Source organism: Streptomyces kanamyceticus (genome assembly GCF_008704495.1).
Lineage (GTDB): Bacteria > Actinomycetota > Actinomycetes > Streptomycetales > Streptomycetaceae > Streptomyces > Streptomyces kanamyceticus.
The window spans coordinates 2,350,913-2,408,583 of record NZ_CP023699.1 but is presented as its reverse complement, the minus strand read 5'-3'; the positions used below and the strand labels follow the sequence as shown (position 1 = coordinate 2,408,583).

Below are 57,671 nucleotides of genomic sequence, written 5' to 3'. Positions count from 1 at the left end.
CCCCTTCGCGGAGGGGGCGTCTGCGGCAGAAGTCCTCTCGGTCCCCGCCTCTGGCGTGGGTCCCGTGTCTGAGGCTGTCGCTGGTCCCTCCGCGGAGGGGGCGTCTGCGGCAGAAGTCCTCTCAGCTCCCGCCTCTGGCGTGGGTCCCGTGTCTGAGGCTGTCGCTGGCCCCTTCGCGGAGGGGGCGTCTGCGGCAGAAGTCCTCTCGGTCCCCGCCTCTGGCGTGGGCCCCGTGTCTGAGGCTGTCGCTGGCCCCTTCGCGGAGGGGGCGTCTGCGGCAGAAGTCCTCTCGGTCCCCGCCTCTGGCGTGGGCCCCGTGCCAGACGTCCTCGCTGGCCCCTCCGCGGACGCGGCGCCCGCGCCAGAAATCCTCGCCGCCCCCGCCGCAGACGCCGCCCCCACCCCACAAGCCCTCGCCGCCCAGCTGCTCCGCGAGGAGCGCGAGTGCGGGTTCGATCTGGCGCGGCCTCCCCTCCTCAGGTTCACACTCGTTCAACTCGCCGACGACGAGCACCTGTTCGCGCTCACCCACCACCACATCCTCCTCGACGGCTGGTCCGTCCCCGTCCTCGTACGCGAACTGCTCGCGCTCTACGCCCACCACGGCGACCCCGCCCCCCTGCCCCGCGTCCGCCCCTTCCGCGACTACCTCGCCTGGCTGGCCGGGCGGGACCGCGAGGCCGCGCTCGGCGCGTGGTCCGCGGCGCTCGCCGGGATCGAGGGGCCCACTCGGCTCGCCCCCGAGACGGTTCCCGACGCCGCCGCGCGGGCCCAGGCTTCCGCCCACCTCACCACCGACCTCGACGAACGTCTCACCGCGGACCTGCGCGCCCGCGCCGCCGCGGGCGGGCTGACCCTCAACACCCTGATCCAGGGCGCCTGGGGAGTGCTCCTGCACAAGCTGACGGGACGCGACGACGTGGTGTTCGGGAGCGTCGTGTCGGTGCGGCCGCCGGAGCTGCCCGGTGTGGCCGACATGGTGGGGCTGCTCATCAACACGCTGCCCGTGCGCGTGCGCGTCGCACCGGGCGACAGCCTCGGCGCCGTCTGCGCCCGCCTCCAGGACGAGCAGTCCCGGCTGATCGACCACCAGCACGTCGGGCTCGCCGAACTCCAACGCATCGCGGGGAGGGGGGAGTTGTTCGACACGGTCGTCGTTCACGAGAATTATCCCGTCGACGTCGACGTCGATAGCGGTGCCGCCAGCGGGGGTCCCGTCGCGCCGGGCCCGCGCATCACCGGCACCGAGGACCACGGCGGCACGCACTACCCGCTGGCCCTGATCACCCACCCCGGCGACCGGCTGCGGCTGCGCCTCGACCACAGGGCCGACCTCTTCGACGCGGCCACCGCGCGCGACATCCTGGACCGCCTCGTACGCATCCTGCGGGCGGCGGCGACGGACCCGGGGCGCCCGGTGGCCCGCACGGACGTGCTGTCCGCGACGGAGCGCGGGCGCGCCCTCACCGACTGGGGGCGCGGTGCCCCGCAGAGCGGCGGCCACGGCCCGCTCCCCGTCCCGGGTCGGCCGGACCTGTCGCAGCTCTTCGCGGCGCAGGCCGCGCGCACCCCCGACCGGATCGCGGTCGTGGACGGCGGCACCCGGCTGACCTACCGCGAACTGGACGTGCGTGCCGAGGCGTTGGCCCGCGAGCTCGTGCTGTGCGGGGCCGGTCCCGGGCGGCGCGTCGCCGTCGCGATGGACCGGTCGGCGGACCTCGTGGTGGCGCTGCTCGCCGTCGTGCGGTCGGGCGCCGCCTACGTGCCGATCGACACCCGCTGGCCCGCGGAGCGGCGCCGGTTCATCCTGCGCGACACCGGCGCGAACGTGCTGCTCCCCGACGCGTGGGCGCCGCGCACCCTCACCCAGGACGCGAGCGTCCTCGCCCCGCGCTCCGGCAGCGCCACGGCCCACCCGGACGCCCTCGCGTACGTGATGTACACCTCCGGCTCCACGGGCCTGCCCAAGGGCGTCGCCGTCACGCACCGCGACGTGATCGCCCTCGCGGCGGACGTGCGGTTCACCGGCGGCGCGCACGACCGGGTCCTGCTGCACTCGTCGCACGCCTTCGACGCCGCCACCTACGAGATCTGGGTGCCGCTCCTGAACGGCGGCCGGATCGTCGTGGCCCCGCCCGGCGAGCTGACCCCGCCCGCCGTCAAGGAACTCGTCGCCGAACACGGCCTGACCGCGATGTTCCTGACGATCGGTCTGTTCCGGGTGCTCGCCGAGGAGGCGGCGGACTGCTTCGGCGGGCTCCGTGAGGTGTGGACGGGTGGCGAACGCGTGCCGCCCGAGCCGCTGCGCGCCGTGCTCGGCGCCTGCCCCGGCACCACCGTCGTCGCCGTGTACGGGCCGACCGAGACGACGACGTTCGCCACCTGCCGGGCGTTCGCGCCGGGCGACCCGGTCCCGGACACCGTGCCGATCGGCGGCCCGATGGACGGCACCCGCACCTATGTGCTCGACCGTTCCCTCGGGCTCGTCCCGCCGGGCACCGTGGGGGAGTTGTACGTGGCGGGCGCGGGTCTGGCACGCGGCTACGCCAACCGGCCCGGCCTGACGGGGGAGCGCTTCGTCGCGGATCCGTACGCCGATTCGTACGGGGTGTCCGGCGAGCGCATGTACCGCACGGGCGATCTGGCGCGCTGGACGCCCGACGGGCAGCTGGAGTTCGCCGGGCGCGCCGACACGCAGGTGAAGGTGCGCGGATTCCGCGTCGAGCCCGGCGAGATCGAGACGGTGCTCCTGGCCCAGCCGGGCGTCGGGCACGCCGCGGTCGTCGTCCGCGAGGACAGGCCGGGCGACCGGCGGCTCGTCGCCTATGTGGTGCCGGGCAGCGGCCGCGCGACCGGCGACGTCGACACCGCGCGGCTCACCGACGCGCTGGCCGAACGGCTGCCCGGGCACCTGGTGCCCTCGGCCGTCGTCGTGCTCGGCGCGCTGCCGCTGACCGTCAACGGCAAGCTGGACCGCACCGCGCTCCCGGCCCCCGGGCGCGCCACCGCGGCGGGCGGCCGCGAGCCGCGCACGGAGCGGGAGCGCGCCCTGTGCGGGCTCTTCGCCGAGGTGCTCGGCGTGCCCGGGGTCACCGTCGACGACAGCTTCTTCGCGCTCGGCGGCGACAGCCTCCTGAGCATGCGGCTCGCGGGCCGGGTCCGCGCATCGCTCGGCGTGGAACTCCCCCTGCCGCTGCTGTTCGAGCACCCCACAGTGGCCTCCCTCGCACCGCAACTGCCGGGGTCCGACGCCACGCCGCAGCGTCCCAAGCTGAGACGCATGCGCTGACCGCCCCCGCTCCTGTCATCCCGGCCCCCCCCGCACCGCATCCTGCACCGAGGAGAACCCGAGTGATCCCCCTATCGTTCGCGCAGCGCAGGCTGTGGCTCACCGGGCAGCTGGAGGGCCGCTCGGCGACGTACAACATCCCGCTCGGCCTGCGCCTGTCAGGGGCCGTGGACCGCGCGGCCCTCGCGGCGGCGCTGCGGGACGTCGTGGGGCGGCACGAGAGCCTGCGCACGGTGATCGGGCGGACCGGCGGCGAGCCCTGCCAGGTGATCCTCGACGTCGAGGAGGCGCACGAACTCCTCACCGATCTGACCGGTGCAGGAACCCTCGACGCGGCCGAACTGACCACCTCACTCACCGAGTTCGTCAGGTACGAGTTCGACCTGGCGGCGGAGGTGCCGCTGCGTGCGTGGCTGTGTCGTACGGGTCCCGATGAGCATGTGCTGGCCCTGGTGGTGCATCACATCGCGGCGGACGGCTGGTCGATGGGTGTCCTGTTGCGGGATCTCGGTACGGCGTACGGGGCGCGGCTCGACGGACGCGCCCCGGAGTGGGAGCCGCTGCCGGTGCAGTACGCGGACTACACCCTGTGGCAGCGGGAGCTGCTCGGCGACGAGCACGACCCGGACAGTCTGGCCGCACGCCAACTCGCCTTCTGGCGCGAGCGCCTGGCCGGAGCGCCGGAGGAACTGGCCCTGCCCACGGACAGGCCCCGGCCGCCCGTGGCCAGCCGACGCGGCGCCACCGTGCCCCTCACGATCGACCCCGAGCTCCACGGCCGCGTCGCCGCGCTCGCCCAGGAGCTCGGCGCCAGCGTCTTCATGGTGCTGCGCGCCGGACTCGCGGCCCTCCTCTCCCGCCTCGGCGCGGGCGACGACATCCCGGTCGGCACCCCGGTCGCTGGCCGCATCGACGAGGCGCTGCACGACCTGGTGGGCTGCTTCGTCAACACCCTGGTGCTGCGCGCCGACACGAGCGGCGACCCCTCGTTCGCGGAGCTCGTGGGGCGCGTGCGGGACGCGGACCTGGCGGCGCTCGCGCACCAGGACGTGCCGTTCGAGCGGCTCGTGGAGACGCTGAACCCGACGCGGTCGCTCGCCCGCCATCCGCTCTTCCAAGTGATGTTCGCCTTCGAGAAGTTCACCGGGACGCTGCCGCCGCTGGGGGGCCTCACCGCCGAGCCCGTACCGCTCGACCTCCCCGCCGTCCACTTCGACCTCTCCTTCGACCTCACCGAACGCCACGACGGAACCGGCGCGGCGGCGGGGCTCACCGGCACCCTCGGCTACGCCACCGACCTGTTCACCGCCGACACCGCCCGGAGCATCGCCGAGCGCTTCGCGCGCCTGGTCGCGGCCGCCGTACGCACCCCGGAACGGCCGTTCTCCGCCCTCGACCTGCTCGGCCCGGCGGAGCGTGACAGGATCCTGACCGAGGCGCGCGGCGACCACGACCCCGCCGCACGGCCGACGACGGTGACGCGCCTGTTCGCCGAGCGCGCGGCCCGTCACCCCGAGGCGACCGCCGTCATCGGCGGCGACACCGAACTCACCTACCGCGACCTGGACACCCTCTCCGACCGGCTCGCGCACCTGCTGCGCGCCCGCGGCGCGGGACCCGAGCGTCTGGTCGCCGTCCGCATGGACCGCTCCGCCGACCTCGTCGTGACCCTCCTCGCGGTTCTCAAGACCGGCGCGGGCTACGTCCCCCTCGAACGCGCCACGCCCGACGCGCGCACCCGCTTCATCCTCACCGACACGCGTGCCGCGCTGCTGCTCACGGACGACATCGCCGGTCTCCCGCCCGACCTGGACGTCCCCGTGCTCGACGTGACCGCGCCACACGCCGAGCCTGCCGCGGGACAGGTGCCGCCGCCCGCCGACATCCACCCCGGCAACACCCTCTACGTGATGTATACGTCCGGCTCGACCGGCCGCCCCAAGGGCGTTCTCACCTCGCACGCGGCCGTGGCGGCGTTCGCCTCGCACCGGCGCTGGCTGGCGGAAGGCGGCCTGGACGGCGTCCTGTTCCACGCCAACCACGCCTTCGACGCCTCGACGTACGAGCTGTGGGTGACGCTCGCGCACGGCGGCCGCGTCGTCGTCGCGCCGCCGGGCCCGCTGGACGGCACCGCGGTCGCCGAGCACGCCGCCCGGCACGGCCTCACCCACGTCCATGTGACCGCGGGCCTCTTCCGCGTCTGGGCGGAGGACGACCCGGAGATCTTCCAGGGCCTGCGGGAGGTGACGACGGGCGGCGACGTCGTCTCCGCCGCCGGGGTCCGCGAGGTGCTGCGCGCCTGCCCCGGCACCGTGGTCACGGCCGCGTACGGCCCCACGGAGACCACCGCCTTCACGACCCTGAGCACCTTCGCCGCGGGCACGGACCCGGACCGCGTCCCGAACACGGTGCCGATCGGCCGCCCGATGGACGGCATGCGCGCCTACGTCCTGGACCACCGCCTGGCGCTCGTCCCGCCCGGCGTCGTCGGCGAACTCCACCTGGCGGGCCCCGGGCTCGCACGCGGCTACGCCAACCGGCCCGGCCTGACGGCGGAGCGCTTCGTCGCGGATCCGTACGCCGCCGCGTACGGAGTCTCCGGCGAGCGCATGTACGGCACGGGCGACCTGGCGCGCCAACTGCCGGACGGAGAGCTGGAGTTCGCCGGACGCGTCGACGACCAGGTGAAAGTGCGCGGTTTCCGCGTCGAACTGGGCGAGGTCGAGTCCGCACTGCTCGGCCACCCCGCCGTCGCCCGCGCGGTCGCCGCCACCAAGGCGGACGCCTCCGGGGACAAGCGCCTGATCGGGTACGTCGTTCCGGCGCGGGAGGGCGAGGGCGACGGCCCCGACGTATCGCCGCTCGACACCGACGCCGTCCATCGCTACGTCCGTGCCGTGCTGCCCGACCACGCGGTGCCGTCCGCCGTCGTACGGCTCGACGCACTGCCGCTCACCGCGAACGGCAAGCTCGACCGGGCCGCGCTGCCCGACCCCGACCCCGCGGCGGGCGGCCGCGGACGCGCCCCGAGCACCCCGCGCGAACACGCCCTGTGCGCCCTCTTCGCCGAGATCCTCGGCCTGCCCGAGGTGACGGTCGACGACAACTTCTTCGCGCTGGGCGGCCATTCGCTGCTCGCGACCCGTCTGGTCGGCCGGGTGCGGTCGGCGCTCGGCGTGGAGCTGGGCATCGCCCAGCTGTTCGCGGCGCAGACGGTGGCGGAGCTGGCCGCGGAGCTGGCCCGTGAACTCCCGGAAGGCGACGGCGGCGGCACGGCACGCCCGGCCGTTCGTGCGGCGCGCCCCCGGCCCGACCTGCTCCCGCTCTCCTCGGCCCAGCACCGCCTCTGGTTCATCGGCGAGCTGGCGGGCCGCTCCGCGACGTACAACATCCCGGTGACCGCCCGGCTCACGGGCCGGGTCGACAGGGACGCCGTCGCGGCGGCGCTGCGTGACGTCGTCGCCCGGCACGAGAGCCTGCGGACGGTGATCGGACGCGCCGGGGACGAGCCCTTCCAGCGGGTGCTGGACATGACCGAGGTGGGCGAACTGCTCGCGCCGGGAACGCCCGGCGACGACGGCCCCGACGCCTTGCGGGACCGGGCGGCCGGGTACGAGTTCGACCTGGCGGCGGAGGCGCCGCTGCGTGCGTGGCTGTGCCGTACGGGTCCCGATGAGCATGTCCTGTCCCTGGTGGTGCATCACATCGCCGCGGACGGCTGGTCGATGGGCGTTCTGTTACGCGATCTCGGCACGGCGTACGAGGCACGGCTCGACGGGCGCGCCCCGGAGTGGGAGTCGGTGCCCGTGCAGTACGCGGACTATGCGCTGTGGCAGCGCGAGCTGCTCGGCGACGAGCACGACCCGGACAGTCTGTCCGCAAGCCAACTCGCTTTTTGGCGGAGTGAGTTGGAAGGGCTTCCCGAAGAGGTGACGCTACCGGCCGACAGGCCGCGGCCCGCCGAGGCGAGCGGGCGGGGTGGTGCGGTCCCGCTGAGGCTGTCCGCCGCGACGCACGCCCGGCTCGCGGAGATCGCGCGGGACGCGGGCGCGAGCGTCTTCATGACCGTACAGGCGGCCGTCGCGGCGCTCCTCGCGCGGCTCGGCGCCGGGACCGACGTGCCGCTGGGCACGGCGGTGGCGGGCCGCACGGACGACGGCCTGGAGGGAATCGTCGGGCTCTTCGTGAACACGCTGGTACTGCGCACCGACGTGTCGGGTGAGCCGAGCTTCCGGGAGCTTGTGGGACGGGTGCGCGACGCCGATCTGGCCGCGTTCGCGCATCAGGACGTGCCCTTCGAGCAGTTGGTCGAGGCCCTCAACCCGGCGCGGACCGCCGCGCGCCACCCGCTCTTCCAGGTCATGCTCGGCTACCAGCACGGCGCGGGCCAGCCGGAGTTGAGCCTGCCGGGGGCGGCTGTGGAGCATCTCGCGCCCCGGCAGGACGCGGCCAAGTTCGACCTCTCCTTCGACCTCACCGAACAGTTCACCGCCGACGGCGCCCCCGCCGGGCTCGACGGCAGCCTCGGCTACGCCGCCGACCTCTTCGACCACGCCACCGCCGAACGCCTCGCCGACCGCCTGCACCGCCTCGTCGAAGCCGCCGCGCACGCTCCAGAGCTGCGGCTCGGCGCCCTCGACGTACTGGGTCCCGACGAGCGCGCCCGACTCCTCGCCGATGCCGAAGGTGCCGGTCAGGACCTCCCGGCCACCGACGTCGCCCACCTCTTCGGGCAGCGGGTCCGCAGCGCCCCCGACGCGACGGCGGTCGTCGACGCCGACGGAACCGAGCTGTCGTACGCCGAACTCGACGCCCGCGCCGACCGGTTCGCGCGGCGCCTGGCCGCCGCTGGCGTGGGCGCCGAGCGGCCGGTGGCCGTGCTGATGGAACGCTCGGCGGACCTGATCGTCGCGCTGCTCGGGGTCGTGAAGGCCGGTGGTGCCTATGTGCCGCTGGACGGCAGATGGCCGCGCTCACGGCTCGACTTCATCCTCCGCGACACGGGGGCGACGGTTCTCGTCACGGACGGAAGCGCTGGCGAACTGCAGCTGGGTGACGGTGAGTTGACGCACATCCGCATCGACGAGGAGGCGGGTCCCGGCGTCCTGTCGAGCGCGCCGCGCTGCGGTGACGGCGTCGGGCCCGACGGGCTGATGTACGTGATGTACACCTCCGGTTCGACCGGGCGGCCCAAGGGGGTCGCCGTCAGCCACCGGGGCGTCCTCGGCCTGGCCGCCGACCGGCGGTTCGCCTCGGCCGCGCACCGGCGTGTGCTGTTCCACTCGGCACACGTCTTCGACGCGTCGACGTACGAGATCTGGGCGCCGCTGCTCGCCGGCGGCACCGTCGTGGTGGCCCCGCCCGGCGAGCTGGACCCCGCAGGGCTCGAACGGGCCACCGGGGCGCGGGGCGTCACCGCGCTGTTCCTCACCATCGGGCTCTTCCGGGTCCTCGCCGAGGAGGCGCCGGGCTGCTTCGCCGGGCTGCGCGAGGTGTGGACGGGCGGCGAGCTGGTGCCCTCGGTGGTCGTCGAACGCGTCCTGCGGGCCTGCCGGGACACCCGCGTGATCGACGTCTACGGCCCTACGGAGACGACGACCTTCGCCACCTGTGACGCCGTCGCGGAGGCAGACCTCGCCGCCGTATCGCCGCCGATCGGGCGGCCGATGGACGGCACCCGCACCTATGTGCTCGATGCGGGCCTCGGCCTGGTCCCGCCGGGCACGGTGGGGGAGTTGTACATCGCGGGCGCGGGCCTGGCACGCGGCTACGCCAACCGGCCCGGCCTGACGGGGGAGCGCTTCGTCGCGGATCCGTACGCCGCCTCGTACGACGCCCCGGGTGAACGCATGTACCGCACGGGCGACTTGGCGCGCTGGACGGCCGACGGGCGCATCGACTTCGTCGGGCGCGTGGACACCCAGGTGAAGGTGCGCGGCTTCCGCATCGAGCTCGGCGAGGTCGAGACGGCGCTCCTCGCCCACCCCGGCATCGCGCAGGCGGCGGCCGTCGTCCGCGAGGACAGGCCCGGTGACCGGCGGCTCGTCGGCTACGCCGTGCCCGCCGCGGGCGTGCCCAAGGAGACCGTCGACGGCGCGGACCCCGCCGCCCTGACCGGCGGACGGCTGCCCGACTACATGCTGCCCTCGGCCGTCGTCGCCGTCGACGCCCTGCCGCTCACCGTCACCGGCAAGCTCGACAGAAATGCCCTGCCCGCACCGGAGTTGGCCCACGCGGCGACCGGCCGGGCGCCGCGCACGGACCGCGAGAAGGCGCTCTGCGCGATCTTCGCCGACGTCCTCGGCGTGCCCTCGGTCACCGTCGACGACGACTTCTTCCAGCTCGGCGGCCACTCGCTGCTCGCCACCCGCCTGGTCAGCCGGGTGCGCGCCGCGCTCGACGTCGAGCTGCGCGTCCACGCGCTCTTCGACCACCCCACCGTCGAGGCGCTGGCCCGCCAGCTCCAGGGCGGCGGCGCGGTGCGCCCGGCGCTCGGCACGCGGACCAGGCCGGACCGCCTTCCCCTGTCGTACGCACAGCAACGGCTCTGGTTCATCGGCGAGTTGGCAGGTCCTTCGGCGACGTACAACATCCCGATGGCCCTGCGGCTGACCGGCGAGGTGGACGCCCCGGCCCTCGCGGCGGCGCTGCGGGACGTGGTCGCCCGGCACGAGAGCCTGCGGACGGTCTTCCCCGCGTCGGCCGACGGCGTGCCCCACCAGCGGGTGCGCGCGGCCGACGAGGTGGGCGACCTGCTCACGGTGGTACCGGTGGCCCCCGGCGACCTGCGCCGCGAACTGTCCGCCCGCGCCGACCTCCCCTTCGATCTGAGCAGCCAACTGCCTCTGCGTGCGTGGCTGTTCCAGGTCGCGCCGCGAGAGAGTGTGCTGCTGCTCGTGGTGCACCACATCGCCGGGGACGGCTGGTCGGTGGGGCCCCTGGCCCGCGACCTCGGTACGGCGTACGCGGCACGGCACGAGGGGCGCGCCCCGGCGTGGGAGCCGCTGCCGGTGCAGTACGCGGACTACGCGCTGTGGCAGCGGGAACTGCTCGGCGACGAGAGCGACCCGGCGAGCCTTCTCTCTCAACAACTCGCCTTCTGGAAGAAGGAGCTGCGGGACCTCCCCGAGGAGCTGGCGCTGCCGCTCGACCGGGCGCGGCCCGCCGAGGCCAGCGGCCGCGGCGGCACGGTCCCGCTGCGCCTCACCGCCGCCACGCACACCAGGATCGCGCAGCTCGCGCGGGACACGGGCGCGAGCGTGTTCATGGTGGTGCGCGCCGGTCTCGCGGCGCTGCTCGCACGGCTCGGCGCCGGTGACGACGTGCCCATCGGCACGGCGGTGGCGGGGCGCGTGGACGACGGCATGGACGAGCTGGTCGGGTTCTTCGTGAACACGCTGGTGCTGCGCGCGGACGTGTCGGGGGATCCGGACTTCCGGGACCTGGTGGGACGGGTGCGGGCGACCGATCTGGCCGCGTTCGCGCACCAGGACGTGCCCTTCGAGCAGCTGGTGGAGGCGCTCAACCCCGCGCGGACGCTCGCCAGGCACCCGCTGTTCCAGGTCATGCTCACCCTGCAGAACACCGCCCGCGAACCGTTGGAGCTGCCGGGCCTGCGGGTCGACCCGGTCGAGCCGGGGGCGAGTGCGGCCAAGTTCGACCTGTCCTTCGACCTCACCGAGCGGTTCGGCGAAGACGGCACCCCGGCGGGCGTCGAGGGCGGCCTCACCTACGCCACCGACCTGTTCGACCGGGCCACGGCGCAGGCGACGGCGGACCGGTTCGCCCTGCTGCTCGACGCGGTCACCCGCGACCCCGCACTGCGCGTGGCGGACGTGGACCTGCTCACGGCGGACGAACGCGCCCGCCTCACGGCCCAGGGCGACGGCGGGTCCGTACGGGACCACCGGGACGTCGCGGCACTCTTCGAGGAGCAGGCCGCGCGCACTCCGGGCGCGACCGCCGTCATCGGGGAGGACACAAGCCTGACGTACGCGCGGCTCAACGCCGACGCCAACCGGATCGCGCACCGCCTCATCGCCCGCGGTGTCGGGCCCGAGGACGTCGTCGCCGTCGCCATGGAGCGTTCGGCGGGGCTCGTCGCGGCCGTGCTCGGCGTGCTGAAGTCGGGCGCCGCGTTCCTGGCCGTGGAGCCCCAGCTGCCCGCCGACCGCGTGCGGTTCATGTTCGACGACGCCCGGCCGTCCTGTGTGCTGACCCGGTCGTCGGTGGCGGATCCGGTGCCGGACGCCGGGTTGCCGCGCGTCGACGTGGACCTGTGGCGGCAGGACGCGCCGAGGGGCGTGGGAGGAGATCCCGGCGAAGGCCCCGGCGATCCCACCGACGCGCACCGCGTCCGCCCGCTGCGGCAGGACCACCCGGCGTACGTCGTCTTCACCTCAGGTTCCACCGGCCGCCCCAAGGGCGTCGTGGTCCCGAGGCGCGGCATCGCCAACCGGCTGCGCTGGATGCGCGAACGCTCCCCGCTGACCGGCGAGGACCGCGCCCTCCTGAAGACACCGGCGAGCTTCGACGCCTTCGTGCCCGAGCTCCTCGGGCCGCTGACCGAAGGCGCCGCGCTGGTGGTGGCGCGGCCGGAGGGGCACCGCGACCCGGCGTACCTGGCACGCCTCGTCCGCGACCGGCGGGTGACCACGGCGACCTTCGTGCCGTCGATGCTCCAGGCGTTCCTCGACACCCCCGAGGCCGCCGAGTGCGACGCGCTGCGCCGCGTCCTGAGCGGCGGCGAGGCCCTCCGGCCCCGGACGGTCACCGCGTTCGCCGCCACGCTCGACGCGTCCCTGGCCAACTGCTACGGGCCCGCCGAGGCGTCGGTGGACGTGGCGATGGACGTGGTGAGGGACGACCGCCGCGCCGACGGGCGGGTGGTGGACGGCGGCCCCGTGCCGATCGGGGCCCCGGCGGCGGGCACGCGCGCGTACGTCCTCGACCGGCGGCTCGGCCTCGTACCGCCCGGTGTGGTGGGAGAGCTGTACGTGGCGGGCGTGCAGTTGGCGCGCGGCTATGCGCGCCGCCCCGGCCTCACGGCCGAGCGGTTCGTGCCGGATCCGTACGCCGGTTCGTACGGCGCGCCGGGGGAGCGCATGTACCGCACGGGGGATCTGGCGCGGCGGCTCCCTGACGGGCGCCTCGCGTTCGTGGGGCGCGTGGACGACCAGGTCAAGGTGCGCGGCTTCCGGATCGAGCCCGGCGAGGTCGAGGCGGCGCTGCTCGGGCATCCCGACGTGGCGCAGGCCAGTGTGATCGTGCGCGCGGCAGGACCGGAGGGCGACGCCCTGCTCGTCGGGTACGTCGTGCCCGTGCCCGGCGGGGCGTGCGAGCCCGCCGCGCTCAGGGACCACGCACGGGCCGCGCTGCCCGAGCACATGGTGCCGGGCGCGGTCGTCGTCCTCGCCGAACTGCCCCGCACGGACGGGGGAAAGATCGACCGGCGGAGGCTGCCCGCGCCCGACCTCACCGCGTCCCCGCGGGGCCGCGAGCCGCGCACCGCGCGCGAACAAGCCCTGTGCGGACTCTTCGCCGAGACCCTCGGCCTGCCCGCCGTCACGATCGACGACAGCTTCTTCGACCTCGGCGGGCACTCCCTGCTCGCGGCGCGCCTGGTCAGCAGGGTCCGGGCCGTGCTGGGCGCCGAAGCGGGCGTACGGACGCTGTTCGAGGCACCCACGGTCGAGGCGCTCGCCCGGCGGCTCGCGGGCACGCCGCCCTCGCGCGACGCGCTCGACGTGCTGCTGCCGCTGCGGGTGGTGGACCCGGAGCCGGGGCAGGAGGGCGAGGCACCGCTGTTCTGCGTGCACCCGGGCGCCGGGCTCAGCTGGTGCTACGCGGGCCTGCTGCGGCACATCGCGCCCGACGTGCCCGTCTACGGACTGCAGGCGCGCCTCCTGTCCGAGGGCGGCGAGGCACCCGCCTCGCTCGCGGACATGGCGCGCGACTACGCCGAACGCATCCGCGAGGTGCAGAAGACCGGGCCGTACCGGCTGCTCGGCTGGTCCATGGGCGGCACGCTCGCCCACGCGGTCGCGACCCTGCTCCAGGCGGCGGGCGAAGAGGTAGAACTGCTCGCCCTCCTGGACGCCAGGCTCGCCTCCGGGGGCAGGATCTCCGGGACCGACCGGGCAGTCGGGCCCGACAGCTCGGGCAGAGTTCAGGAGGGGACGGAGGGCACCGTCCATGCCCTCCGCGAAGGTTTGCGCGAGCTCGGCCACGACGTCGACACCGGCGAGGGCGCGGCAGCCGCCCGCAGTGTCGCCGAAGCGGCCCGTTTCCTGCTCCGCAACGATCCCGAGTTCGCCGGGATGGAGGAGAGCACCGCGCGGGCGATGGTCGAACTGACGCTGGCGGGCGAGCGGCTCGCGCGAAGTCACCGCCCGAACGTCTTCCACGGAGACGTACTGTTCTTCGAACCCCGTGACGACCGTGCCGAGGGTGTCACACCTTCACCGGCGCGGGCCTTCGCCCCCCATGTGGACGGGCGGACGGTCACGTATCGAATCGACTGTACGCACAAGGAGATGATGCGGCCCGAGCCGTTGCGCGACATCGCGGCGAGGGTCTCGCACCACCTCCGGACGAAGGGACGGAACAACAAGGTGCTGCCCGACGCGGTGGGTGCGCGATGAACGCCACGACCCTCACAGGCCCGAACTCGACGGCTGCCACGGCGCCGAGCGCCCCGAACGCCATGGCGCCCACGGGCCTGCTGGCCGGAGCGAAGGCCCGCATCCTCGACGTGGCGACCGCCACGCCACCCCACTCCTACTCCCAGACCGACGTCCTCGACCTCTACGGCATCACGGACCCCCGCATCCGGTCGCTCTTCACCAACAGCGCGATAGAACGCCGCAACCTGACGATTCCGCCGGCCGATCCCGCGACCGGCGGCCCGCGCACGGAGACGCAGGGCGAACTCCTCGCCAAGCACCGCGAATCCGGCATCTCCATGGGCGTCGAGGCACTGGAGGCCTGCCTGAAGCGGCTCGGCGCCTCCGTCGACGACGTCGGCTATCTGATGTGCGTGACCAGCACCGGATTCCTCACCCCCGGCTTCTCGGCGCGGATCATCCGAGAGATGGGCCTGCCGCGCACCTGCTCCCGCGCCGACATCGTCGGCATGGGCTGCAACGCGGGCCTCAACGCCCTGACCGGCGTGACGGGATGGGCCAGCGCGCACCCGGGCCGGCTCGCCATCATGCTGTGCGTCGAGGCGTGCTCGGCCGCGTACGTCTTCGACGACACGATGCGCAGCGCCGTCGTCAACAGCCTGTTCGGCGACGGCGCGGCGGCGGTGGCGGTGCGCGCGGACGAACAGGGCGGCGGCGCGGAAGGCGCGGTCGGCAGCGCGGGCGGCGAGGGGCCGCAGATCCTGAAGTTCAGCTCGCTGCTGATCCCCGAGGCCCTCGACGCGATGCGGTACGACTGGGACGACGCGCAGGGCAAGTTCAGCTTCTTCCTCGACCGCGACGTCCCCTACGTCGTCGGAGCCAACGCGGAGCAGGTGGTGGACACCCTGCTCGCCGGTACCGGAGTCCGCCGCACCGACGTCGCGCAGTGGATCGTGCACTCCGGCGGGAAGAAGGTCATCGACTCCGTCATGGTCAACCTCGGCCTGACGCGGCACGACCTGCGGCACACCGTGAGCGTGCTCCGCGATCACGGCAACCTCTCCAGCGGTTCCTTCCTCTTCTCCTATCGACGGCTCCTGGACGAAGGCGTGGTGCGCCCCGGCGACTACTGCGTCCTGATGACCATGGGCCCGGGTTCGACCATCGAGACCGCGCTCGTGCGGTGGGACATGGATGGATGTGAAAGGCAGTGACGATGTTGCGCATGCGGCTCGACGCCTCCCAGGGGATGGCACAGCTGACCAAGACGCTCACCGCGTTCCGTGAGCAGGCCGAGGACGAGCGGGCCACGGCGGCGGTGATCGAACTCGACGCGGGAGACGCGGCAGACGCGGGAGGCATCTCCGACGCGGTCCTGCCGGACTGGCCGGGCTCCGTCGACGTGCACACGGTCAACAAGTGGGAGCGTGCCCTGCGCCAGTGGGAGCGCCTGGACGCCGTCACGCTGGTCGCCGCGTCCGGCACCTGCGGCGGCCCCGCGTTCGACCTGCTGCTCGCCGCGGACGTGCGGATCGCCGCGCCCGGCCTGCGCGTCGCCCTGCCCACCGCGTCCGGCGGCTTCTGGCCCGGCATGGCCCTGCACCGGCTCGCGCACCGCGTCGGCGTTTCGGGGGCCCGCAGGCTGGCGCTGTGCATGGCGGGGTCCGGGACCCTCGACGCGGACCAGGCGCGGGAGCTGGGTGTCGTCGACGAGATGACGGAGGCGCTCGACGACCGGATATCCGAGATCCTCGCGGGCAGTCCCGCGCGCGGTGACGTCCGGCTGCTTCGCGGCCTGATCATGGACGCGCCCGGCACCTCCTTCGAGGAGGCGCTCGGCACGCATCTCGCGGCGTGCGACAGGGCGTTGCGCGCCGCTACGACCGCGGGGTCCACGGACACCGACACCGGGCGGGGCGAGCGATGACCTCCGAACTGACCGCGGCCTGGCAGGGCCCCCGCGCCGTCGCCGTGCGCGCCGAGGAGGTCCTGGCGCAGCTGCCCGCCAAGGCCGACCGCACGGACGCGCAGCAGGCGCGGGCCGACGCTGCCGTGGCCGATGCACGGCGGGCGCGGGTCGCGTTCATGGCCGAGCACGGCCAGGCCGTGTACGACGCGCTGACCGGCGACCGCACCCGCTACCGCTGGCTCGACGAACTCGTCTTCGCCGCCGCGGAGCTCCTCGACGGGCTCGTACCGACCCGCGAACAGATGGCGGCCGAGTCCGCCCTCGCGCAGGCCGACAAAGAGGGCCGGGAGATCGACCAGGCCGTCTTCTTCGCCGGGGTGCTGCGCCAGGAGCAGGCCGGTACCCATCTCATGGAATCGCTGCTGCGGCCCACGGACCGGGCGCTGGCCCTGCTCCCCGAGTACACCGCGCGGGGCAGCGTCGACCTCGGACCGCTGCGCGTCGACCGCGTCGGGCGCGCCACCCATCTCACGGTGACGAGCCCGGGCGCGCTCAACGCCGAGGACAACGAACTGATCGCCGCCATGGACGTGGGCGTCGATCTGGCGCTCCTCGACGACCTCAGCACCGTCGGGGTGCTGCGCGGCGGTGAGATGACGCATCCGCGCTACCGGGGCCGCCGCGTCTTCAGCGCGGGCATCAACCTCCGCCACCTCGACGCGGGCAGGATCTCCTACACGGACTTCCTGCTGCGCCGCGAACTCGGCTACATCAGCAAGCTGCAGCGCGGCCTGCTCCTGACGGACGGGAGCGGGCAGCCGGTCACCGACGGGTACGGCGCCCCGGTGCCCGTACCCCGGCCGCACTGGTCGACGCGCACCGTGCAGAAACCGTGGATCGCGGCCGTCGACACCTTCGCCATCGGCGGCGGCATGCAGCTCCTCTTCGCCTTCGACCGCGTGATCGCCGCGGACGACGCCTACCTCAGCCTGCCCGCCGCGCAGGAGGGCATCATCCCCGGCGTGGCCAACCTGCGGCTGCCGCGCATCGCGGGCAACCGCCTCGCGCGCCAGGTCGTCCTCTCCGGGCGGCGCATCCGCACCACCGAGCCGGAGGCCCGGCTGATCTGCGACGACGTCGTCGCGCCCGAGGACATCGACGCGGCGGTCGAGGCCGCCGTCGAGGAGCTGTCGGCGCCCGCGGTCGTCGCCAACCGCATGATGCTCAACCTCGCGGAGGAGCCACCGGCCGTACTGCGCGCGTACATGGCGGAGTTCGCCCTCCACCAGGGGCTGCGGCTCTACGCCCCGGACGTCCTGGAGAAGACGACGAAGTTCAGCGCCAAGACGGCGCCGAAGAGCGGCAGCGCGGCGCCACCGGGCGGGGCGCCCTGATGCCGCCGTGCCACAGACCGGGGCCGGGCTCGGGGCAGGGCCCCGGGCCCGGCGTGACGACCGTGACCACACGGACCACACAGGCCGCACCGACCCCGGCCGCCCCGGCCCGCCGCCGCGTCCTCTTCGCCCCCGTCCCCATCGCCCCGACCAAGCCGCTCACCCTCAGCCACGTCAAAGGGCTGCTGTGGAGCGACGTGCTGCACCGCGCCACCGGTCTGCTGCACGACGCGGACCAGTTGCACAGCTGGACGGTGGCCGTCGCCAACGCCCAGACGCTCGGCTTCTGGGCACACCTCGACCGCACCCGTCCCGGCGCGGACTACACCGCGCTCGACGAGGAGGCGATCGGCCACCTCTACGTCGCCTACCAGCGCGGCGCGGCATCGGGCCACGTCGACGCGGCCCCCGACGACCTCACCGCCACCGCCCGGCGGTACGCCGCGGGCGGCCTCCATCCGGCGAGCGCCCGCGTCTACGACCTGTGGGCGCTGCGCCACGCGGAGCTGGGCATCCCCGACCCGGGCCTGCGCACCCACCGGCGCCCGCCGCTCGCCCTCGACCCGCTGATCGAGACCCTCGAACGGCACGGCCTGTGCGTCGACCACCGCCCCCTGCGCGGCCCGGCGTACCTGGACGGCACGGCGGGCGGCGTGCCGCTGCGCCAGCTGGTCTCGGCCGAGGGGCACCCGAACTACCTCGCGGGCCTGCTGCGCGAACTCGTCCCGCTGATCGGCGCGTACGACTCCTTCGTCCTCGTCTGCGACGAGGACTCGGCCCCCGACTACCGCCTGGTGCGGTACGTCCTGCGGCGCCTCGGCATGGCGGACGTCGCGCTCGTCTCGGTGGGCCGGGTGCGCACGGACCCGACGGCGGCGCGGGCGCTGTCCAGCAGACACGGCGGCTGGGAGGGCCACACCGCGGCCGCGCTCGCCGAGCGGTTCCTCGACCGGGTGGGCGAGCGCGTGTACCGGCTCGGCCTGCGCCTGTACTTCCTCGCGCTGCTCGGCAAGGGCGACCGAGTGCCGCACCGCTACGACCTGGTGTGGCGCTGCATGGCCCGCGCCGCGCGGCTCCTGGACACGGCGGACGCGGGCATCCAGGCCCCGTGCGGGACGGGGCCGCCGCCGTACGACGAGCTGCTGCGGCGCACCGCGCGCCCGCACCCCTACGTCGATCCCTACCGGCTCACCACCGCACTGCTCGGGCGCGACGGCACCGCCGTGGACCCGGGCCTGCTCAAGGAGGTGTATCTCTGAATGGCCACGCGGACCACGCGGACCACGCGGACAGAGGGCGGGCAGCGGGTGGGGCAGGCGGAACTCCGCGCGGTCCTGGAGGCCAGGGTGCGCGCGGCGGGTGCGCCGCGGGCGCCGATGCCTGCCGTGGCGGTCCTCATGGGCTTCGACCCGGCGACGTTCGCGCGCTCGGTCCTGGACTTCGCCGCGGGGCTCGCGGCGGACGCGCGCCGTGACTGGCAGGCCGACTTCACCCGGACCGTCTATCTCGTCGGGAACCCGGCCAACCTCGCGCACCGGCTGCCGCCCGCGACCGTCTCGCCGGACGGCCAGGTGGCCTGGTACACCTGCGCGCCGTGGGCCCGCCAGCGCGATCTGCGGCTGCTGCTCAGAAAGGTCCAGGGGGAGCTGCCCGCCGACCTGGCGGAGCGCTGCGCCGTGGACGTACCGGAGTCGGCCGCGGCCCCGGCGCCGCGTGAACGGCCGCCCAGGCACTGGCACTTGACCGTCGCCACGGCGGGCCTGAGCCTGCCGCGCTATCTGGTGCACGTCGGCCACACGCTCGCCGAGGCCACCATCACCGGATTGCTCGCGGGCGGCGACCGGATCGCGGTGCGCCACACCACGGACATCGACGAACTGCCCGTACAGCACGGCTATGTGAGGGTTCATCAGGACATCGCGAACGCGGACCGGCTGCGTGCCTACGCCGTACTCGCCGAACAGGGGGATGTTCCACATGGGTGACTTCTGGGTGCTGCTCGGCGCCGACTACTGCGGCAAGTCCGCCGTCCTCGAAGAGCTCGCCGCCCGTGAAGGGCGTGTGCTGCCGGTGTCGGTCGACCCGGCCGCGCTTGACGAGGAGTACCAGGTCCTGACCGAACTGCGCCGCACGCTGGGGCGGATGGCGCCCGGACGGCACTCGCCCGACTACACCATGGCGATCCTCAACGTAGCCGTCGCCTACCACCTGGACCGGCTGCACCGGGCGCCCGACGGGCGCACGCCGCTGCTCGACTCCTACTACTACAAGATCCTGGCCAAATGCCGCCTCTTCGGCCTGGACGAGGAGCCCTGGCGCTCCTACTGGTCGTCGCTGCCGCAGCCCGCCGGGGTGGTCTTCCTGGACACCGATCCCGAGGTCGCGTGGCGGCGCAGCGGGTCGGGTGCGCGGCTCAACCGGCTCGAATACCACGGGAGTTCGCCCACCCGCGAAGGCTTCGTGCGTTTCCAGCGGGAGCTGCGCGGCGCGCTCGTCGACGGGGCCGGGCACCTGTTCGTCGAGCACGTGCCGGGCGACGAGGCGGGCGTCGCCGCCACCGCCGACCTCGTCCTGCGCGCCATGAAGGAGTGACCGATGGGACTGCCGCCCAGCACGCCGGACCCGCACCCCGAAGACGCCGCCTACCACCGCGAAGTCACCGCCGCGTCGCGGCAGTTCACCGACGCCCTCGGCGCCGCCGCCGCATGGCAGCGGCGGCTCCTGTCCGAAGTCGTCGCCCACGCCGAAGGCACCGCGTTCGGCACGGAGCACGGCCTGCGCGCCGTCCGCACCGTCGACGACTACCGGGCCGCCGTGCCCCTGCGCGACCACGACGCCTACGAGCCGTGGCTCACCCGCGCCGCCGACGGCGAGCCGCGGGTGCTCACCCACGACGAGCCGAAGCTGTTCTTCACCACCAGCGGAAGCACCGGTGCGCGCAAGCGCATCCCCGTCACCCGGACCTTCCTCGACCGGGTCTACGTCCCCTTCTTCCAAGCCGCGATGGGCGTGCCCGCCGCGCGCTTCCCGGCCGCGCTCTCCCTCGGCACCGGCACGCTCAACCTGCGCCACGACCGGCTCGCCCGGCCCGCCACCACCGCGTCGGGGCGGCCGAGCCTCGGCCCGAGCCAGGCGGACCTGCGCGGCGGCTTCGGCGTCGAGCTGCGCGAGCCCGGCAGCCTCACCCCGTGGGCCGAACTGCCCCCGACGGTCGACGAGAAGGACTACGAGGCGAAGCTCTACCTGCGCGTCCGCATCGCCGCCGAACACGACGTGCGCTGCGTGATGGGGCACAACCCGGCGCTGCTCGCCATCCTGCCGAGGCTGCTCCCCGAGTGGTGGCCCGAGCTCCTTCGCGACGTGCGCGACGGCACCCTTCGAGGTCACCCGGGCGGCGTGCCGAACCCGGCCCGCGCCGCCGAACTGGCCCGCCGGGCCCGGACGCACGGCCCGACGCCGGCCGCGCTCTGGCCGAACCTCCGGCTCCTGTACTGCTGGACCAGCGGCGTGGCCTCCCTCTACCTGCCGCGCCTGCGTGCCGCCTACGGCGACGACGTCACCGTGCTGCCCACCCCGGCCGCCGCGTCGGAGGGCCCGGTCGGCGTCCCGGTCGACGCGCACCCCACGGCGGGCCCGCTCGCGGTCTCCTGCGCCCTGTACGAGTTCGTCGACGCGGCCGACGACGTACGCCCCGACAGCCCCACCCTGCTCTACGACGAGCTGGAGACGGGCCGCGACTACCACGTGGTCTTCTCGCACCTCGGCGGCCTGCACCGCTACGTACTCGGTGACATCGTGCGCGTCGTGGACCGGGTCCTCGGCGTGCCGCGTGTCGAGTACGCGGGCCGGGCCGCACTCTCCGACCTGGTGGGCGAACGGCTGCGCGAGTTCCATGTCGTACGCGCCCTGGGAACAGCCGTTGAGCGTATGGGAGTCGGTGTCGTCAACATGACGTGCCGCCCGCAGCGGGACCGGGACGGTGTGCCGTACTACGCCGTGGCGGTCGCTCTGGACGGGACGCCGAGCGGGGCGGCGACGGCGGCCGCGCTCGGCGGACACTTCGACGGCGCGCTGCGTGCCACGAGCGAGGGCTACCGTGCCGCCCGCGCCCGTGGCGCGCTCGGCGCCGCCCGGATCCTGCCGGTGCCCGTGTCGGCGTTCACCGACCACTGGCACCGGCGGGTCGCGGGCGGCATGCGTCCGCCGGAGGTCAAGGACCAGGTGTTCCAGCCGGATCAGGACGCCTGGCGACGCCTCGCCGGGAGCGCTAGAAGGTGAGCTTCCAGCTGTTGATGTAGCCGGTGTCCTGCGCCGCCACGTCCTGGACGCGCAGCTTCCACGCGCCGTTCGCGGGCTTGCTGGAGGCGTCGACCGTGTACGTCGCGATGACGTTGTCCGCCGAGTCGTTGCCGCTGGAGTTCTTCAGGCGGTAGGCCGTGCCGTCGGGCGCGAGCAGGTCGACGACCACGTCGCCGCGCCAGGTGTGCCGGATGTCGACGTCGACCTTGAGGGTGGCGGGGGCGTTGCCGGTGCGGCCCGTCACGTTCACCGTCGAGGTCACCGCGGCGCCGTTGTCCGGGATGGCGACGTCGTCGGTGTTCTCGTAGGTGTCGCCGCCCGGCGGCACGGAGGTGTCCGTGCCGAGGGCCCAGACGGCGTGGGCGATGGCGTCGCTGTTGCGGTCCAGGGCCGTGTCGTTGATGTTCGACGAGCTGTCGCAGGACGAGTGGTAGCAGCGGTCGAACGCCTGGCCCGCCGAGCCGCCCCACTTCTGGGCCTGGGCGCTGGACTTGGCGCGCTCGGCGCCGCTGAACAGACCGCCGACCGGGATGCCGACGTTCTTGAACGGGGCGTGGTCGGAGCGGCCGTCGCCCTCGGTCTCGATCTCGGTGGGCACGTTCAGGCCCGCGTAGTAGTCCTTGAACGTCTTCTCGATGGTGGGATCGTCGTCGTAGACGAAGTAGCCGGGGTTGGGCGAGGCGATCATGTCGAAGTTCAGATAGCCGCTGACCTTCGAACGCTCCGTGCTGGGCAGGCTGTTGACGTAGTAGCGCGAGCCGACCATGCCCAGCTCCTCGGCGCCCCACCAGGCGAACCGCAGGTGCTTCGTCGGCTTGAGCTGCGCGCGCGAGACGGCGAGCGCGGTCTCCAGGACACCGGCCGAGCCCGAGCCGTTGTCGTTGACACCGGCACCCGCCGAGACGCTGTCGAGGTGCGCGCCGGACATCAGGACCTTGTTCGGGTCCCCGCCGGGCCAGTCGGCGACGAGGTTGTAGCCGGTGGCGCCGCTGGAGGTGAACTGCTGGACGCTGGTGGTGAATCCGGCCGCGTCCAGCTTGCCCTTCACGTAGTCGATGGACGCCTTGTAGCCGGGCCTGCCGTGCGCGCGGTTGCCGCCGTTGGCCTGGGCTATGGACTGGAACTGCGACAGGTGCGCCTTGACGTTGGCGAGCGGGATGTCCGGGGCCGCGAGCGTCGGCGACGGCGCGGCGACGGCACCGGGCGCGGCGGTGGCGAGCAGCCCGGCCGCGGCGAGCGTGGCGACGCCCGCGCCGGTGCGTCTGAGGAGGCGGGGAAGGGAGGGTCTGGAGAGTCTCATGTGGGGCTCCGTATTCCGAACAGCAACAGGGACGGAACGTACGAGGCGCCCTGCGACGCGGGTGCCGCAGGGCGCTGTGGAGCTGTGCGTTGCCTGATGGTGGGGGTGGGCCGACCCTCCGTCAAGAGCGGAATCCGGTCAGGGAACGGGCCACGACGTCCGCATTGCGGACGTCGCCGGATAGCGGACGGGGTGCGGGGCGCCGGGGGCGGGAACGGGAGTCGCGCACACCGGGGCGGGCGAGACGGAGACGCGGTACCGTCCGCCTTCCGCGCGGCTCGCGCCTTCCGCGTCTCCCGCGCGGCCCGCACGGGAACCGGTGGGCGGTGCGCCCCGCTGTGGCGCGGGCCGGACGGCGCGCTGATCTCCGGCGCCCTCCCCGACCCGCGCGGCCCGTACGCGAGGCGGAGAGGCGTGGCTCCGGCAGGCCCTGCCGCGCAGCCGCAGGGGTCAGAAGAACACCCCGCACCGCAGCAGCACGTTCGCGTACGGCCGCGCCTCCCCCGTGCGGACCACCAGGCGCGCGTCCGCCGAGCGGCGCTTGAGTTCCTCGTGCGCGATCAGGTCGAGGCCGGGGAGGCTCTCCGCGAGCAGCCGCGCCACCGCGGGGTTCGCCTCCCGCACCTCCCGCGCCGCCGTACCGCCCGCCACCACGAGCTCGTCGAGCAGCCCGTCGAGCACCTCCGCGAAGGCGGGGACCCCGGCGCGGAACGCCAGGTCCACCACGCGCGGGCCCGCCGGGATCGGCATGCCCGCGTCGCAGACCAGGACCGTGTCGCCGTGCCCCAACTCGGCGAGCGCGCCCGCGAGATGGCGGTTCAGGATGCCGGACTTCTTCACGGGGCCGGGACCTCCGCGGGAGCCGGGGGGAGTTCCGAGGCCGTCGGGTAGGAGCTCTGCGCGCCCCGGCGGGTGACCGCGGCCGCGCCCACCCGTACCGCGTAGGCCGCGGCAGCCGCCAGCTCCTCGCCGAGGCCGAGACGCCAGCCGAGCGCCGCCGTGAACGCGTCGCCCGCGCCCGTCGTGTCCACCGCGGCGACCTTCGGGCTCGGGACCCGAACGCAGGAGTCCGCGCGCCCGTCCGCGGTCAGCGCGCCCTCGGCACCGAGGGTGATCACCACCGAGCGGGGCCCGAGCGCGAGCAGACCGTGCGCCCACTCCTCGGGCGTCTCGCCCGCCGCGTCGCCGAGGACGACCCGCGCCTCGTGCTCGTTGACCACCAACGGGTCGCAGGCGGCGAGGACTTCGGCGGGCAGCGGGGCGGGCGGCGACGGGTTCAGGACGAAGCGGGTGTCCTGGCTCAGCGCCCTGACCACCTCGGCGACCGTGTCCAGGGGGATCTCCAGCTGCGCGGAGACCACCCGGGCGGCGGCGAGCAGGCCGCTCGCCGCGCGGACGTCCTCAGGGGTGAGCCGGGCGTTGGCGCCCGGCGAGACCACGATGCTGTTGTCGCCGGAAGGGTCGACCGTGATCAGCGCGACGCCGGTGGGCGCGCCGCCCACGAGCAGGCCCGCCGTGTCCACTCCCGCCGCGCGCTGCGCGTCGCGGAGCAGCGTCCCGTGGGCGTCGTCGCCGACCCGCGCAAGGAGCGCGGTGCGGGCGCCGAGCCGGGCCGCGGCGACCGCCTGGTTGCCGCCCTTGCCGCCGGGGTGGACGGCCAGGTCGGAGCCGAGGACCGTCTCGCCCGCCGCGGGGCGGCGCTCGACCTCCACCACCAGATCGGCGTTGGCCGAGCCCACGACGAGGAGGTCGTAGCGGTCGTAGTCGTCGTTCATGCGCGGTTTCCTGCTTTCGTACGGTGGTGTGGCGAGGTTCTGCCGGGTCGCGGGGCAGCCGGGGCGCGGCTCAGGAGAAGTCCTCGACGTTCTTGGAGGTGACGATCTTCACCGGGACCATCACCGTCTCCCGGACGTCCTTGCCCCGCGCGGCCCTGACCGCGTTCAGCACGGCGATCCTGCCGAGCTCCTTGGGCTGCTGGGCGACCGACGCGTACAGCGTGCCGGCCTCGACCGCCTTGATCCCGTCGGGGGTTCCGTCGAAGCCGACCACGGGGACGTCCTTGCCCGCCCGGTCGCCGAGCGCCTTGACCGCGCCGAGCGCCATCTCGTCGTTCTCCGCGAAGACGCCGGTCACGCCCTTGTGGGACTGGAGCAGGTTCGTCATGACGTCCAGGCCCTTGGTGCGGTCGAAGTCCGCTGGCTGCTTGGCGACGACGTCGATGCCGGGGTACGCCTTGATGCCCTCGGCGAAGCCCTGGCCGCGCTCCCGACTCGCGGAGGTGCCCGCGGTGCCCTGGAGGACCACGATCTTCCCCTTGCCGCCGAGCTTGTCGGCGAGGGTCTTCGCCGCCAGCTTCCCGCCCGCGACGTTGTCGGACGCGACGAGCGTGGCGGTCTCGGCCTTGTTCACGCCGCGGTCGGCGGCCACCACCGGGATGTCGGACTTGTTGGCGCCGCGCACGGCCGGGCCCGCCGCGTCCGAGTCCACCGGGTTGACGATGATCGACTTCACGCCCTCGCCGGTGAAGTTCTGCAGCTGGTTGGACTGCTGGGACGCGTCGTTCTGCGCGTCGGTGACCGTCAGGTCGACGCCCGCCTTGTCGGCCTCGGCCTGCGCGCCCTCCTTCATCTGGACGAAGAAGGGGTTGTTGAGCGTGGAGAGGGACATGCCGACCTTCGTCGTCGTGCCCGAAGAGCCCGAGTTGAAGAAGGAGACCGCGCCGATCACCGCCGCGGCGACCACGGCGGCGAGCGCGATCTTGAGAGCCCGCGGCCCCTTGCGCCCGGCCGCCCCCGAGGCGCCCGACGAGGCCCCGGGCGTCGCGCCCGCCTTGCGCCGCAGCGTGTCCAGGAGGACGGCGAGCGCGATGACGACGCCGATGACGACCTGCTGCCAGAACGCCGACACCGAGAGGAGGTTGAGGCCGTTGCGGAGCACGGCGAGGATCAGCGCGCCGATCAGCGTGCCCGACGCCTTGCCGACGCCGCCCGCGAGGCTGGCGCCGCCGATCACGACCGCGGCGATCGCGTCCAGCTCGTAGCCCTGCGCGGCCTGCGGCTGCGCGGAGACCAGACGCGAGGCGAGCACGATGCCCGCGACCGCGGCGAAGAGACCGGAGAGGCCGTAGATCACGAGCTTCTGCCGCTTCACGCGGAGCCCGGAGAGCCGCGCCGCCTCCTCGTTGCCGCCGATCGCGTACATGGAGCGGCCGATGAACGTACGCCCGAGGACGACGGCCGTGACCAGACCCATCGCGATCATCACGATCACCGGCACCGGCAGCCAGCCGCCGACGGTGTCACCGAGGTGCGAGACCGAGTCGGGGAAGGCGATCGGGCTGCCCTGCGAGATCACCAGGGAGAGGCCGCGGGCCACCGAGAGCATCGCCAACGTCGCGATGAACGGCGGGAGTTTGCCGTACGAGACGAGCAGACCGTTGACGAACCCGCAGGCGATGCCGGTCGCCACGGCGAGTATCACCGCGAGCCAGACAGGCACCCCCTGTGACGTCGCCGACCAGGCGAGGACGGTCGCGGAGAGCGCCGCCACCGAACCCACCGACAGGTCGATGCCCGCGGAGACGATCACGAACGTCACGCCGAACGCGAGGATCGCGGTGACGGCCGCCTGCACGCCGACGTTCAGCAGGTTCTGGGTGGTCAGGAAGTCGCCCGAGAGCAGCGACATCGCCACGACCAGGACGATCAGGGCGCTCAGCGCGCCGTTGTCGAGCAGGACGCGGCGGAGCGAGGTCGCACCACCCGTGTCGCGCTTCAGGGTTTCAGTGGCCACGGGAGCCCTCCGCTTCGTGCGCTTCGTGATGGGGTACGGCCGCGGTGGTGACGGCGAGGGCCATCACCGCGTCCTGGGTGGCCTCTTCGGCGGCGAGTTCACCGGCGATCCGGCCCTGCGCCATGACCAGGACCCGGTCGCTCATGCCGAGCACCTCGGGCAGATCGCTGGAGATCATCAGGACCGCGTGCCCGGAGGCCGTCAGCTCGTTGATGAGCTGGTAGATCTCGACCTTGGCGCCGACGTCGATGCCGCGCGTCGGCTCGTCCAGGATCAGCACCTTGATGTCGGCGAGCAGCCACTTGCCGATGACGACCTTCTGCTGGTTGCCGCCGGAGAGCGTGCGCACGTGCTGGCCGAGACCGGCCATGCGCACCCCGAGCTGCTCGGCGATCCGCGCGGCGGCGCGCTGCTGCCCCTTGAGGTCGACGAGCCCGGCGCGGGTCGCCGAACGCAGCGTCACCAGACCGAGGTTCTCCCGCACGGAGGCGTCGAGCACCAGACCCTGGCCCTTGCGGTCCTCCGGTACGAGACCGATGCCCGCGCCCATCGCGGCGTTCACGTCGTGCCGGGGCAGGCGCTCGCCCCCGACGCCCACGGTGCCCGCGTCGTAGGGATCGGCGCCGAAGACGGCGCGCGCCACCTCGGTGCGCCCGGCCCCGACGAGCCCCGCGAGGCCGACGACCTCGCCTGCCCGCACCTCGAAGCTGACGTCGTGGAAGACGCCGTCCCGGGTGAGGCCCTCCACGGACAGCAACGGCGGCCCGGTGTCCGGGCGTTGGCGCGGATACTGCTGCTCGATGCTGCGGCCCACCATCAGCCGGACGAGTTCGTCCTCGGGCGTCGACGCGGGCACCTGGTCGACGCTGCGGCCGTCCCGCAGGACGGTGACGCGGTCGCCGAGGGCCGCGATCTCCTCCAGGTGGTGGGTGATGAAGACGATGCCCACGCCGTCCTCGCGCAGCGCCCGGACGATCCCGAAGAGCTTGTCGACCTCCTCGGAGGTGAGGACCGCGGTCGGCTCGTCCATGATCAGGACGCGCGCCCGCAGGCTGAGCGCCTTGGCGATCTCGACCATCTGGAGCCTGGCGATGCCGAGTTCACGCACCTTGGCGCGCGGCGAGACGGTGAGCCCGACGCGCCGCAGCAGCTCCTCGGCGTCCGCCTCCATCCTCTTCCGGTCGATCATCCCGAAGCGGCGCGGCTGCCTGCCGAGGAAGATGTTCTCGGCCACGGTCAGGTCGGGGACCAGGTTGAACTCCTGGTAGATGGTGGCGATGCCGAGCCGCTCGGCGTCCTGCGCGCCGTGGATGCGGACGTCCTCGCCGTCCACGACGACCCGGCCCGCGTCCGGCCGGTAGGCGCCGGAGAGCATCTTGATCAGGGTGCTCTTGCCCGCGCCGTTCTCGCCGAGCAGGACGTGCACCTCGCCGCGCCGCAGGTCGAAGTCGACGGAGTCGAGGGCGACGACGCCGGGGAAGGTCTTGCGGATGCCTTCGATGCGCAGCAACTCGTCGGGGTGGCTCACCGGTTGCTCCTTTCCGAGCTGGGGCTTTCTGTTCCGGCTGTTCCGGGGTCGGGCTCGCCGCACGAGCGCCGGACCACGAGACGGGCGGGCAGGGTCACAGATCGCGGGCTCCTGCCCTCGATCCGGTCGACCAGCGCCCGCACGGCGGCCCGGCCGAGATCGCCGGTCGGCTGGGCGATGGCGGTGACCGGCGGGTCGGTGTGCACGAACCAGGGGATGTCGTCGAAGGCCGCGAGCCCGATGTCCTGCGGCACGCGCAGGCCCTGCGCGCGGATCGCGTCCAGGGCGCCCAGTGCCATCAAGTTGTCGGCGGCGAAGACGACGTCGGGCGGTTCGGGCAGGGCGAGGAAACGCTCGGTGGCGCGTCGCCCGCTGGCCGCCTGGAAGTCGCCCTGTCCGATGTAGGCGTCGGGCAGCGCGATGCCGTGCTCGTGCAGCGCGTCCCGGAAGGCGTCGACGCGCTCGCTGCCCGTGGTGGTGGCGGCCGGGCCCGCGATGATGGCGAGCCTGCGGTGCCCGAGCCCGTGCAGGTGCGCGACCAGGTCCCGTACGGCAGCCCGCCCGTCGGAGCGGACCACCGGAACGTCGAGCCCCGGGATCCACCGGTCGACGAAGACCATCGGCGTCGTCCCGGCGCGCGCGGCGTCCAGCATCAGCGGGGAGCCGCCGTCGGTGGGCGAGACGAGCAGCCCGTCGATCCGCCGGTCGAGCAGGGTCCGTACGTGGTGGTCCTGCAGCTCGGGACGTTCGTCGGCGTTGCCGATGATCACGCTGTAGCCGAGCGCGCGGGCGGCCTCCTCGACGGAGCGGGCCAGCTCGGTGAAGTACGGATTGAGCACGTCGCTGATCACGAGCCCGAGGGTGCGGGTCTGGTCGGTGCGCAGGGACCGCGCGACGGCGTTGGGCCGGTAACCGAGCGCCTCCACGGCGGCGAGCACGCGGGCGCGGGACGCCGGGCTGACCGAGGGATGACTGTTCAGCACGCGCGACACCGTGGCCACGGACACCCCGGCCTCGGCCGCGACGTCCTTGATCCCCACGGAACTCGGAGCCATCGCCGTCCACCTCCTTGTGGAATCGATTACACGAGGATTGGAAACGATTACACGGGTGTGTGACAAGGGGTGAAGGTGCCTTGAGGGGTGAGCGAGACCTGATTGTGATGAAGGGCTGACGGGGGCGCCCCGTAAGGGGCGCGGGGAACTGCGCGAGCAACCACGACAAAGCCGCAGACGCGTCTGCCGAGGACCCGGCAGTCGCGACTGCGGCTTTCCGCACGCCGAGCGCGCCCACGCGGCGGAGCCGCAAAAGTCACAGCCCCGCGCCCCTTACGGGGCCCTGCTCGGCGTCAGGCGTCGCGGAACGGCACCGTCAGCCACGGACTGTCCGGGTCCGTGGTCAGGACGCGGTGGGCGTGCAGGACGTCCGTGTACCAGGGGCCGAAGCCCTCCTCGTCGAAGTGGAGGCAACGGCCCAGGACGTAGCCCGCCGAGAACTCCGGCCAGGAGGCGTACGCGGAACGCGCGGCCGCGGAGGCGCGTTCGACGGCCGCGCGCAGTTCGGTGTGGGTCGCGTAGCGGGCACCCCTGCCCCAGCGCGCCATCTTGGACGCGCGCCCGATGTCCCAGGCCGCGACGGTGCCCACGAGGCCGTCCGGGGGCAGCAGTTCGTCGGCGCGGAAGCGGGCCTCGTAGCGCAGCACCTTGCCCGCGAGGGCGCGCAGGGCCATGACGAAGTCGTCGAGTTCGGGGTCCTCGCCGGGCAGGTGCGGCGTGCCGGGGCCGCCGGACTCCAGGGCGCGGGCGCGAAGGGCCGAATCGATGCCGTCGCGCCACTGCTCGGGGTCGACGCGCGGACCCTGCCGCGCGATCAGTTCCGTCCGCGCGCCGAGCACGAAGTCCCAGTACCAGGGGGAGACTTCACGGGCCAGGAGCCCCTCCTGCATGGCCAGCCAGCCCTCGCGGTTGTGCACGCCCCAGGACTCCGCGAGGCGCCCCACCTCGTTGTGGTGGCCCGCGCCGTGCCAGTCGAGGGTGTTCCACGCGTCGCCGTTGGCGAAGCACAGGTGCGCGCCGCACGCCAGGCCGTGCAGCAGTGGTCCAGGACCCGGCGCCCCGGTGCGGCGGGTCTCGATGCGGTCGGCCCGCGCGTCCGGCCTGTGGTGGCGCCGGTGCAGGTCGGCCCAGACCTCGCGCTCGTCGTCGGTGGTGAGGTAGTACTGCTCGCACGGTGTCGCCGCGTTGATCACCAGGAAGTCGACGTCGTCGGGGCATCCTTCGGTGAGCGCGCCGAGCGTGACGTACTCGTACACGACCGCCGGATGGGGGCGGGGCAGCAGCCCCGCGGTGTAGACCTGCGCGACCTTCCTGCCGTCGGGCAGTTCGAGGGTCAGCAGCGGTCCGGTGGCCGCCTCGGGGCCCTTGTCCGCGCGGGGCACCGGACGGTACAGACCCTCCACGGCGACGGCCCGCAGATAGGTGTACGCGTCGTCGGCCTCGCACAGCTCGTACAGGTGCTCTTCGAGGTCGGCGGGCGCCTGCCAGCGGCTGCCGTCCCTGGGCGCGGCGATGCTGGGGAACACGTCGTCGTGGTACTCGTCGTGGTACTCGTCCTCGTCCTTAGCCTCGACTGCCGCGCGCATGCTCGATCTCCGCTGTCGGATGGGTGATTGGATCTTGCACCCTACGCGGGGGAGCCGCACCGACGACCTATGCGGGAGCGCCGATCCGCAGCGACTTCAGGCCGTTGATGAAGTGCGAGACGAGCCGCCGGGGCGGTTCCACGAGCCGCAGTTCGGGCAGGGACCGGACGATCTCCTCGTAGAACACCCGGAGTTGGAGGCGGGCGAAGTGCGCGCCCAGACAGACGTGCGGGCCCTCGCCGAACGCCACATGGGGGTTGGGCGAGCGCGACAGGTCGAGGCGGTGCGGGTCGGTGAAGACACGTTCGTCGTGGTGGGCGGAGGCGTGGAAGACCACGACCTTTTCACCGGCGGCGATCCGCGTGCCCGCGAGCTCCGTGTCGCGCGCCGCCGTGCGGCGGAAGCTGAGCACCGGCGGGTGGTGGCGCAGGAGTTCCTCCACGGCCGTGCCGGTCGCGACCTCGCCGCGGCGCAGCCGCGCGTACTCGCGCGGGTGCCCGGCGAGCGCGAGGAGGCCGCCGGGCGCGGCGGAGCGCACGGTGTCGTTGCCCGCGACGGTGAGCAGGAAGAAGAACATCTCCAGTTCCGGCTCGGTGAGTTCGGGGTCGGCGGCGAGGGTCGTCATGATGTCGGGCTCGGCGTCGTCGCCGACGGGCGTGCGCCGCTTCTCGGCGGCCAGCGCCCGCGCGTAGTCGAACATGTCCCGCAGCTGCGCGGGCGAGCGCGGATTCACCGGTCTCCCGTCGGGGCCGATGACCGGCGGCGCGGCCTCGTCCGGGTCCTGGTAGCCGATGACGCGCCGCGTCCAGTGCAGCAGCAGACCGCGGTCGGCCGGGGGCACGCCGAGCAGATCGGCGAGGTTGAGCAGGGCGTACTCGTCGGTGACGGCGGTGACCACGTCGAAGGTCCCGTCGCTCTCCCGGGACCGCGCCACCGCCGCGGTGATGAGTGACGCGGCGCGCTCGCGGGCCCGCGCCTCGAACCGGTCGACGCGCCGAGGTGTGAACGCCCGGCTGACGATTCTCCGCAACCGGCCGTGGTCAGTGGGGCCTCCCCTGCTCGAACGGAGTTGAGAGCTTGGGGAAGGGTCCTGATTGAGCATCATGCGCCGGATGAACGGCAGGTCGGCCGGGTCGGGGTCGCGGATCTGGGTGGCGCCGAGGTGCGAGGAGAAGGTGGCGGAGTCCTTGAGGACGCGGACCACGTCGGCGTGCCGGGTGACCGCCCAGAAGCCGGGGCCCGCGGGCCAGCCGAGCACCGGGGTCTCCTCCTGCCGGGCCACCGGGTGGTGGTCGCGCAGCACGCGGTACCGGTCGTGGGGGATGCCCGCCGCGTAGAGGCGGGGGTCGAAGACGTCGGGGACCGGGGGCGGCCCGCCGCGCGGGCTCATGCCGGGGCGTCCCCACCGGCGCGCGCGGCTCCGCCGCCACCGCTGGCCGCGTCGCCTCCGTCGCCGTCCGCGCGCAGGAAGTCCTCCACCGTGCGGATCAGTTCGAGAGGCACCTCGTCCATCGCGTAGTGTCCGGCCGTCGCGAGTTCGGCGAGTTCTCCGTGGACGTACGAGCGCAGCCAGGTGCTCCGCATGAGGTCCGCGGAGAGCGCGGGGTCGAGCGCGCCGGTCACGGTGAGCGCGGGCACGGTGGCGCCCGTCACCTCGGTGTGGAAGTCCTCGCCCGCCCAGGAGTCGAGCCAGGCGCGGAACGCCTTCGGTTCGCTCACGGCGAGCGAGCGGTCCACCATGCGGTCGAGCCAGGCGCGCGGGCGTACGCCGCCGGTGGTGATGTCGATGATGGTGCGGCGGCTCTCGGGCAGCTGCGCGGCGGACGCGAACAACTCCCATTGTTCGGGCGGCAGTCGCAGGCCTTGCGCGGGTACGGGGGACACGCCGACGAGGCGTCGTACGCGGTGCGGCGCGGCGGCCAGGACGCGCTGTGCGACGCTGCCGCCCATCGAGTGGCCGATCAGCGAGAACCGCTGCCAGCCGAGCCGGTCGGCCAAGTCGAGGACGTCGGCCGCCCCTTCGGTCGTGGTGAAGGCGCCGACGGCGCCCTTGGCCTCGCCGTACCCGCGCAGGTCCACCACCGCGTACTGGAAGGCGCCGAGGTCGAGGTCGTCGAGCACCGGCGCGTACGCCGACCGGTCGGCGAACCAGCCGTGCACCGCGACGACCTTGTGCGGTCCCTCGCCGAGCAGGGTGTGGGGGAGCAGGAAGGAGGCCACGTCGGCTCCGATCGCAGGCGGCGTCGGACGGCACCGGCCGGCGGCCGCCCGCGACCACGGTGTCCTCAACCGGCCAGGTGCGCAAGAGCGCGGGGCCGCCGTGGCCGGGTGGTCCCGCGGATGCCGCGGGGACAAGGGTCAACTTGGCGGACGGCCTGCGATCCGGTGCCGTGGTTGGTCAGAATGTGGCATGGCCATCCGTCGCCTCAGCTACCGGCTCGGCCAGGAGCCGCACACCGGATCCTGCCGTCTGATCCCCGCACCAGGAGGCCAGGGACAACGTCCCACAGAACCAAGCGAAGCGGAGCTCGCCGCGGCGGTCGAGCGCGTCATCGGGACCGGCATCGGCGCGGAGATCGACGCAGGGACCGGCGCGGCCGTGGAAGCCGGTGCCGACGTAGCCTGCGAGTTGAGCTACAGCCTGCTCCCCGACGGCGCCCGCCTCCTCTGCGCCGCGCTTCCCGGACAGCGCGTCGAGGCGCTGCACCTCGGACCCGAAACCCCGGGCCCAGGGCCCCTGTGGCCCATCGACACCTGGTGTTCGGCCAGTTGGGAGCCCGGCGCCCCGGACACGCTCGGCGCGGGCTTCGTCGAGTCCGAGCTGCCCGCCGCCGAACCGGCCGCCACCGGCGCCCACTTCGACCGCGAGCTGCTCGTGGAGTTCGCCCGCGCGCGCTCGGGCCGCGTCGCGCCCTTCCTCGCCGATGTGCGCCGCCTCTTCGACGATCCCGCGGGACGGCAGATCGTCCTGGTCGAGGACGACCCCGCAGCCGTGGCCCGCTGGATCGCCCTGGCCTGTGCGTCGCTCCCCGAGGCGTACGTCCCCGCGCTGACGTTCACCACCTGGACCAGGGATCCGTGGCGGGCCCCGCAGCAGATCATCGGCGTCGGCCCCGACGCCGGGTTCGACCGCTCGGACGAGGCGACCCTCGCGTATCTGTACCGGGTGTACGACGCGACCGGCGGACCCGAGAGCCCGCCCGCGGAGAGCGACGCGTGGGCCGAGCTGACGGCGGAGCGCTGGCTCGCGGGCAGCCCGCCGACGCCTCCGGTCGGCCCGCCCGCGGGGACGGACGACGCCTTCGCGCTCATCCCGCTGATCTCGGGCGGGGGCGCGGACCCGCGGTCCCCGGACGGCGCCGATCTCGCCGGGCTGAGCGGGAAGTCCCTGCGCGCGACCGTCGACGCCTTCGCCGCCGCCGTAGGGAGGGGGGAGACGGACGAGCGCACCCTCGACGAACTCGACCGGCTCTGCCGTGGCCTCGACGGCGAGCACGCCGTCGCCGCGCGGCCGCTCGCCCTCGCCCTCGTCAAGCACCGCCTGGACGCCACGGACGGGGGCGCGCTGCCCGATCTGACGGCCTTCGAAGGGCTGCCGCTCGGCCAGGACGCCTGGCGGGAGCTGCGCGAGACCTACGGCGGCCGCGCCGACGACGCCCTGCGCCGCGCGCTGCGCGGCCCCATGGCCTCCTGGACCGAACCGCTGCGGCTCGCCCTCGCGCTGGGCGCCGACGGCGGGCCGGGACTCGCCGAGGCGATGGACCGGATCGCCGCCGCCCTGCTGCGTCCCGGGCGGCGCGACTGCGAGAACGCCGTACGGGTCCTGGAGGACATCGACCGCACGTCGTTCACCCGCCGGGTCCTTCGCCTGCTCATCGTGGACTTCACGGAACACAAGCTCGACCTGCTGCGCGAACTCGCCCGCTCGCCGCAGGGCGACTGGCTGCGCCGCAACATCGAGGACGCGCCGCTCACCGTCCGGCTCGCCGCGGCCGCCGCGTACTGGAGCGGTCCCCCCGACCACCTGCGCGGCGCCGAGCTGTTCGACCGCCTCACCGAACTGCTCTCGGCGCAGCGGGTCGAGGACGTGAAGACGCTGAAGCTGCTGTGGCGCATGGTGTGGCGCAACAGAGGACCCGACCGCGCCGAGCAGCCCTGGATCGCCCGCACCTGCACACCGCGCCTGATCGTCGAGGCCGACCTGGGGCGCCGCGTGATGGGCTGGGTGAAGGAGCCGGACCGCTGCGACCGCGACCTGGTCGAGTTCGCGAGGGTCATGCAGCACGACCAGCAACTCGGCGTCGTGGACCGGTACTCGGCGGAGCTGCTCGTCCTCGCCCAGGACCTCGCCGACGGCAGGGCCGTCGTCGACAAGCGGGCCGTGGACCGGCTGCTGGAGCTCGGCCGCAAGGTCTCGCCGCTGGGCGCGGTCCTGCGTCAGGGCGTCGACGAGCGGGTGGCGGGCGCCCTCGCCCGGGCCAATCCGCTCGACCTGTGCGAGTCGCACGGACTGCAGATCCTCGTCGCCGCGGGCCCGGGGCTGCTGCGCACCTACCGGTCGCAGATGGTCGACTACGAGCACTGCGACCGTCTCGTACGCGAATTGCCCGGCAGGCCCGCCGAGTTGGCCGCGTACTACCACATCTGGCGGCCCCGCAGACGGCACGGCGTCACCGCGGAGTGGCGCGAGGTCGCCGCCGAGCTGCTCGACCACGTGCTCGCGCCCGTCCTCGCGCACCTCGACCACCACCACCTCGGCCAGGTGGCCACCGTGCTGGAGCGCGAGGGCCAGGACGTACAGGAATGGACCGCGTGGCGGCACCGGGTGGCCCAAGAGCCGCGATGACCGCCCTCCCCCTCTCCCCGGCAGGCCCGGGGCGCACCGTCTGCGGCTCCCCGCGCCGCACCACCCTCCCCACGAAAGGACCAGCGTGAGCGACACCAGCGAGGCCGCCGACAACTTCCCCGGCGGCAGCATGGCAAGCCGCCCCGTGCACTTCATCTGGATGCTCGACTGTTCGGGTTCCATGGGGGTGAACGGCAAGATCGGCGAACTGAACTTCGCCATCCGCGAGGCCATCCCCGAAATGCAGCAGGCCGCCCAGTCCAACCCCGCGGCATCGCTCCTGGTGCGCGCCGTCACCTTCGCGAGCGGCGCCAGCTGGCACGTCAGCGAGCCGACGCCGGTGGACACGTTCGCCTGGGAGGACGTGCACATCTACGGCGCCACCGACATGGGCGCCGCGTTCAAGCTGGCGGCGGGCGCGCTGCAGACCCCGCCGATGCCCCAGCGCGCCCTGCCGCCCGTACTCGCGCTCGCCTCCGACGGGCAGCCCACCGACGACTGGCGCGCGGGCCTGCGCGCCATCGACGCCACCCCGTGGGGCAAGCGCGCCGTCCGCGTCGCCGTCGCCATCGGGGACGACGCCGACAAGAGCATGCTCAAGGAGTTCCTCGCCAACCCCGAACTGGAGCCGCTGCAGGCGAAGAACCCGCGCCAGCTCGCCGCCGCCATCCGCTGGATGTCCACCGCCGTCGTCAAGGACGCCTCCACCCCCAAGGTCGACGACGGCACCAAGCAGACGACGCCGATCGACGTGCCGTCGATGACCAAGGGCGAAGACGACATCTGGTGAGCGGTCCCGAGACGACGACGGAGGCGGTGGCGACGGCGGCCGGTCCCTGGACGCTGCTCGACGGCGCCGTCAAAGGCGTGGCGAAGAAGTACAGCCAGGACCGCGGCGCGGCGCTGTCCGTCGCGGACGGCCGCGCCGTCGTCCTCGCGGTCGCCGACGGACACGGCAGCGCCGCGCACTTCCGCAGCGATCTGGGATCGCGCTGGGCGGTCGAGGAGTTCACGGCGTGCGCACGGACCTTCGCGCACGAGGTGGCCCGCGTCGGCGCCGACGCGGCGGGCTGGCCGGGACTGCGCGCGGAGGCCCGCGGGCTGCCCCGGCAGGTGGGCCACCGCTGGCGCGAGCGGGCCCTGCTGCACGACGCCAACTCGCCCGCGCACGGCGCCCGTTCGCGGGCCTTCGGAACGGCCTGCTGCCCCGGCGCGCAGGCCCGCGAGGAGCCGCCGGACCTCGCCGCCTACGGCAGCACGCTCATCGGGGCCGTACTGACCCGGGACATGGTGTTCTGCTGGCAGCTGGGCGACGGTGACGTCGTCTTCGTCGACGGGGACGGCGTGCCGCACACGCCGCTGTCCACCGGGCCCGACCTCGGCGACGAGACGGACTCGCTCTGCGAGCCCGAGCCCTGGCGCAAGACACGCTCGCACTGGCAGCCCTTCACGGGCGGCGTCCCGCCGTGCCTGCTGATCTCCACCGACGGGCTCTCCAAGAGCTTCGCCGACGACCAGGGGTTCCTGGACTTCGCCACCGGACTGCACGAGCGCGTCACCGAACAGGGCGTGGCGGCGGTGCGGACCCAGCTCCCGGACTGGCTGGCGCGCGCGGCCAGGTTCTCCGGGGACGACACGACCCTCGTGGGTGCCGTCACGGCACCCGCACAGCACAGCGACGCGACGTGAGAGCCGAAAGGCAGAGAGGAACAGCATGGTGAACGGCATGCTCGCCGCCGGAAAGACCCTGGTGGCCGAGTCGGGGGAGAAGCTCAAGGTCGCCGAGCTCTTCGGCTCAGGCGGCCAGGGCGAGGTCTACCGCGTCCTGACGCCCACCGGCGACCGCGCGGTGAAGTGGTACTACCCCCAACTGGCCGACGCCCGCCAGCGCGAGATCCTCGAAGGACTCATCGCCAAGGGCTGGGACGACGACCGGTTCCTGTGGCCGCGCTCCATCGTGATGGACCCCGAGGGCACGCAGCCCGGCTTCGGGTACCTGATGGACGTACGGCCCGCCCGCTTCTGTGATCTGCCCGCGCTCTTCCGCCGCGACCCCTCGGTGGCCGCGGCGACGATGCGCACCCTGGTGACGGTGGCCCTGCACACCGTCGAGGCCTACCGCGCCCTGCACTCCCGCGGCATCGCCTACCGCGACATCAACTGGGGCAACATCTTCTTCGACCCGCGCACCGGCGACGTCCTGGTCTGCGACAACGACAACGCCGTGGTGGAGGGCGCCGAGGCGGGCGTCGCGGGCACCATGGACTTCATGGCGCCCGAGCTGGTCCGCGGCGACAAGGGCGTCCAGCCCGGCACCCAGAGCGACCTGCACTCCCTGGCGGTGCTGCTCTTCTACCTCCTGATGAACGACCACCCGCTCAACGGCGCCCTCGAACTGAACATCCGCTGCCTGGACATGGCGGCCAAACGCAAGCTGTACGGCACCGACCCGGTCTTCGTGTACGACCCGAAGGACACCCGCAACCGCCCGGTGCCCAGCGAGCAGCCCACCGTCGTGGCGGGCTGGAACGCGCTGCCGCAGGTCCTTCGCGACCTGTTCGTGCGGACGTTCACGGACGGCCTGAGGAGCCCGGCCCTCAGGGTGCGCGAATCGCAGTGGCGCGAGGCGCTCAGCCAGGTCCTGGACGCCATCACGCAGTGCGGCTCGTGCGGCAAGCAGAACCTCACCCAGCCGGACGGCGCACCCCCCGAGTGCTGGAAGTGCCGCACCACGCTGACCCTTCCGCCGCGCCTCGAACTGGTCACCGGCACCGGCACGTTGCGCACCCGGCGCGGCATCCGCCTCGCCCCCAGCGCCCGCGTCTACGCCCACCACCTGCGCGAGGACCCGGAGCGGCACGACTTCACCGCCGTGGTCGGCGAGGTGACCGAACACCCCCAGCAGCGCGGCAGGTTCGGACTCACCAACCGCACCTCGTCGGTGTGGACCGCCCGCAAGGACGACGGGACCGTACGGGACGTGGAACCGGGCAAGACGATCGCGCTGCGCTCGGGCCTGCTCATCGAGTTCGGGAGCGGCACGGAGGCGGTCGTCAAGGAGTAGCGGAGTAACTCCCGCCTCCGGGTGGCAAGTTCACGGCCGCGGCCGCCGCCATCTGTGCCACCACGCCGACCACCAGGGCGGCGTGGGCGGTGCGGGGGGCGGCGGTGGCGGTGGCGCCGCGGGCAGGACCGCGTGGGCCGGTGCCGTGCCCAGCGTCACCGCGTCGGGCCTGGCCAGTGGTGTCACGGTGATGGCGCACTCGGCGGCGGACACGGGGAGTTCCACCGAACTCCCCGCCCGGTACGCGCTGCGCGGCACCCGCCGCTGACCGCCGAGCCGCCCGTCGCTCCACGCCACCAGGACGAGGACCGCGGGCTCGGGCCAGTCGAAGCCCAGCTCGGCCCGGTCGCGCGCCACCCGGCGTACGGCCAGATCCGATATGACGCCCGGGTGTTCGATGACGACGCTGGGCCCGGACACGGCCCGCTCGCCGAGCACGCTCACCGCCGTCATGCGGACCCGCTCGCGGGGGCGCGGCACCAGTTCGACCCGGGTGTCGGCGCCGGGCGCGGCCGCGGGGAGCCGGTCCACGAAGCCGGAGAGGTCGGTGCCCGGCGCGACGGGGCCCGCCGTCCACGGCACGAGCAGGCCGCTGCCGCGATCGGGCGGCCGCCACGCGATGGTCACACGGCCGGCGTCGACGTCGCGCCGCACGGTGAGTTCCTCCACCGGCGAGGGCCACGGGTCGGCGTGCGCGGTGACGTCGACACCGCGCGACCACTCCAGGCCGCCGTCCGGATCGCGGTAGCCACAGCGCACTTCGTACGTGTACGTCCCCGGGGCGAGCGGGGTGTCGAGCAGCCGGTCGTGCTCGCACTCGACGCGGACGAGCGAGCCAGCGCCCCAGCCCGCCGCATCGGCCCCGGTGCTCGAGCGCGTCACGCGGACCTCGGCCGCCGCGGGGTCGGGCCGCCAGCGCAGCAGGAGTCCGTCGGGCACGGCGTCGGCGCGCAGCTCCGTCACGTCCGGAGTGAGCAGCACCGGCGCCGAGACGCGCGGCACCCCGGCCAGCCGGTCGCGGCGCAGCGGGAACACCGCGTACCGCAGCGGACGGCCCACGGGCGCGTCCGCGTCCACGGCGCGCGGGCCGCTCTCGTGCGCCGAGGTCTCCACCGCGAGCTCGGGTGCGCCGTCCGGGAAGCGCAGCACCCGGTACCCCGTCCCGGAAGTGCCGCGCGGCGGCTCGCACCAGGACAGGCGTACGGACCGGTCGTCGACGTCGGCGCGCACCGCCGCGTCCGACGGGGCGAACGCGTCGTCGGCGAGCAGCGCGGCGACCCGCAGCAGCCCCGTCTGCGCGTGCGCGTCGTCCCTGGCCACGCGCAGCGCGCCGAGCCAGGCGTCCGCCGAGGCCCGCAGCGCGCCGGTGGACTCCAGGGCGGCGCCGTCGGCGGTGAGCCGGTCGACGTCGCGCGAGCGCGCGTGGACGGCGTCGACGAACGCGGTGAGCCGGTGGTCGGCAGGGCCGTCGGGGTAGGCGGAGTCGAGGGGCAGGCGCGCGAGGAGCCGCTCGGTCTCCCGAAGGCGCACGCCGGGCCATACGTCGTTGAGGGTCTCGGCGGCGTGCCGCGCGGGCCCCGCCGGAGGAAAGCCCGTCGCCACCGCGTCGGCGAGCGGACCCGCCTCGCCGCGGTGCACGCCGAGGGCGACGGCCGCGTCCTCGTCGGGCGTGCCTTCGCCGTCCCTGAGCGCGCAGCACAGCTCCCATAGGACGAGCCTGCGAAGTCCCATCGGATCGTCGCGCACCACGGTCTCCAGGATGTCGACCAGAGCGGCCGCGGTGTCCGAGCGCGGGTCGGACGAGGCGAGCCACCGGCCGCGCGCCCGCCGCACGAACCGCAGGTCGACGCGGAGCCAGATGCCGCCGCGGCCGGGGAACCAGAGGCCGTCCAGGACGCGGAAGCCGTCGTCCTTCTCGGCCTTGGGCAGCGTGCCGAAGACCGCGTCCGTCGTGGTCGCGGGCGCCGGGGCGCGCAGCGCGTCCGCCGCGTGCCGGAACCGCGCCGCGCGCAGGGCGTCGCGCAGCGGCAGATAGCCGCGCATCGCGGGGAAGCGCGGCAGTACGGGCGGCGGCAGCCGGGCGCCGCTCGCCTTCGGGTGCTCGCCCGGGCGCAGGACCGCCATGCCTCAGCCGCCCGGTGCCGTGTAGAAGTACACCCGGACCACCGCGGTCTCCGGGCGCTTGCCGAGGTTGTGGAAGTCGTCCGTCGCGGTCTTCTTGGTGAACATGTCCGGACGGCCCTTGCCCAGCAGGGAGTTGACCCGGTGGGCGTAGACCGTGCCGTTCGGGCCGCCGCCGAAGGTCAGCACGAGCGCGGCGGTGCGGCCCGACCACTTGCGGGTGCCCCGGGAGATCTGCTTGGCGAGGTCGCCCTTGTCGTCGCCCGACACCTGGAACTCCTGCGGCCTGCGGTCCACCGAGCGGGGGCCCGTGGGTGGGCGGGTGGGTTCGCCGTCCTTCGAGTGGCCGGGCTTGGGGTGGTCGTCGGCCTGCGGGTCGGGCCGGTCGGCCATCGACACCAGGGCCAGCACGAGCAGCAGGTCCGCGAAGAGCCACCCCGCGAGCACGACGGTGCCGAGCCGCCCCGCGCGCCGTCCGCGCGGTCGGCGTCGGCTCACGCGCCCGCTCCGTCGCGCGGCGCGGCGTCCTGCGGCTCGTCGGGGTGACGCGGCGCGGGCGGTCGGCCATTGACGACCACGGCGGTCGTGGCGTCGTCGGCCGCGGCGCCGTTCGCCGAGCCGCCGTTCACCGGACCGCTGGGGCCGAGGCTGCTGTCGGCCGAACTCCCCGGAAAGGGCGTGCTGTTGGCCGCGAGCGAAGGGCCGGTGTGCGGAGGGCCGGTGTGCGAAGTGCCCGCGTACGCCCCGCCCGTCGGCGCGGACAGCGTGGGCAGCGACCCCGCGAGGGCGTCCATGCGGGCGTCGAGGCGGGCCGCCGCGTCCTGCCAGTGGGCCGCCGCCGCGTCCCAGCGCTCGGTGGCCTCGCGCATGCCGTCCACCGCGTCGCCCGTGCGCCCGGTGCTCGACACCAGGGCCCGCGAGGCCTGTTCGGTGGCTTTCGCCACGGACTCGGACTTGGCGACGAGCGACTGCTGGGCGGAGACGAGCGCCTTGAGCGATGCCTCGACCGTGTCGCCCGCCGTCTTGACGTGGTCGGCGATCCCGCGGGCCGCGAGGGCGTTGGCCCGGCCCGCCTTCGCGGTCTCCGCCGTGCCGTTGCGCAGCGTGGCGTCGATGCGGTCCGCCGCAGCGCCGAGCTTGGGCACCTCCTTCGTGAGGGCCTCTGCCGCCTGCTTGAGCGTGTCGGTGGCCTGTGCGACGGACGCCGTCGCGCCGGTGAGCGCCTGATGGCTCTGTCCCGCCGTCGTCGTCAGCTTGCTCAGCGTCTCCGCCGCCTTGGTCAGCTCGGAGGTGAACTGCTGCGGCGAGGCGCTGCGGCGCGGCACGAGGTGCATCTGGGCGCGGGTCAGCACCGAGGCGAGCTGGGCGAGCAGCTTCTCCCTCGCCGCCTCCTGCTCGGTCTCGTCGCGCTCGGCGCGGGCCCGCACGCGCGCGTGCCACACCGAGAGCCCCACCAGGAGGGCGATCAGGAGGACGGCCATCAGGGCCACGTTCTCGAAGCGGCCGAACGAGGAGAGGTGCCCGCCGAAGCCGGACTGCCACAGCTGCAGGAAGGGCCGCGTCGACTGCTTGGGGTCCTCCTCGCTGAGCTCCCCGTACGCCCGCACGGCCTCGCGCAGGCCGAACCAGGTGATCAGGAGCGGGATGAAGACGAGCACCCCGAGCGCCGCCTCCAGGAGCCGGTCACGCCGCCCCGACGTCTGCTCGGGCGGCATCCGCACGCTCTCCGGGCGCACATAGGCGTGTACGAGGTCGAGCTCGGCCCAGCGGTCGAGGCGGGTGTCGGTGCTCATGTCGCGGTGCAGCGCGGTCAGTTCGGCACCGCGCGGCTCCAGCTCGGGCAGGGCCGCGAGACGCTTCAACTCCTTGATGATCAAGGCTTGGTCGAGCAGCTGTGCGGGCGTCAAGCGGGTTCCCTCCCTGGGATCCGGGGGCCTCTATCCGAGGACGTCCCCCCTGCCACGCCGGTTCCTTCCGTCGCGGTTCAACCGCCGCAACAGTGCCTCGGCATCGGCGTGTTCAGGATCCCACGTCAGACACTTCCCGAGGGCCTCGACCGCCTCATCCCGCTCCTGGCGCCCGACCAGCTCCACGGCGTGCCGGTAGGTGCGCTCGGCGAGCAGTCCCCGCACGCGCACATTGGTCGGATCGTGGTTGTACGCGCAGTTCAGCCACCGCTCGGCGTCGGCGAAGTGCTCGGGCGCCATGTCGGCCATCGCCGCCGCGCAGTGCACGTCGATCATCGCGTCCAGCATGTCGGCACCGGCCGGTCTGGTCGCCGCGTCCTGCCAGGCGATGTGCGCGGTCTGTACGGCGCGATCGTACTGGCCCAGCGACAACAGGGCCTGCGCGCGATCGAGTTGGCGCCTGGAGGCGTAGTCGAGGGTGGCCGGTGGGGCGGGCGGCGGCTGGGCGGGGGCGGTGGAACGGGCCTGTGGCACGGCCGTGGGCCCGGACGTGGGCCCGGACGTGGGCCCGGACGTGGGCCCGGACGTGGGCCCGGACGTGGACGCGAACCCGGACGTGGCCCCGGACGTGGACCCGGACGCGAGTCCGGACGTGGCCGTGAACCCGGACGTGAGTCCGGACGTGGACGTGGACCCGGACGCGGACCCGGACGCGGACCCGGACCCGGACGTGACCCCCGACGCTGGCCCGGAGGCGAGCCCGGAAGCCGTCCGTCCCGGCCCCTCCACTTCGGCGAGCAGCTCCCGCGCCTCCGCGATGATCTCCCGAAGCAGCGTCCCCGCCTCGTCCGGCCGCCCCTGCCGCAGGAGCTGCCTGGCCCGCGCGACGTCGCGGACCTGCCGTGGGTCGCGTACGACGGAGGTGTCCTGTCCCGCACCGGGGGCGCGCGCGTCGTCCTGCGCGGTCGTGGCAGCCGCGCCGGGCTCCCCGTGCCCCTCCGCCCCCACCAGCGTCGCCGTGAGCGGCGGGGCGTCGGAGAGGGTGTCCTGGACGGCGGCGGCCGGTTCCAGCGGGCCCTCCTCCAGGGCGGAGGGCCCTGACGACGCCGCGCCGCCCGCCAGCCGCACCGCGTGCTTCAGGGCGCCGAGCGCGAGCAGCTCGGGCGGCGCCTGCACGCACTGCCTGCCGAGCCCCGCCACCCGCGAACGCACCTGCTCCATCCAGGTGTTGCCGCCCACCAGGAGCACTGTGTCCACGTCCGCCGGGGTCATCCCCGACTGGTCGAGCAGCGCCTGCGCCCGGTCCAGGGTGCGCCGCACGTGCAGATCCAGATACGCGTCCAGGTCGTGCCGGGCGAACCGCACCCACAGCGGCGGGCCCGCGCCGAGCTCCAGATCGAGCACCGCGGCCTCGGGCCCGTCCGGCACGCCAAGGGCCTCCCGCGCCTCCTGCCCCCGCGCGCGCAGCCCCTGCCACACGGCCGTGTCCACGCCGAGCACCGAGCCAGCGCCGCGGTGCCTGCGCAGCAGCCGGACCGCCGACGACAGCGCCTCCGCGTCGAACGCGCGGCCCCCCGACGTCGCGCCGCCCTCGTAGCCGAGCGAGCGGAAGTGGCCGCGCACGCTGCGGATCAGGCCGAGCTCGAAGCCCTCGTACCCCATGCCGTAGACCAGACAGGTGCCGCTGTCCCGGTCCGTCATGTGGCCGATCACCGCGGCCATCGAGTCGCTGACGAGCCTGGCGGGTTCCAGGCCCGCCTCGCGCGCCGCGTCCCGCAGCGCGGCCCGCTGCGCCGAACCGAACCGCGCGGGCACACTGATCACGGTCTGCGTGACGTGCCCCCGCGCCGCCGCCTCCACGCGCTCGCGCAGCGACCGCAACATCCGCACTACGAGGGCGTCCGCGTCGAACGGCTTGCCGCCCACGTGGACCGGACGCCCGCTGCCGACGCGGCTCTTGAGGCTGGGGAAGGTGACGGGAAGCTCCCCGGTCTCCGCGGGCTCGCACAGCAGCCAGGGCCCGTCGTCGGGACCCGGTTCGACCCGTCGGCCAGGGCGGTCGGGCAGCGCGAAGAGCGCCCGCAGGCCCGTGCTGCCGAAGTCGATGCCGAGGCTGACGGGTGCCGCCGCGGCCGACCCCCTGGCTCCCGTCATCCGCCCGCCGTCTCTTCGGCGAAGCGCAGGATGCCCTCGTAGTCCGGTCGGTCGGGCAGCGTCGGCACGGCCCGCTCGGACTGCGCCACCGCGACCAGGTTGACGAGGTTGCGGGCCTGCTGGGCGGTCTGCGCGCGGTTGCCCTGCCGATGCGCCTGCTTGACGTACTCGACCGCCTCGTTGATCTGCCGCACCGTGTCAGGCGGTGCGCCCTCGGAGGCGAGCTCGGCCTGCCGGAACTGGCTGGCCAGGCCGCACTGGCGGTACATGTCGTCGAGGAGCAGCTCGGTCAGGCGCTTGTACTCGCCGCTGTCGCCCATCGCGACCGCCCGCTGCGCCTGCTCGATGTCGCGGCGCACCTTCATCGCCTGCACCGGCTCGATGTAGGGCCCGTACCGCTTCAGGAAGTGGTCGGCCTCCCGCTCGGCGAAGCCCAGCTGCTCGCGCAGGACCGCGCTGTCCAGCTCCTCGACGGGCTCGGGCGGCGGGGTGCGCGGCTTCTCCCTGTTGGGCGTGGACTCATGGACCATGTCCGTGCCGCGCACGGAGATCTTCACCGTGATGATGCGGTCCGCCGAGTAGTTGAAGGAGACGTCCACCTGGCGGTTGACCTCGATCTCCTGCGGCAGCTCGAACTCGACCACGCCCTGCTCGTGGTTCTCGCTCGCCACCTTGCTGTCGCCCTCGTAGACCGGCACCCGGATCCGGCGGCTGTCCGTCGCGTGGAAGGTGCGCTGGCGCGGCTCGGAGAGCGGATAGGGCGAGCCCGCCTCGATGATCTCCACGAACACGTCGCGCTGGCTGCCCTTGATCGCGGCGATCCCCATCGCCATCGGCGTCGACTCGTACAGGCCCGTGTCGCCCTTGGACCGCCCGTCGGCCAGGCTCCTGCCGCACGCCACGCAGGTCTCCGCGCCGTACTCGTTGAGCTTCGCGCACCCCGCGTCCGAGCACTCCACGCCCCGCAGCGTCTCGGCGAGCACGCCCGCGCCGAACGCCACGCACTCCATCGGATTGATGTTCCTGCGCACCTTGTCGGCGCCGAAGAACGCCTCGACCGCCTCGTACACAGGACGGGTGAGCGTGCCGCCGCCCACCAGGAGCACGTCGGAGATGTCGTCCGTCGACATCTCGTAGCGCCCCAGGGTCTCCCGCACCAGGTCCATCGTCCGGGTCACCAGGGGCGCGATCATCTCCTGGAACTCGCCGCGGGTGAGCTTCATCTCGACGTCGATGACGCCGTTCTCGCTGCGGTACGCGGCCGGGATCACGATGTACGTCTCCGGCAGGTCGTTCAGCTCGCGCTTGGCGCGCTCGGCGGCCTTCTTCGCCTGGAACAGGAACGCCTTGTCCCCGGCCGGGTCCACGTGGTGCTCCGCGCGCATCCACGCGATGATCCGCTCGACGACGGCCAGGTCGAAGTCGTCGCCGCCCAGCCAGATGTCGCCCGCAGAGCGGAGCACCTGGAACTGGCTCCTGCCCTCCTGGTCCTTGACCGCGTTCAGGACCGAGATGTCGAACGTGCCGCCGCCCAGGTCGTACACGAGCACCCGGCTGCGCTCGCCGCCCGGCTTGTGCAGGCCGAAGGCGACCGCCGCGGCCGTCGGCTCGTCGACGATCTTCTTCACCACCAGGCCCGCCTTCTCCGCGGCCTCCCGGGTGGCGGCGCGCTGCGCGTCGCGGAAGTACGCGGGCACGGTGATCACGGCGTGCGTCACCGGCTCGCCGAGCGTCCGCGACGCGTCCCTGACCAGGCGGTCCAGGAGCACGCTGGAGATCTCCGCGGGGGTACGGGTGCGGCCGCCGAGCAGTACGTGCGCGCGGGGATCCTCGTCGGGGCCCGCCACGATCTCGTAGTTCATCCGGTCGCGGGCCCTGGCCACCGATTCGTCGGCGAAGTCCCTGCCCATCAGCCGCTTCACGGAGACGATGGTCTCCTTGGGCTGCCTGATCGCCCAGTTCAGGGCGTCCTCGCCGACGAGCAGCTGGTCCTTGCCTTCGCGGTGGACGACGCCGACCACGGACGGCGTGAGCCGCTCGCCCTTGCTGTTGGTGAGCACCGCGATGTCCGCGCGGTGCGGATCGTGGGCGGCCACCGCGCTGTTGGTGGTGCCGAGGTCGATGCCGATGGCCTTCATTCCCGCTCCGTCTCTCGCTCGGTGCCGCTGTCGACGGCGACGACCACCCGGGCGGCGCGCAGCACGTGCCCCCGGTATCGATACCCGCGCCGCACGATCTCAAGGACCTCGTCGTCACCCGCGCCGACCGGCGCGGGACGGGCCTCGGCCACGTGGTGGGTCGCGGGTTCGGCCCGCTCGCCGACGCGGCCGAGGCGTTCGAGTCCCTCGTCGGCCAGCGCGGTCTCCAACTGCCCGGCGATCAGGCCGAGGCTTCTTCGGTACGTCGCGACATCGCTCGCCGCGCCGTCGGCGAGGAGCCGGTCGAAGGAGTCGAGCACGTCGGCGCAGCGCAGCAGGAGCCGTTCGGTGAGCGCCTGGTGGGCGGCGTCGCGGGCGGTCAGGTCGCGGGCGTGCTCGTAGGCGAGCCGGGCGGCGCGCGCGGCCGCGGCGTCCGCAGCCCTCTCAGATCCCTCAGACATCGAATCGGACCAGGTCGGCGACGAGGTGTGCCCTGTCCTCGGGGACCGGGCCCTCCGCGTCGGGCTGCTCCGTGGAGGCGTCAATGAGACGTGACAACTCCTGTGCCGCCAGAGGGAGTTCGGCTTCGAGATCCACGTCGTACAGAAGGAGGTCCACGAGCAACCTGCGCCGCACCGTGCGCAGCTCGTCCCACGCCTGCTGGGTGACCGGGGTCATCAGATGCCGGGCGAGCAGCTCGAAGGAGACGTCCCGCATGTCGGCGTGGGTGGTCCAGGGCGTCACTCCCGCCGGGGCGAGCGCGTCGTAGGGGAAGGGTCCGTCCCAGCTCGCGGAAGGGTCCTTGATCACGCGATACCGTCTCCTGCCTTGTCCAGTTCGCCGAGCCAACGCTGCACGGCGTCGAGGAGCGCCTGCCTGATCCGGCTGTCGGTGGGGTCCGCGCGGGTGGCGCGGATCAGATGGTGCAGGGCCCACAGGATGTCGCCGCGGCCGAGCGCGTCCTGCGCCTTGTCCGTCAACTCGGCTGCCCAGGAGGGTAGATCATCGTCGTCGGGCGGGTCCTCCTGGCCGTCGCTGCGGATCAGATCGCCCATGCCCTTGACGCCGAGGTGCCGGGTGAGGACCTTCTCCATCTCGTCGAGGGCCTCGCCGAGCGTCTCGCGGTAGCGGTGCGTCAGGGCCTGCCCGAGGCCCACGTCGAGCAGGTCGAGTGCCTCGTGCAGCAGCCGGAGGCGGGCGGGCACCTCGTACGTCCGGTCGTCGAGGGTGAACACGAGGGCCCGTGCGAGGTTGTCCCTGGCGTGGCTCGACTCCGGGTTCAGGGCCAGCGCCCTGCGCAGATCGGCCTCCGCGCCGTACACGTCGGACCGCATGCCGTGCCGGGTGCGGGTGTAGCCGCGCCACACGCCGCGCAGGGAGAGCAACGCCGAGAGTTTCGCGTGCAGTTGGACCAGCAGGTCACGGTCGATGGGGTGCAGGACCCGGGTCGCCGACTCCACCAGCGTGACGGCCTCGTCCAGGCAGGGTCCGAGCTGCGCGCCGTCCTCGTCGGCGAGCGCCTCGACCCGGCCGAGCACCGTGCGGATCACGGCCTTCTTGGAACGGGCCTGCATCCCCGCGTTCCGGGACACCCGCACGAGCTCCGTCCACTGGCCGAGTGCCTCGCCGAGCCCGCCGTCGCCGCGCGTCAGGGCCGCCTTGGCGAGCGCGAGCCGGATGTGCACGGCGAGTTCCACGCCGTCCTGGAGGAGCCTGGCGTGCCGACGGGGCAGCCGGACGTAGGCGGGGTTGCGCCGCAGGAAGTCCGCGCAGTGCGGGCAGGACTCGGTGTGCCCCGGCTCGGCGGCCGGGCCCGCGCAGTCCTCGGGCAGCGTGGTGAGCGTACGGAAGACGGGCAGGGCGCGCAGCGCGGGCTCGAACTTGCGGACCTCCGACAGGATGAAGCCCTGCGCCAACTCCGAGAAGGCCCAGCGCAGTTCGCGCACCGCGTACTCACCGGGGTCCTTGCCGTCCTTGGCCGCCGCGTCCAGTGCGGCCGCGAGCTCGGCGAGCGGCGCCTCCAGGGCGAGCAGCCGCAGATAGCGCGGCCCGCACGCCAGGGTGCCGCCCGCGCCCGGCACGTCCGGCAGCCCGCCCACGTCCTTGAGGATCCGCGCGCCGCCCAGCTCCGCCTCCAGGACGGCCGTCAACGCCTGGTAGGCGGCGGCCTGTTGGGGCCTGTCCTGCTCGGTGTGGCGCTGCTCGTACGCCGAGAGCTGGCCGAACAGGTGCTGGCTGAGCTCCCAGCGCAGCGAGGCCATGTCGTCGTGCGTCAGATCCCGCTCGTAGCAGGCGGCGCGTTCGGCCCGCCAGCCGTCCCAGTAGCCGTCGTCGCTCAGCAGCGTCGACCAGTACGCGAGCGCCGACTCCCAGGCGGCCACGGCGTGTTCCCACGCGCCGCTCTGCTCCAGTTCCTGCGCCTGCCACAGTCTGGCCGCGGCGAGTCCGTGCACCACGGCCATGTCGCCGGGCGCGGCGCGCAGCCGCCGCTCCCACTCCGCGGCGGCCGTCTCGCGGTCCCGAGCCAGGAGCAGCAGCAGCGGGGCGTCGCGCGGGAAGCGTTCGCACAGGGCGTCGAGCGGCGCGGGCCCCTCGTCGTCGGGGGAGAGCGCGGCGAGGGCGTCGCGGAGCGCGTCGGGGGAGTGCCAGCGGTAGAGCAGGGCGTCCAGGCGAAGGCGCCGTCCCGGCAGCCGCAGCCGCTCAAGGGCGACGCGCTCGTCCCACGACATGGAGCCGCGCTCCAGGAGGGCGTACGAGGCGTTCTTGACGACCTCCATGGAGGCGCCGGGATCGACCCCGGCGTCCTTGAGGGCGAGATACGGGAACGTCGGGTCCTCGACCGCGAAGGGGTCGGCGACCAGGGGCGTGCCGGTGAGGCCGTCCGCCCAGGGCAGCAGCCCGATGAGCCGCCGCAGTCGTCGGCAGCGCACGTCGGCACGCTCCAGCGCGCCGCCCGCCCGCCGGTAGGCGCCGACGGCGGCGCTCCAGCGTCCCGCCGCCTCCAGCAACCGCCCCTCCGCGTACGCCAGGTGGGCGTCCGCGTCCCGGTGCCCCGGGCACTGCCGGAAGGCGTCGGCGGCGCGCTGCCACTCCTGGTGCGCGTCGGCGAGCCGCCCGCGCGCGTACGCCACGGTCTCCGCGCGCTCCCCGAGGGCGTCGGCCTCCGCGACGACGTTGGCCCAGTCCCCGGTGGCCTCGGCGAGCCGCACGCGCGCGTACCGCCCGCGCGCCGCGACGTCCACCCCGTCGACGCCCTCCAGGGCGAGCGCCGCGTACCCCTGGATGACCTCGCGCCACTCGTCGACCCCGACGGCGCGCTCTTCCCCGAGACGTACCTCTACGTAGCGCTGCCGTACGACGACGTCGGCCCAGGTGCGGTCCAGGCCCCGGTACACGTGCAGGGCGTCGCCCCACCGGCAGTGGAACTCGTGGGAGCGGGCGAGGGCGTAGTGGTAGAGGTGGGCGGGTTCGGGGTCGGGTTCGGGGTCGGGGTCGGGTTCGCCGGGGGCTTCGCCGGTGCCTGAGGGCGTGGCCGGTCCGGGCAGGGGGCTCTGCCGGAACGCCTGCCCATAAATGGCACACGCCCCGTCCCAGTCGCCCCGCTCCTCGGCCCTGCGCCCCTCGGCCTTCCTCCGCAGGGCGGCCACCGTGCCCTCGCGGGCGGCGTCCGGTACGTCGGTGAGGAGGCTCAGGGCCGTCGCCCAGTCACCGCGCAGATCGGCGGCCACGCGCGCGCGTGCGTACAGCCGCCGTACGCCCACCTCACCGTCCGCGTAGGCGTCGGGCAGCCGCCCGAACCCGTCGATGACCCCGTTCCACTCGTCCCGCGCGTCGGCGGCACGCCCCCGCGAATACAGCACCCGATCAGGCACATCGAGCAACCCGGAAGACAACGCGACGAACCACTCCAACGCTTCTTCCCACCGCCCTTCCGCCTGACAGACCCGGCCTCGGGCGTACGCGTACAGACTCGGGGAGTCGCCGGGGGGTTGGTCGGTGGGGTCCGGGACGGTCCCGGTGGTCTCGGGGTGATCCGGGATGGTCCCGGCGCCACCCTCGACGGTCCTGGCTGTCCCGGCGCCACCTTCGACCGTCGCGGTGGTCCCGGTGTGATCCTCGACTGTCCCGGTGGCTCTCGCGGCACCTTCGACCGTGTCGGCGGTCCCGGCGTGATCCTCGACCGTCCCGGCACCACCTGCCTCCGTCCGGGCGGTCCCGGTGTCACGCTCGACCGTCCCGGGGTGATCCTCGACCATCGCGGTGGTCCCGGCGCGATCCGAGCCGGTCCGGGCGGTCCCGGTGCCACCTGTCCCCGTCCCGGCGCCACCTTCGACCGTCGCGGTGGTCCCGGTGTGATCCTCGACCGTCCCGGTGGCTCTCGCGCCACCCTCGGCCGTGTCGGCGGTCCCGGCGTGATCCTCGACCATCGCGGTGGTCCCGGCGCGATCCGAGCCGGTCCGGGCGGTCCCGGCGCCACCTGCCCCCGTCCCGGCGACCCCGGCGCGATCCGAGCCGGTCCGGGCGGCCCCGGTGCCACCTGCACCCGCCGCCCCGCGGCCCCCGCCCCCACACTCCCCGAACGCCTCCGCCGCAGCCCCCCACTCACCCGCTGCCGCCGCCAACTGCCCCTCCGCGTAGCGCCTGCGCCGCCACGTCACGCGGTAGTCCGGGGGGAGCGACGTGAGATGCGTCAGCGCCGTCGGCCAGTCGGCGGACTCCGATGCTGTCACCGCCGCCTCGTACACGCGGTGGCGCAGCTCGCTCAGCCAGGGTTCCGCGTCGCAGCCCCGCTCGGCCGCCGCGGCGAGGTCGGTGAGGGCCGTCGGCCAGTCGCCGTTGTCCGCCGCGTGCCGCCCGCGCGCGTACCGCAGGCGTACGTCGCTGTCCCGGAAGCCGCCCGCCGCCGCGAAGCCCGCCGCGGCCGCCGCCCAGGTCCCGGCCGCCTCGGCCGCCCGGCCGGTGCAGTAGGCGTGCCAGGCCGGGGACTCGGAGCAGGAGGTCCCGGCGCCGCCGAACGCGTCGCGGGCCTTCGCCCAGTGCCCGCGTGCCGCGGCGGCCCGCCCCCGTACGTACGCCGCGCGGCCCACCGCGTCGCCGACCCCCGCGCACGCGCCGTACGCCGTCTCGGCCGCCTGCCAGTCCCCGGCCTCCTCTGCGTCGCGCCCGCCCACGTACGCGGCGTACGCCGTGGCCGCCACGTGCCCGGGCCGCAGGGCCAGCACGGCGGCGTACGCGGCGGCGGCCTCGGTCAGGGCGCCCGCCTCCCTGGCCCGCTCGGCGGTCTCGAAGGCGCGCGCCACGTCGAGTTCGGCGCGGGCCGCGGCATGGCGCGCCACGACGCCCCTGGGCCCCTCGGGGCGCAGCGCGAGCACCTCCTCGTACCGGCCGATCGCGGTGGCCCAGTCCGCACGGGCCTCCGCCGCGACCGCCTCGTCGACGAGCGCGGTCACTCGCGCGAGCACCTCGACCTCCGCCGCGAGACAGCCGGGCAGCGGCCCGGGCAGCGCCTCGCGCACCACCTCCAACTGCGCGGCCGCGCCCGCCGCGTCCCGCTCGGCGGCGAGCAGCGCGCAGAGCTTCTGCACCTCGGGCCAGGCCAGTTCGAAGGCGGCCTCCGCCCGCATCCACCGCTGCTCGTCCTCGTAACTGCGGGTCGGCGTCCGCAGCGTGCGCCGCACCTGCGCCCAGTGCCCGAGGTCCCGCTGGAAGCGCGCCGCGCCGATCAGGACGGTCGAGTCGACGTGCCCGACGGGGCTCTTGAAGGTGCGAAGCGCCTCCGCGCCCTCGCGCAGCGGATCGGCGGCCGTCGCGTCCTCGTCACGCACCTCGCGCGCCTTGAACAGCCAGCCCTGACGGCACTCCTCGTGCAGGAAGAGCGCGGGCGTCGCCCACTCCACCGCGGTGTGTTCCGGCTGGTGGGAGATGCGCAGCCGGGCGGCGGCCATGGACTCGTCGATGGTCCTGTTGGCCGCGATGCCCTTGAACAGCTCGGGCCCGAACGCGCCCGCCACCACGTCGCTGACCCGCCCCCGCATCGCCACCACGGCGGGCACGCCCCCGCCGATCAGCGCCTGGGCGAGCCCGGAGAACGGCTCCATGCTCGAACTGTCCGCCCCCGAACAGAGGTTGAGCGCGACGAGCCGCAGCTGCTGCGCCTTGAGGAGCAGCCCGCTCAGCAGGTCGGCGGGCACCCGGTCGACGCCGCCACCGCCACCGCCTCCGCCGCCGCCTCCGCCACCGCCTCCGCCTCCGCCGCCGTCCGCCTCCAGCGACACCACGCCCTTGCCGAGCTCGTGGTCGTACTCGCCGTGCGCGATCAGCAGGACGGCCGTGGGCAGTTCGGTGTCCGCGCCGAGTGCCGCCACCAGGCGCGCGCGGGTGGCCCGTTCGACGACCTTGGTCTGTACGGCCACTTCGGAGAGCCCCTCCTTGAGCGCGGCCACCTCCGCCGTCGCGCGCAGCGGCGGCAGACCGGCGGGCGAGGCCCAGGCCACCACGAGCCGGATCACGCTCGGCTGGTCGGCCGCGTCGGGAAGGCGTCGGCCGAGCGGCCCGCCGGGCAGTGAACGCACCAACGAATAGCCGTGGTTGAGCGCGAGCGACTGCTGCGGGCTGCCCGGCGGCGCGCACAGCGACTCCACGGGGAGGTCGCGCAGCTCGGGCGGCAGGTCGAAGCGGACGCGCAGCCCGCGCGGCGGCCGCATCCGCTGGGCGCGGTCGAGGGCGGTGTCGACACAGAGGCCGACGCGGCCCCCGATCCCTTCACCGACGGCGCCGTCCGCATCCCCGTAGACGCCGAGCTCCGCGCCACCGCAGTCTCCGCCTCTGTCCCCGTTTCTGTCTCCGTCCCTGTCTCTGTCTCTGCCGAACAGCAGGTGGAACACCCCTCGCCCGAGCGTCCGCAGCTGTTCCACCGTGTGCTGCGAGCCCATCGGCGCGAGGCCGAGCTCGGCCGAGACGAGACGGTCCCACTGCTCGCGGAACGCCGCGGGCTCACCTGTCACGGCGATCACCTCGGCCGCGGCCGCCGGGCCGTTGGCCACGACCAGGTAGCGGCCCGCGCCGACGCGGCGGACCCGGATGCGGAGTTCCTCGTACGCGAGCACGGCCGTCACCGCCCGCTCTCGTCGGGCTGCCACATGACGTGATCGAGGTCGGCGACGGCGGCCTCCCGCTGTTCCTCCAGGTCGGGATCGGCGGGGAAGTAGGCGAGTGCGGCGGTGAGTTGGTCGATGGCCTCGCGCAGTGTGTCCCGCGCGCCGGACAGGCTCCCCGAACTCCAGCGGGCCGCGGCGAGCCCGCGCAGCACGATGCCGAGGCTGACCTGTGCCCGCAGGAGGTGCGGATTGAAGGCCACGGAACGCCGCAGGTCGGCGACGGGCTCGTCCAGGAGCGAGGACTCGTCGTTCGCCACGGAGATGCCGCGGTCGGCGAGCACCCGGGCCAACTGGCCCTCCAGGCGGCCGCGTTCATTTGCCCCGATCACGGACCGGGTCGCCTCCAGCGTGTCCACCGCGAGGCTCAGCCGCCCCACGCGGTGCGCGTCCCGTGCGGCGCCGAGTGCCATGTCGACGATCGCGGTCTGCGTCTCGCGGTAGCGCTCCAGTTCTCTGCTGTGGACCAGGGCGCGCCGCCAGTACGCCGCGGCGGCCCTGAAGTCCGGGCGTGCGGCGGTCAGTTCGGCGCGCCCCATGCTGAGCCGCGCCTCCAGGGCGAGGCCGCGCGCGTCCAGGGCGAGCCTGTGGTGCTTGCCGGGCAGCCCGGCGTATCCGGGGTTCAGCTCGTCGAACCGCGCGCAGTCCGGCTCGCACACGCCCCCCGATCCCGGCCCGCCGCGCTTCCGGCAGCCGGGGCAGCGCAGCTCGGCGAGCGCGGCCAGCGCGTCGGCGGCCTTGTGCTGCCCCAAGAGCAGCTGGGCAAGGCCGAGTTCGGAGAAGGCGTACGTCAGGGAGGTGTAGGTGGCCGGGGCATACGTGGGGGGAGCGGGCGTCGAATCGGCGCTGGGCGCTCCGGTGGCGGATGCCGCGACGCTCGCCTGGAGCGTCGCCTGGAGCGCGCGTTCTTCCTGCGCGGCGGCGAACGCGCCGAACTCCGCGGTCCTGCCCAGCTCGGCGACGCGGAGGGGTCCGCAGAACAGCGGCCCCCCGTCGCCCTCGGCGGACGGCAGACCCCCGACACCCGCGAGCAGCTTCGCCGCGTCGGCCTCGCGCTGGAGCAGCGGGCCGGGGGCGACGCGGGTACCGATGTCACCGTCGGGCATGCGCCGTTCGAGGAACTCGCGCAGCCCCGCGCGCAGGCCGGGGATCAGGGAACGCTCCACGGGCACGCCGTACCGCCGCGCGGCACTGACGCGCACGCGCTCCCAGAACCCGTCGTCGTAGAGCAGGGACGCCCACGCGGCGACACACGACTCCCAACGTGAACCCTGGTCACGGGAGGCGGAGTTGAGCAGCACAAGCGCGAGGGCATGCGTCACCCGATGATCGGCAGGATCCCGCCGAGCGGCCTCCCGAAGCCCCCCAACAGCAACTTCCCGCCAGGCACAGGGCCCGCTCGGCCTGTTCCGCCTGCGTGGCTCGCTCAGCTCGCCCTGCCCGCTCGGCTGGCGCTGGCTGCTCTGCTCGGTCTGCCTGTTTGGCCTGTTGTGCTCGCTGTGGCCGTTTGGCGTGGTCTGTCCGGCAGGCGCGCTCTGGTGGCTTGGCTCGTGCTGCCCGCTCGGTGTGGTTTGCCCGCCCTGCCCGCTCGGCTGGTGCTGGTTGCTGTGTTCGGTCTGCCTGTTTGGCCTGTTGTGCTCGCTGTGGCCGTTTGGCGTGGTCTGTCCGGCAGGCGCGCTCTGGTGGCTTGGCTCGTGCTGCCCGCTCGGTGTGGTCTGCCTGCCCTGCCCGCTCGGCTGGTGCTGGTTGCTGTGTTCGGTCTGCCTGTTTGGCCTGTTGTGCTCGCTGTGGCCGTTTGGCGTGGTCTGTCCGGCAGGCGCGCTCTGGTCGCTTGGCTCGTGCTGCCCGCTCGGTGTGGTCTGCCTGCCCTGCCCGCTCGGCTGGCGCTGGCTGCTCTGCTCGGCCTGCCTGCTTGGCTCGTTGTGCTCGCCCTGGCCGTCAGGCTCGTCTTGCCTGCTTGGCCCGCCGTGCTCGCTCGGGCTGCTCGGTGCGGTCTGCCTGCTGTGCTCGCTCGGCGCGCCCTGCCTGCCCGGTCCGTTGTGCTCGCTCTGGCCGCTCGGCGTGCTCTGCTCGCTCGGCTCGCACCGCTCGGCCTGCCCACTTGGCCCATTGGGCCCGCCTTCCCCGCCTTGCCCGCTCGGCTGGCCCTGGCCGCTCTGCTTGCCTTGCTCGCTGGACTCGCTCTGGCCGTCCGGCTCGTCGGGCTCGCCCGGCCCGCTCTGGCCGCTCCGCTCGCCCTGCCAGCGTGACCCCTGTCCGCTCGGCTCGCTCTGGCCAACTGACTTGGCCGGTCCACTTGGCCCGCTTTCCCCGCACCGCTGGCCCTGCCCGCTTGGCCCGCCCGCGCCGCCCGGCTCGTCCTGCTCGCCCAGCCCCCTCCGCTCCCGCCTCCCCTTCTGCCCGGCCTCCCCGTTCTCCCCGTTCTCCCGGCCCCCCTCGCCCCGCACGAGAATCGCCGCGTACAGCGGGGCGAACCCCCCAGGGTCCTGGTCGAGGCCCCAGGCCGCCTCCAGCAGCGCCGCAGCCCGGTCGCCGCCGCGCGGCCCCGCGGCCGCTCCTGTCACCGCCTCCGGCTCCGCCCCCGCTCGCGCCACCGCAACCGCCGCCGCGCGCAGCCGCAGGGCCACCTCGCGTGCCGGGCGGCCGGACAGGGCCGCGAGGGTCCAGTGGGCCTCCTCGTCCAGGGGGGCCGTGCGGGACGCGGCGAGGAGGTCGGTGCGGGCGGACTCGGGGTGGCCCGCGCGGGCGTGTACGTAGGCGCGTTGGATCAGGCTGCGGGGGTGCGGGACGACGCAGGCCAGTGCGGCGGTCAAGTGGGTCTCCGCGGTGGTCAGGTCGCCCCGGTGCGCGGCCGCGCAGCCCAGCCAGTGCAGGGGGCCCGCGGCATGGGGGCGTAGGCTGCGCGCCCGCTCGAACTCCGCGACGGCCGCGTCGAGTTCACCGGCGGCCAGCCGCACGCGGCCCGCCCCGGTGTGCGCCCGCGCCGCGACGCGGAGGGCGGACTCCGCGTCGTCGCCGTCGACCAGCGCGAGCGCCTCGTGGAAGTGCTTCTCGGCGGCGGCCGCTTCGCCGCGGCGCAGCGCCGACTCGCCGTCGATACAGGCCTGTTCGGCTCGGTCCCGTTCCGTGTGCGCGGTCACAGTCAGCCGGTGGCCTCGTCAAGGACCGACCGCCAACGGCCCAGCGCGCGGTCGTAGTGCAGCGGGCCCACGGCGAACTCCGTGAGGTCGAGCCCGACGAGCCGGTCGTACGCCTCCGCGGGCAGGTCCGGTTCGAGGACGACGTCCAGGCCGGTCGCCTGGTCCCGCAGCACCAGCGGCCGGGCGGGACGCGCCGCACCGAGGGCGCCGGGCGCTGGCTCCGCGGGGCGCGCGGCTTTGCGGACGACACCCTTGAACGCCTCGTACGCGTCCTTGACCGCCTCCGCCCCGAGACCGCTCAGGAACGCCTGGAGGGGCAGGGACACCAGGACGATCCAGGGGATGTCGGCCGCGCCGCGGTGGTCCAGGG

General features: G+C 74.1%; 32 protein-coding genes (1 of these 32 cut by a window edge). 13 read left to right on the top strand and 19 right to left on the bottom strand.

Annotated elements, in window-relative coordinates:
- Nucleotides 1–316: 316 nt before the first annotated feature.
- The 9 genes from CP970_RS09570 to CP970_RS09530 all read left to right on the top strand — a co-directional run bounded on the left by CP970_RS09570 (nucleotide 317) and on the right by CP970_RS09530 (nucleotide 21,495).
- Nucleotides 317–3,289: a non-ribosomal peptide synthetase gene (locus tag CP970_RS09570; protein ID WP_224059189.1), complete on the top strand. Its 2,973-nt coding sequence runs from the start codon at nucleotides 317–319 to the stop codon at nucleotides 3,287–3,289.
- 62 nt (nucleotides 3,290–3,351) lie between these two features.
- Nucleotides 3,352–13,932, top strand: a complete 10,581-nt coding sequence (locus tag CP970_RS09565; protein ID WP_055543459.1) for a non-ribosomal peptide synthetase — start codon at nucleotides 3,352–3,354, stop codon at nucleotides 13,930–13,932.
- Nucleotides 13,933–13,994: 62 nt separating this feature from the next.
- Nucleotides 13,995–15,128 (top strand): 3,5-dihydroxyphenylacetyl-CoA synthase DpgA, encoded by a 1,134-nt coding sequence (gene dpgA, locus CP970_RS09560; RefSeq protein WP_055543468.1) that lies wholly within the window; start codon nucleotides 13,995–13,997, stop codon nucleotides 15,126–15,128.
- 11 nt (nucleotides 15,129–15,139) lie between these two features.
- A complete protein-coding gene (dpgB, locus tag CP970_RS09555) occupies nucleotides 15,140–15,841 on the top strand; it encodes an enoyl-CoA-hydratase DpgB (protein ID WP_157877630.1) in 702 nt (233 codons plus the stop codon).
- Nucleotides 15,838–17,217, top strand: a complete 1,380-nt coding sequence (gene dpgC, locus CP970_RS09550) for a (3,5-dihydroxyphenyl)acetyl-CoA 1,2-dioxygenase DpgC (RefSeq protein WP_055543461.1) — start codon at nucleotides 15,838–15,840, stop codon at nucleotides 17,215–17,217. Before dpgB ends, dpgC begins: the two co-directional genes overlap by 4 nt.
- A gap of 62 nt (nucleotides 17,218–17,279) precedes the next feature.
- A complete protein-coding gene (locus CP970_RS09545) occupies nucleotides 17,280–18,476 on the top strand; it encodes a hypothetical protein (RefSeq protein ID WP_063805976.1) in 1,197 nt (398 codons plus the stop codon).
- Nucleotides 18,477–19,202 (top strand): DUF6182 family protein, encoded by a 726-nt coding sequence (locus CP970_RS09540; RefSeq protein WP_055543463.1) that lies wholly within the window; start codon nucleotides 18,477–18,479, stop codon nucleotides 19,200–19,202.
- Entirely contained in the window at nucleotides 19,195–19,809 is a 615-nt protein-coding gene (locus tag CP970_RS09535; RefSeq protein WP_055543464.1) for a hypothetical protein, read from the top strand. The genes CP970_RS09540 and CP970_RS09535 overlap by 8 nt, the downstream gene beginning before the upstream one ends.
- A gap of 3 nt (nucleotides 19,810–19,812) precedes the next feature.
- A complete protein-coding gene (locus CP970_RS09530) occupies nucleotides 19,813–21,495 on the top strand; it encodes a GH3 family domain-containing protein (protein WP_055543465.1) in 1,683 nt (560 codons plus the stop codon).
- Here CP970_RS09530 and CP970_RS09525 read toward each other — a convergent pair.
- From CP970_RS09525 to CP970_RS09485, 9 genes are all read right to left on the bottom strand, one after another.
- Complete coding sequence (locus tag CP970_RS09525; RefSeq protein ID WP_055543466.1) at nucleotides 21,485–22,816, bottom strand: M28 family metallopeptidase; 1,332 nt, start codon at nucleotides 22,814–22,816, stop codon at nucleotides 21,485–21,487. The two genes, CP970_RS09530 and CP970_RS09525, sit on opposite strands and share 11 nt — an antisense overlap.
- Before the next feature lie 450 nt (nucleotides 22,817–23,266).
- The gene (rbsD, locus tag CP970_RS09520) at nucleotides 23,267–23,656 is read right to left on the bottom strand and encodes a D-ribose pyranase (RefSeq protein WP_055556068.1); all 390 of its coding nucleotides are present in this window, start codon (nucleotides 23,654–23,656) and stop codon (nucleotides 23,267–23,269) included.
- The gene (locus CP970_RS09515) at nucleotides 23,653–24,591 is read right to left on the bottom strand and encodes a ribokinase (RefSeq protein WP_055556066.1); all 939 of its coding nucleotides are present in this window, start codon (nucleotides 24,589–24,591) and stop codon (nucleotides 23,653–23,655) included. The genes rbsD and CP970_RS09515 overlap by 4 nt, the downstream gene beginning before the upstream one ends.
- A gap of 70 nt (nucleotides 24,592–24,661) precedes the next feature.
- The gene (locus CP970_RS09510) at nucleotides 24,662–26,608 is read right to left on the bottom strand and encodes an ABC transporter permease/substrate-binding protein (RefSeq protein ID WP_055556064.1); all 1,947 of its coding nucleotides are present in this window, start codon (nucleotides 26,606–26,608) and stop codon (nucleotides 24,662–24,664) included.
- Nucleotides 26,598–28,136: a sugar ABC transporter ATP-binding protein gene (locus tag CP970_RS09505; protein WP_055556062.1), complete on the bottom strand. Its 1,539-nt coding sequence runs from the start codon at nucleotides 28,134–28,136 to the stop codon at nucleotides 26,598–26,600. Before CP970_RS09505 ends, CP970_RS09510 begins: the two co-directional genes overlap by 11 nt.
- Nucleotides 28,133–29,191 (bottom strand): LacI family DNA-binding transcriptional regulator, encoded by a 1,059-nt coding sequence (locus CP970_RS09500; protein WP_055556061.1) that lies wholly within the window; start codon nucleotides 29,189–29,191, stop codon nucleotides 28,133–28,135. Before CP970_RS09500 ends, CP970_RS09505 begins: the two co-directional genes overlap by 4 nt.
- A gap of 293 nt (nucleotides 29,192–29,484) precedes the next feature.
- Nucleotides 29,485–30,777, bottom strand: a complete 1,293-nt coding sequence (locus CP970_RS09495) for a DUF1266 domain-containing protein (protein WP_055556060.1) — start codon at nucleotides 30,775–30,777, stop codon at nucleotides 29,485–29,487.
- A gap of 67 nt (nucleotides 30,778–30,844) precedes the next feature.
- Nucleotides 30,845–32,167: a cytochrome P450 gene (locus CP970_RS09490; RefSeq protein ID WP_150493178.1), complete on the bottom strand. Its 1,323-nt coding sequence runs from the start codon at nucleotides 32,165–32,167 to the stop codon at nucleotides 30,845–30,847.
- The gene (locus CP970_RS09485) at nucleotides 32,164–32,997 is read right to left on the bottom strand and encodes an alpha/beta fold hydrolase (protein WP_055544060.1); all 834 of its coding nucleotides are present in this window, start codon (nucleotides 32,995–32,997) and stop codon (nucleotides 32,164–32,166) included. Before CP970_RS09485 ends, CP970_RS09490 begins: the two co-directional genes overlap by 4 nt.
- Before the next feature lie 190 nt (nucleotides 32,998–33,187).
- On the opposite strand from CP970_RS09485, the gene CP970_RS09480 reads away from it, so the two are divergent.
- The 4 genes from CP970_RS09480 to CP970_RS09465 all read left to right on the top strand — a co-directional run bounded on the left by CP970_RS09480 (nucleotide 33,188) and on the right by CP970_RS09465 (nucleotide 38,687).
- On the top strand, nucleotides 33,188–35,623 hold the full coding sequence (locus CP970_RS09480; protein ID WP_055544059.1) for a GTPase-associated protein 1-related protein: 2,436 nt from the start codon (nucleotides 33,188–33,190) through the stop codon (nucleotides 35,621–35,623).
- Nucleotides 35,624–35,753: 130 nt separating this feature from the next.
- Nucleotides 35,754–36,413, top strand: a complete 660-nt coding sequence (locus CP970_RS09475) for a vWA domain-containing protein (RefSeq protein ID WP_055544063.1) — start codon at nucleotides 35,754–35,756, stop codon at nucleotides 36,411–36,413.
- Nucleotides 36,410–37,312 (top strand): protein phosphatase 2C domain-containing protein, encoded by a 903-nt coding sequence (locus CP970_RS09470; protein WP_157877646.1) that lies wholly within the window; start codon nucleotides 36,410–36,412, stop codon nucleotides 37,310–37,312. Before CP970_RS09475 ends, CP970_RS09470 begins: the two co-directional genes overlap by 4 nt.
- Before the next feature lie 25 nt (nucleotides 37,313–37,337).
- A complete protein-coding gene (locus CP970_RS09465) occupies nucleotides 37,338–38,687 on the top strand; it encodes a protein kinase domain-containing protein (protein ID WP_191094894.1) in 1,350 nt (449 codons plus the stop codon).
- Nucleotides 38,688–38,717: 30 nt separating this feature from the next.
- Here the strand turns inward: CP970_RS09465 and CP970_RS45505 are convergent, their stop codons facing one another.
- The 10 genes in view from CP970_RS45505 to CP970_RS09410 are tightly spaced (at most 30 nt apart) and all read right to left on the bottom strand, a layout consistent with a single transcriptional unit that may run on beyond the window.
- The gene (locus tag CP970_RS45505) at nucleotides 38,718–40,811 is read right to left on the bottom strand and encodes a hypothetical protein (RefSeq protein WP_150493176.1); all 2,094 of its coding nucleotides are present in this window, start codon (nucleotides 40,809–40,811) and stop codon (nucleotides 38,718–38,720) included.
- Between the two features lie 3 nt (nucleotides 40,812–40,814).
- Nucleotides 40,815–41,306 carry a hypothetical protein gene (locus CP970_RS09455; RefSeq protein ID WP_224058338.1) on the bottom strand — a complete coding sequence of 164 codons (492 nt, stop codon included), beginning with the start codon at nucleotides 41,304–41,306 and terminating at the stop codon, nucleotides 40,815–40,817.
- Nucleotides 41,303–42,715: a hypothetical protein gene (locus CP970_RS09450; protein WP_150493174.1), complete on the bottom strand. Its 1,413-nt coding sequence runs from the start codon at nucleotides 42,713–42,715 to the stop codon at nucleotides 41,303–41,305. Before CP970_RS09450 ends, CP970_RS09455 begins: the two co-directional genes overlap by 4 nt.
- A 30-nt stretch (nucleotides 42,716–42,745) precedes the next feature.
- On the bottom strand, nucleotides 42,746–44,869 hold the full coding sequence (locus tag CP970_RS09445; protein ID WP_150493172.1) for an Hsp70 family protein: 2,124 nt from the start codon (nucleotides 44,867–44,869) through the stop codon (nucleotides 42,746–42,748).
- On the bottom strand, nucleotides 44,866–47,007 hold the full coding sequence (locus CP970_RS09440; RefSeq protein ID WP_055554638.1) for an Hsp70 family protein: 2,142 nt from the start codon (nucleotides 47,005–47,007) through the stop codon (nucleotides 44,866–44,868). Before CP970_RS09440 ends, CP970_RS09445 begins: the two co-directional genes overlap by 4 nt.
- Nucleotides 47,004–47,468 carry a nucleotide exchange factor GrpE gene (locus CP970_RS09435; protein WP_055554636.1) on the bottom strand — a complete coding sequence of 155 codons (465 nt, stop codon included), beginning with the start codon at nucleotides 47,466–47,468 and terminating at the stop codon, nucleotides 47,004–47,006. The genes CP970_RS09440 and CP970_RS09435 overlap by 4 nt, the downstream gene beginning before the upstream one ends.
- A complete protein-coding gene (locus CP970_RS09430; RefSeq protein ID WP_055554633.1) occupies nucleotides 47,461–47,817 on the bottom strand; it encodes a hypothetical protein in 357 nt (118 codons plus the stop codon). Before CP970_RS09430 ends, CP970_RS09435 begins: the two co-directional genes overlap by 8 nt.
- Nucleotides 47,814–54,146 (bottom strand): CHAT domain-containing protein, encoded by a 6,333-nt coding sequence (locus CP970_RS09425; RefSeq protein ID WP_150493170.1) that lies wholly within the window; start codon nucleotides 54,144–54,146, stop codon nucleotides 47,814–47,816. Before CP970_RS09425 ends, CP970_RS09430 begins: the two co-directional genes overlap by 4 nt.
- Complete coding sequence (locus tag CP970_RS09420; protein ID WP_055552877.1) at nucleotides 54,119–57,301, bottom strand: hypothetical protein; 3,183 nt, start codon at nucleotides 57,299–57,301, stop codon at nucleotides 54,119–54,121. Before CP970_RS09420 ends, CP970_RS09425 begins: the two co-directional genes overlap by 28 nt.
- Before the next feature lie 2 nt (nucleotides 57,302–57,303).
- On the bottom strand, nucleotides 57,304–57,671 hold the 3' portion of the coding sequence (locus tag CP970_RS09410) for a hypothetical protein (protein WP_055552879.1). The gene runs 121 nt beyond the window's last position; only the last 368 of its 489 coding nucleotides appear in the window; the start codon falls outside the window, past its right edge; its stop codon occupies nucleotides 57,304–57,306.

Coding starts and splice junctions, on each gene's coding strand:
- CP970_RS09530 (WP_055543465.1), top strand. CDS start 19,813: ATGGGACTGCCGCCCAGCACGCCGGACCCGCACCCCGAAGACGCCGCC.
- CP970_RS09495 (WP_055556060.1), bottom strand. CDS start 30,777: ATGCGCGCGGCAGTCGAGGCTAAGGACGAGGACGAGTACCACGACGAG.
- CP970_RS09525 (WP_055543466.1), bottom strand. CDS start 22,816: ATGAGACTCTCCAGACCCTCCCTTCCCCGCCTCCTCAGACGCACCGGC.
- CP970_RS09465 (WP_191094894.1), top strand. CDS start 37,338: ATGGTGAACGGCATGCTCGCCGCCGGAAAGACCCTGGTGGCCGAGTCG.
- CP970_RS09480 (WP_055544059.1), top strand. CDS start 33,188: ATGGCCATCCGTCGCCTCAGCTACCGGCTCGGCCAGGAGCCGCACACC.
- CP970_RS09440 (WP_055554638.1), bottom strand. CDS start 47,007: ATGAAGGCCATCGGCATCGACCTCGGCACCACCAACAGCGCGGTGGCC.
- CP970_RS09435 (WP_055554636.1), bottom strand. CDS start 47,468: ATGTCTGAGGGATCTGAGAGGGCTGCGGACGCCGCGGCCGCGCGCGCC.
- dpgC (WP_055543461.1), top strand. CDS start 15,838: ATGACCTCCGAACTGACCGCGGCCTGGCAGGGCCCCCGCGCCGTCGCC.
- CP970_RS09490 (WP_150493178.1), bottom strand. CDS start 32,167: ATGAGCCCGCGCGGCGGGCCGCCCCCGGTCCCCGACGTCTTCGACCCC.
- CP970_RS45505 (WP_150493176.1), bottom strand. CDS start 40,811: ATGGCGGTCCTGCGCCCGGGCGAGCACCCGAAGGCGAGCGGCGCCCGG.
- CP970_RS09500 (WP_055556061.1), bottom strand. CDS start 29,191: ATGGCTCCGAGTTCCGTGGGGATCAAGGACGTCGCGGCCGAGGCCGGG.
- CP970_RS09475 (WP_055544063.1), top strand. CDS start 35,754: ATGGCAAGCCGCCCCGTGCACTTCATCTGGATGCTCGACTGTTCGGGT.
- dpgB (WP_157877630.1), top strand. CDS start 15,140: ATGCGGCTCGACGCCTCCCAGGGGATGGCACAGCTGACCAAGACGCTC.
- CP970_RS09515 (WP_055556066.1), bottom strand. CDS start 24,591: ATGAACGACGACTACGACCGCTACGACCTCCTCGTCGTGGGCTCGGCC.
- CP970_RS09540 (WP_055543463.1), top strand. CDS start 18,477: ATGGCCACGCGGACCACGCGGACCACGCGGACAGAGGGCGGGCAGCGG.
- CP970_RS09535 (WP_055543464.1), top strand. CDS start 19,195: ATGGGTGACTTCTGGGTGCTGCTCGGCGCCGACTACTGCGGCAAGTCC.
- dpgA (WP_055543468.1), top strand. CDS start 13,995: ATGGCGCCCACGGGCCTGCTGGCCGGAGCGAAGGCCCGCATCCTCGAC.
- CP970_RS09445 (WP_150493172.1), bottom strand. CDS start 44,869: ATGACGGGAGCCAGGGGGTCGGCCGCGGCGGCACCCGTCAGCCTCGGC.